Here is a 57,671-nt window from a genome sequence, read left to right on the forward strand (position 1 = left end):
TCTTACAGAGAAAAACCCCGTAATCGAAAGATTACGGGGTTTTTTATTTGCGGAATGCAAAAGCGCTGAAGAACAGGTCATCAAAAAGCAGAGCTGCTTGTGCTGGCTGTGATTGGGCCTCAGAGCCAAACAACCTGCAAACCCATAAAAAGAGAGCGCATAGCGCTCTCTTTTTATTTGTAGAGTGAAAATTTCAGATATCAAGGCCCTGGCCTTGTTTGAAGACCTTGAGCTCGCCTGAGCGGATGGGGGTCCAGGTTTCGTTGTGGGTTAGCGGTGTCGTGACGATGATGGCCACTTTGTCTTGTGGGGTCGTCTCGCGGGAGAAGTCCACGCTAAGGTCTTCGTCGCAGAGCTGGGCCTGGGCAAATGGATGCTGCCGCTCTATGTAGCAAAGATGGGTGGTCGCGTGGGCCCAGAGTGCTTCGCCGTTGGAGAGAAGGAAGTTGAAGGTGCCGTGGGGCGCAATCTTGGCGGCCAGCTCGCGCAGGGTGTGGGTGAGTTCTTCGATGCTGGGGATGCCAGCATGAGATTTCCACAGCTCTTGCATGATCCAGCAGAAGGCCAGCTCACTGTCGGTATTGCCGATGGGGTGAAAGTGCGCGTGGAGTTTAGGAGCGAAGTTTTTGAGGTCGCCGTTATGTGCGAAGACCCAGTTGTGCCCCCAGAGCTCTCGCACGAAGGGGTGACAATTTTGAAGGCTGACCACGCCCTGAGTCGCCTTGCGGATGTGGGCAATGACGTTATTGCTTTTGATGGGGTATTCGCGGATCAGCTTGGCGATGGGGGAGTCGATCGCGCGTTCGTGATCGACAAAGTGACGCAGGCCTTTCTCTTCAAAAAAGGCGATGCCCCAGCCATCGGTATGGTCGCCGGTATTACCCGCGCGTTGGGTGAAGCCCGAAAAGCTGAAGCGCACATCGGTTGGTGTGTTGCAGTTCATTCCCAGTAGCTGGCACATGCGATGCTTTCTCAAGGGCCTGAGCCCGTTAAACCTCAATGGCTTAATTATGCGCAACTTAGCTGGGGGTAGGACTGCTCGTGGCTTGTGGTGAACGCAGTTGCATCGATGCCACCAGTGCAATCAGGCAAAGCAGGGTGAGCATGGCAAAGCACTCGTGAAAAGCCGCTAGTTGTGCCGCCTGAGGGCTGAGGCTGCTATCAGCCGCATGGACCGCTATACGCCACTGCAGCATGATGCCGGATAGGCCGACGCCGGCGGCTCCGCCCAGCATGCGGATGAAGCTGATGGTGCTGGAGCCTTGGGCGAGCAAAGAGCGATCCAGCGGGCGCATAGCCCCCAGATTCAGGCTCGGCAGGATGAAGCCCAGACCGACGCGGCCAATGATGATGACGACGGCCAGCCACCACAGCGGAGTCGTGGTGCCAATCCAGATATTGAGAGCGAAGGACAGGGCCAGCAGTGCAACGCCTGTCCCGACCAGCCAGTGCACCGGGTGCTTGTCTGCCATACGGCCGACGAGGGGGAAGGTAAAGGCCAGTACCAGCCCGGCGGGCACCAGCAGATTGCCGGCGTAGCTGGCTGACAGGCCCAGTCCCATCTGGATAAACAGCGGCAGCAGATAGGTGGAGCCGTACATCGCTGCTCCGTAGACAAGAGAGACGATGCAGCCCATGACAAACGGACGGCACTCGAACAGGCGCAGATCCATCAGCGGCTTCTGGCCCTGACGCAGCAGCCGCTGTTGCCAGAGCACAAAGGCGACAAGCAGCACAGCAGACGCCAGCAGCAGCCCGGTGGCAGCCCATTTGGAGGGGCTGTGCAGCTGTGCCAGACCATTGAGCAGGCAGACCGTGCCAGCGCCGCCCAGTGTCAGGCCCAGCCAGTCCAGCGGTGCTTTCTGCGCGCCGGCCTTTGCACCGCCGGGGGATGAATGGGGGACGAGCTTGAAGCCCAGCCAGATCGATACCAGTGCAAAAGGCACAACCATGAAGAAGGTGGAGCGCCAGCCCAGCCAGTCCGTCAGCACGCCGCCAAGCGCGGGGGCGAGAGCCGGGGCCAGCACCACACCCATGCCAAACAGTCCGCCAGCGCGGCCCTGCTCATGGGGTTTGAAAGCGCTCATCATGATGACGGCCGGTATGGGCTGGATGATGCCTGCGGCAATGCCTTCAGCGACGCGAGAAGCCAGAATCAGCGGGTAGTGCTGGGCCAGACCACCCACCACGGCACCGATGGTGAGCAGTACGAGAGCGGCGACATAGGTGCGGCGGTAGCCAAAGCGGTGCAGCAGCCAAGGCGTGACCAGCATGGCGATGGTGGATGCCACCATGAAGCCAGAAGTGATCCACTGGGCCTGCGCCGGGCCGATGTGGAAATAAGCGCTGATGGCCGGAATGGCCACGTTGACGCTGGTGGAGGGGAGAACCGATGCCACCACGCCGACCAGCACGGCCAGCAAAAGCAGCCAGCGGTAGCGTTCTCCGTAACGGGCGCGAAGCTCGGCGGTGGATGCACCGCCTTGACTTGCGCCTGCGTTCATTCGCGCTCCAGCCAGAGCTTGCCGCCCGTGGCCCAGTTTTCGCGCTTGATGTCGGTGATCACGATGTCTACGTATTCGGGCGAGCCGCCCAGAACTTCAACGCTGACGCGGGTGATCTCTTCGACCAGCTTGCGCTTTTGCTCAACGGTGCGGCCTTCCATCATTTCGATGTGATAGGTGGGCATGTGCGGACTTTCTGGATGTATTTTTAAAGAACAATCATAAATGGGCGGCTGTAAGACGGCGCAAAAAAAGCAGCCCTAGGGCTGCTTGTCACGCGATGTGCGGCTCTCAGCTCTGCTCTGACCAGAGCTTGCCGGCCGTGGCCCAGTTGTGGCGCGGCACGTCGGTGATGACGATGTCCACGGACTCGGGCGAGCTGCCCAGGACTTCGGTGGTCACGCGGGTGATGGCTTCGGCCAGCTTGCGCTTTTCATCAACGCTGCGGCCTTCAAACAGTTCAATGCGATAGGTGGGCATCAAGGTCTCCTGGGTGGTGGGTGCCTGACCTGCGCAAAGATGGGTCGCAGAGTCAGTCGGTCGTGAAATCGGCGTTGACGGGCTGGGCGCAGACCGGGCAGATACAGGCCTTGCCGCGCGCCTCAGGCGGCAGCTGGGCCAGCGCGTCTTTGGACACCGGGGTCTGCATGCACCAGCAGCTTTCTGGCGGCAGGCCAGCGGTAATGGCGCATTGGTTGGCCTGGCCACATAGCGGGCAGAGGCTGGGATCGAGAGGCGTATTGCTTGGCATGCCGTCAGTGTAGAAGCCGTGTCGCATCAACCCCACCGCGTCCAATAAAAATGCACTCGATGTACGGACATGGAGTGCAATTTTGATAGCTGCTTGCGCTTGTTAAACAAGGATTTCAGGCAGTAATTGCCTCGAAACCCTTAAATATTAAGCGCTAGCCACTCTGAAATCAGGAGTGGCTAGGCCGAGGCATTTAAGCGCCAGCCTTGACCTTCAGACGCCAGGCGTGCAGCAGAGGTTCGGTGTAGCCCGAAGGCTGTTCCTTGCCCTTGAAGACCAGGTCCAGAGCGGCCTGGAAGGCTGCGCCGTTCGGGTTGGCCACCAGGCTCTTGTAAGCGGCGTCGCCAGCGTTTTGCTCATCGACCACCTTGGCCATACGAGCGTAGCTGTCGCGCACCATGGCTTCGTTCACGATGCCGTGCTGCAGCCAGTTGGCGATGTGCTGGCTGGAGATACGCAGCGTAGCGCGGTCTTCCATCAGGCCCACGTTGTGGATGTCAGGCACTTTGGAGACGCCCACGCCCTGGTCGATCCAGCGCACCACATAGCCCAGGATGCCCTGAACGTTGTTGTCCACTTCTTGCTGCTTTTCAGCGTCGGTCCAGTTGGGGTTGGTGGACACGGGCACTTGCAGAATGGCGTTGATCAGCTCGTTTTGGGTCGCGTCGCTGTTGGTCTTTTCCAACTCTTGCTGCACTTCGGCCACGTTGACTTGGTGGTAGTGCAGAGCGTGCAGTGTGGCGCCGGTGGGCGAGGGCACCCAGGCGGTGTTGGCGCCAGCCTTGGGGTGGGCGATCTTTTGCTCCAGCATGGCCTTCATCAGGTCAGGCATGGCCCACATGCCCTTGCCGATCTGAGCGCGGCCGCGCAGGCCCATGCCCAGGCCGACCAGCACATTGCTCTTTTCATAGGCAGGCAGCCAGGCGCAGGTCTTCATATCGGCCTTGCGCACCATGGGGCCGGCGTACATGGCGGTGTGCATTTCGTCGCCCGTGCGGTCCAGGAAGCCGGTGTTGATGAAGGCCACGCGTGCGGGGGCTGCGGCGATAGCGGCCTTCAGGTTCACCGAAGTGCGGCGCTCTTCGTCCATGATGCCCAGCTTGACCGTGTTCTCGGGCAGACCCAGAACTTGCTCAACGCGGCTGAACAGTTCGTTGGCGAAAGCGGCTTCGGCAGGGCCGTGCATCTTGGGCTTGACGATGTAGACGCTGCCGGTGCGGCTGTTGCGGATACCGTTGACGCCGTGGCCCTTCAGGTCATGAATGGCGATGGCGGTGGTCACCAGCGCGTCCATGATGCCTTCGGGGATTTCCTTGGCTTCTGCGCCCCACAGAATGGCGGGGTTGGTCATCAGGTGACCGACGTTGCGCACAAACATCAGCGAACGGCCGTGCAGCTTCACAGCCTTGCCGTCAGCGCCGGTGTATTCGCGGTCGGCGTTCAGACCGCGGGTCATTTGCTGGCCGCCCTTGACGAAGGTCTCGGTCAGCGTGCCCTTCAGGATGCCCAGCCAGTTGGCGTAGCCATTGAGCTTGTCTTCGGCGTCCACGGCGGCCACGGAGTCTTCCAGGTCCAGAATGGTGGACAGGGCAGCTTCCACCACCAGGTCAGACACGCCAGCCGCGTCGGTGCTGCCGATGGGGGTTGTCTTGTTGATGATGACGTCGATGTGGATGCCGTTGTTCTTCAGCAGCACGGATGTGGGAGCTGCAGCATCGCCCTGGAAGCCGATGAACTTGGCTTCTTCCTTCAGGCCGATCTTGCTGCCGTCCTTCAGGGATACGACCAGCTTGCCGCCTTCGACGGCGTAGCCGGTGGAATCCTTGTGCGAGCCAGCGGCCAGAGGCACAGCCTGATCCAGGAAGTCACGGGCAAATGCGATTACCTTGGCGCCGCGGGCGGGGTTGTAGCCCTTGCCCTTTTCGGCGCCGCCTTCTTCGCTGATGGCGTCGGTGCCATACAGTGCGTCATACAGGCTGCCCCAACGTGCGTTGGCGGCGTTCAGTGCATAGCGGGCGTTCACGATAGGAACGACCAGCTGAGGGCCGGCCTGGACAGCCAGCTCGGAGTCGACGTTCTCGGTCGTAGCCTTGGCATCCGCAGGGGCGGCGACCAGATAGCCGATCTGCGTCAGGAACTGACGGTAGGCAGGCATATCGGTGATGGGGCCGGGGTTGGCCTTGTGCCAGGTGTCCAGCTCGGCTTGCAGGCGATCGCGCTCAGCCAGCAGGGCGGCATTCTTGGGGGCCAGGTCGGCCACGATGGCATCGAAGCCCTTCCAGTAGGCGTCCTGGTCCACGCCCGTGCCGGGCAGGACTTGGCTGTTCACAAAGTTGTACAGCTCGGTGGCGACTTGCAGGCCGTGGACTTGGGTGCGATCAGTCATGTGGAACCTCGATTGATGTCTCAGATATTCAGGAGTCGGTGCCCATGAAGGGCAGCATGTAGGAGGACTTTATTTGAATTCTTTCAGTACATAAAGAGCCTAAATAGTTCGGAACTCATGATGTTTTTATATGGAGTCTGCCGGATTTATGCGTTTTACCCACCAAAACCATGATGCTGATCAGTTCTGATCCTCCCTGACTGGGACGCATTGGCAGAGTGCGACTCCGGTGTTGCAGATTGGCGGAGCGCTGGATGTGGGCTGACTCCTGAAAGAGTAGCTGCATGCGCTCTCTTGTATTAGGTTTTGGCCTGATTTGATTGATATTTTTGAAGATGCCCCAACAGAATTCAAGTGAGCGCGTACTTTCGTAACATGGGTTCTTGTCTGTCATAAATTGACAATCAAAATCAGAAATGATTTGTTAAACTTGCAACCATCTGATCATTCTCTGATCTCTATCAGTCAATTTTTTACCAAGGAGCCCCCGATGGCGAATCTGAACGAAAGCCTGCAAGATCTGATGACCCTGGAAGGCGCTCAGTGCGGGGCCGTGGTGGACTACAACAGCGGCATGCTGCTGGGCAGCATCGGCAGCGGTGTGGATCTGGAATTGGCGGCTGCCGGTAACACCGAAGTGGTGCGCGCCAAGATGAAGACCATGAAGTCTCTGGGTCTGAACGATAGCATCGAAGACATTCTGATTACGCTGGGCCGCCAGTACCACATCCTGCGTCCTGCAGAAAAGATCAACGGCCTCTTCATCTATTACGTGCTGGACAGCAGCCGTGCCAACCTGGCTCTGGCTCGTCGCAAGATTGCGGACGTTGAGTCCAAGATGGAAATGTAAGCTTCGCGCTTGGCTGAAACCAATGAGCCAACAAAAAACGGACCCTCGGGGTCCGTTTTTGTTTTTGGGGGCTAACTCAAGCCGCAATCAGTGGGGCGCGGAACTGGTAGCCCACTTTTTGCTGCGACTGCAGCGGCACGGCCACAGGCGTTGCGCGTTCAATGCGGCGGCGCAGGCGGTAGATGGTGGCGTGCAGGCTGTTGTCTGAATCGACGGCACTGGTGTGGCCGAGCAGACTGCGAATGTGGTCGCGGCTGACGGTTTCGCCCTGGGCCTGCAAAAAACACTCCATCAGCATCCGGTCTGTGGCGCTCAGTTCTACGGTCTGACCATCGGGCGCAGTCAGTACGCTGCGTCGGCTGTCCAGCTTCCAGGCCGTTGCCGTCTTGGCCGTGGTCATGATGCGGCGATGCACGGCGCGTACGGCCAGCTCCACCTGCTCAAAGGTCACAGGCTTGGTCAAATACATGTCGGCACCGGCGTTGATGACTTCGGCAAATACTTCGGGCCCCAGTCGCCCTGAGACGATGAGCACCCCAGCCTGTGTACGTTTGCGGATGATGCGGATCAGCTCGGTGCCGTCCACCCCCGGCAGCATCAGGTCGAGCACATAAAAGTCAAAGCGGTAAGGGGCGACATCGGCCAGCAGGTCGCTGCTGTCGCTGTAGGCGGTGACAGCTATGCCCTGGCTGCGCAGGTGCTGGGCCAGAAATTCACAGTATTCGGTGTCGTCGTCAACCAGAGCAAGGGTGGCAGGCAGCATGGCGGCGGTTCTTATTCAGCAAGACCTTGGGGGATGACCAGACGCATGACCGTGCCATGCGGGCTGAGAGGCAGTGCCTCTACTGTACCTTGGTGTAACTGGAGTACGGAGCGCACGATGAACAGGCCCAGTCCTGCGCCCGGACGGTTGTGGCTGTGATTGCTGCGCGAGCCTTTGTCGAACAGGCGGGGCAGCAGCTCTGCCGGAATGCCGGGGCCTTGGTCAATCACTTCCAGAATCAGGGCCAGTGGCTCGTCAGATTCTGAAATGCGCAGCGCCACCTGTGTTTCTGCCGGGGCGTAGGCCAGTGCGTTGTGCAGCAGATTGCGAATGGTCAGTCGCATCAGCGCCGGGTGCAGCTGTACGGTACGCGGCTGGGTTTGCCACTGCACATCAATGCGCGGGCGCAGGTCGGCCGCAATATCGTGCAGCACCAGCTTGATGAGGGTGGGGAGATCGGTTTCACTCGACGCGCCGGCCTTGCCGCCCACGGCCAGAATGGTGCCAGCGGCCAGCGTGTTGTCCAGCGTACCAATCACTTGCTGCATCACATGTTCGGCGCGCAGCAAGGCCTTGGTGGCGGGGGTGGCGTCAGGCAGGTGCAGGTCGTCAATGGCCTTGAGCGTGGCCTGCATGGCAGCCGATGCATTGTTCAGCGGCTGGCGAATCTCGTGGGACAGCAGTTGCAGCATTTCGTTGTGCTCGGTCAGCATGGCGGTGCGCCAGTCCAGCAGGGTGCGCAGCTTGTCCAGCTCGCCATCGTCATCGCGGCGGCTGCGCAACTGCTCCTGCAAGGTCTGCAACTGCTCGTGCTGGCGCGTGATGACGGCGCCGCGCGCATATTCGCGGCCCACGTCGTTCAGCGTCATCAGCACCTCGTGCCGGCCTTGCGCATCTGCCGCGCCGGGGGTGAGCTGTATGCGCCGGTGGCGCTGGGCGCCAAAGTCGTCGTGCCGGGTGTCGTCGTATTCCTGTCGCTGGCCTTTGCCTGCGGCGGTAAAGCGCTGGCTGTGGGTTTGCCAGGCGGCAGCACTCAGCAAAAGCTGCAGAGGCTGGCCGGTGGCGCTGCTAGGCGGTACATCAAACCACTGGCACCACGCGGGCGTGGCCATGAGCAGATGACCTTCTGCAGTCCAGAGCGCATAGCCTTGGCCGGATTGACCCAGCAATTCGACGAGCTGGTCAAAAGGCGCGCGGGGCGTGGCAGACAGGGGTGAAGGATTCATGACTTCGGGTAGTGCAGATCGTGTAAATGTGTTTTACAACTCATCGATTTAAAGGCGCTGGTGGCCTGCAAGCTCATGGCGCAGGCGAATAAGCGATATTCCCTACCTAGGGAAAACGGCAAATTTTGCTATAAAGGTATATAAAGACTAAAGATTCCTTTGCAATTTGTGACTTATAGTTAGGCTATATCGAAATAAGTCACGCAGGCGACAGGCATGTAGCACTGATTGCGCACTAGTTAAAGTGATAGCAGCTAGCGCTCTTGCTTAAAGGACTTTCGATAAAAACATTTGAATAATCAAGGCTGCTTGTGCGGTGGGTGCTCTTTTATTAATAGTGCGCCCGGCTGACACAGGAGACAACACGGATAAGACAGGAGCAGCGGTCATGGACAAACTCAAAGCATTTGAGTCTTTTGTATCAGTAGCGACCCGAGGCAGCTTGACAGCTGCCGCCAAGGCCGAAGGCGTAGCGCCCGCCATCATGGGACGCCGACTGGATGCTCTGGAAGAGCATCTGGGCGTCAAGCTCATGGTGCGCACCACGCGCCGTATCTCGCTCACCCACGAAGGCAGCGCGTTTCTGGAAGATTGCCAGCGCCTGCTCTCCGATGTGTGCAATGCCGAGGCCAGCGTTTCCGCCGGCGGCGTCAAGGCCACGGGCCATCTGCGCATTACCGCCCCTGCCGGCTTTGGCCGTCGCCACGTTGCACCGCTGGTGCCGCGTTTCCGCGATCTGCACCCCGATGTCACCATTTCGCTGAATCTGAGCGACCGTGTGGTTGATCTGGCCGGTGAAGGTTTTGACTGCGCTGTGCGCGTGGGTGACTTGCCCGACTCGGCTCTGGTCAGCGTGCGCATTGCGGACAACCGCCGCCTGTGTGTGGCCACGCCCGCCTATCTGGATCGCCGCGGCACGCCCAAGCACCCCAGCGAGCTGACCCAGCATGACTGCCTGACGCTGTCGTCCGACGCATCGCAGACGCGCGGCTGGGCCTTCCGCATTCCTCACCCTGAAAGCGGCAGCAGCGAAGTGGTGCACTTCAAACCGGGCGGCCCGCTGGACTGCTCCGACGGTCAGGTACTGCACGATTGGTGCCTTGGCGGCTGGGGCATTGCCTGGCGCAGCACCTGGGAGGTGGAGGCTGAAATTGCCGCAGGCCGCCTCGTGCCCGTGCTGGAAGATTTCGCCGCACCGCCCAACGGCATCTTCGTGGTCTTCCCCCAGCGCAAGCACATGCCTTTGCGCGTGCGCATGTGGATTGACTACCTCAAGCATCACTACAACCAGCCTGAATTTTTCCGTAACGGCTTGCTGGCATGATGCAAAGGTAAGGAGGGCGGAGCATGAATTCGTCGCCCCTGCGGAATGTTTCGGCAGGGTTTGATGAGCATTCCTCCGCTGAGCCATGACCTTTGAAGCCGTTCTCGCCAGCGTCCACCTGCTGGCCATTTTGACGCTGGTGGTGTTTCTCTCCAGTCAGGCCGCCCTGTGCCGGGTGGAGTGGATGAACGCCGCCGTAGTGCAGCGCCTTGCCAGGCTGGACATGATTTACGGCATTGCCGCCATCGTGCTGCTGCTGACCGGTGTTGCGCGTCTGGTCTGGGGCGTCAAGGGCATGGGCGGCTATGTGGCATCGCCGCTGTTTCATATCAAGATGACTCTGTTCGTCATCGCCGTGCTGCTCTCGCTCAAGCCCACCTTTACCTTCCGCCGCTGGAAGAAGGCGCTGGACGCCACCGGCCAGCTGCCAGCCTCTGAAGAAGTCAAGCAAACCCGCAAGTGGGTGATGTGGCAAAGCCATCTGGTGCCGGTGATCGCCATCGTCGCCGTCTTCTGGGCGCGCGGCATGTAATTTTGTGGGGGCTGCAACGACTTGTTGCGTCCCTGCAATCCAGCTTGGCTGCGCAGATCAAGGCAGCCACGTAAAATCACCGGATGCTTTCCGTCAAACAAGAATTGCTCGCGGCCCTGGCTGCTGAGCTCGAAACACTCTCGCCCGGCGCTGGCGCACGCGCTGCGTTTGAAAACCCCAAAGTGGCAGCCCATGGCGATTTCGCTTGTACGGCAGCCATGCAGCTGGCCAAGCCCCTGAAGGCGAACCCTCGCGCGCTGGGCGAGCAGCTCAAAGCTGCGCTGGAAGCCACACCCGCTTTCCAGAAGTGGGTGGATGCGATCGAGATCGCCGGCCCCGGCTTTCTGAACATTCGCTTGAAGCCCGCTGCCAAGCAGGAAATCATCCGCGAAGTGCTGGCGCAGGCCGAAAAGTTCGGCTACCAGGCTGATCGCGGCGAAAACATCCTCGTCGAGTTTGTCTCCGCCAACCCCACTGGCCCTCTGCATGTGGGTCATGGCCGTCAGGCTGCGATTGGCGACGCCATCAGCAATCTGTACTCCACTCAGGGCTGGAAGGTACACCGCGAGTTCTATTACAACGACGCGGGCGTGCAGATCGACACCCTGACCAAGTCCACGCAACTGCGCGCCAAGGGCTTCAAGCCCGGTGACGAGTGCTGGCCTACCGACAGCGACAACCCGCTGGCCAAGAATTTCTATAACGGCGACTACATTGCCGACATCGCCAAGGCTTTCCTGAACAAGGAAACCATCAAGGCCGATGACCGCGAGTTCACCGCCAATGGCGATGTTGAGGATTACGACAACATCCGCCAGTTCGCCGTGGCCTATCTGCGCAACGAGCAGGACAAGGACTTGCAGGCTTTCAACCTCAAGTTCGACGAGTACTACCTGGAATCGAGCCTGTACGAAAACGGCCATGTCGAAGAAACCGTCAAGCGCCTGATCGCCAACGGCAAGACCTACGAGCAAGACGGCGCGCTGTGGCTCAAGTCCACCGACTACGGTGACGACAAAGACCGCGTGATGCGCAAGACCGACGGCGGCTACACCTACTTCGTGCCCGATGTGGCCTATCACATCCAGAAGTTCAAGCGCGGCTTCACCAAGGTGGTGAACATTCAGGGCACCGACCACCACGGCACCATTGCCCGCGTGCGCGCTGGCCTGCAGGCAGCCGATGTGGGAATTCCCGCCGGCTACCCCGACTACGTCCTGCACACCATGATTCGCGTGGTGAAAGATGGCGAAGAGGTCAAGATCAGCAAGCGTGCTGGTTCTTACGTGACTCTGCGCGACCTGATCGAGTGGACCAGCAAGGACGCCGTGCGCTTCTTCCTGCTGAGCCGCAAGCCTGATACCGAGTACACCTTTGACGTTGACTTGGCCGTGGCCCAGAACAACGAGAACCCGGTGTACTACGTGCAGTACGCCCATGCCCGCATTCAGTCCGTGCTGCGCGCATGGCAAGAAGCGGGTGGCGCTGGCGTTCCGTCGCTCAAGGATGTGGATCTGTCCGCACTGGAAGGCCCACAGGCTCAGGCCCTGATGCTGCTGCTGGCCAAGTACCCAGAGATGCTCACCGCCGCTGCCGAAGGCAATGCTCCGCACGATGTGACTTTCTACCTGCGTGATCTGGCTTCCAGCTATCACAGCTACTACGACGCTGAGCGCATTCTGGTGGACGACGAAAAGGTCAAGCTCGCCCGCCTGGCCCTGGTCGCCGCCACCGCTCAGGTGTTGCACAATGGTCTGGCCGTGCTGGGTGTGAGCGCACCCGAGCGCATGTAATCAAAGCAGAAAGCGTTAAGCGACTGATATGAAGAACCAGCAACGCGGTGGAACCATCCTGGGGCTTATCTTTGGCATGGTCATTGGCCTGGCTGCGGCTCTGGCCGTGGCCATCTATGTGACCAAGGTGCCTGTGCCGTTCCTCAACAAGGGCGGCAACAACAACCAGCGCGATGCCGTCGAGGCCGAGCGCAATAAGAACTGGGACCCCAACGCCCCGCTGCAAAGCCGCCAGCCTGCACCGCCCCCCGTGGCCGTACCTGTGCAGCCACCCAGCGAAGTGACGGTAACGCCCCCCACGCCAGCGGCCCAGCCCACAGCGACGGGTGGTGTGACTACGCCTGAAGTGCCGGTAACACCGCCAAAGCCCGTGGCTGAAAAGGAAAAGCCCAGCAAGCCCGCCACTGGCGACCCGCTGGGTGATCTGGTCAAGGAGCGCTCTGCTGCTTCTGAAAAAGCTGAAAAAGCACGTGCTGACAAGGAAAAAGCGGCTGCGCAGGCACCAAGCTCCTCTGATTCTGCCTTCAACTACTTTGTGCAGGCCGGTGCTTTCCGCGGTCAGAGCGAAGCCGAAGCGCAGCGCGCCAAGCTGGCCATGCTGGGCTGGGAGTCGCGTATCAGCGAGCGTGAGCAAAACGGTATTACCGTCTTCCGCGTGCGCGTGGGTCCATTTAGCAAGCGTGATGACGCCGAGCAGCTCAAAGGAAAGCTCGATGGAGCTGGTGTGGATTCCACGCTGGTGAGATCGGGGAAGTAATCCTCCCCCTTGAGCTGCTGCGCCGCTTCCCCCGAAGGGGGACCGCATTATCGCTGTGGGGCTGCCCTGGCTTAATGCTTCTGGCCTGCCCCGTTGTTAGTTTTAGAGTTGGCTGAACTTTTTGGAGCTTGTTAGCTCTGATATTGCAGACCTGATACAGGAGTTTGTTTAGATGAAACGTCGCGAATTCTCTCTGGCTGCTTCGGCAGCTGCTGCCGGTACCCTGACTTTGGGTACTTCCTCCAGCTGGGCGCAAGCTGTAGCCCCCAAGGAAGGCAAGGACTACATCAAGCTCGCCAAGCCTGCCAGCGTGGGCGCACCTGCCGGCAAGGTCGAAGTGATCGAGTTCTTCTGGTACAGCTGCCCGCACTGCAATGTGTTCGAGCCCCAGTTTGAAGCCTGGGCCAAGAGCCAGCCTGCCGATGTGGTGGTGCGCCGCGTGCCCGTGGCTTTCAATGCCTCCTTCCTGCCCCAGCAAAAGCTGTACTTCACACTGGAAGGCATGAACCTGCTGCCCCAGCTGCACGCCAAGGTGTTCCGTGCCATTCACGTGGAGCGCAACGGCCTGAAGAACGACGAAGCCATCTTTGAATGGATCGGCAAGCAAGGCGTTGATGTGGCCAAGTTCAAGGAGGTCTACAACTCCTTTACCGTGGCCAATCAGTCGCGCAAGGCTGCCCAGCTGCAAAACGAGTACGACGTGGAAGGCGTGCCTGCCATGGGCGTGGCCGGCCGCTACTACACAGACGGCACCAAGGCAGGCAATATGGACAACGTGCTGCGCGTCGTCAATGCGCTGATTGCCTCCAGCCGCAAGGCATAAGGTCGGTGGCTAACGTCATCAAGCCCTGATGCTCAGCAAGCCCGCCGCCGTGCGGGCTTTTTTATGGGTGTTTTTTACGCAAGTTCTAAAAAGGGAATGACTACAATGGATGCAAGAAACGTGCCTTCCATGAAAAAATCACTCCTACCTCTTGCGCTGGCCTGCGCCCTGGCAGCAGCGACCGGCATTGCGCATGCCGAAAAAGCCGACAGCGCCAAGCCCATGAATATTGAGGCGGATGCGCTGCGCCACGACGAGCTGCAGCAGACCAGCGTCTTCACCGGTAATGTGGTGATGACCAAGGGCACTATCGTGCTGCGTGGCGTACAGCTGGATGTGCGCCAGGATGCCGAGGGCTACCAGTACGGAGTGATCAAGGCGGAGCCGGGCAAGCGCGCCTTCTTCCGCCAGAAGCGCGACAGTGTGCCGGGTCAGCCTGAAGAATTTATTGAAGGCGAAGGCGAAGTCATCGAGTACGACGGCAAGGCCGATATCGTCAAATTCATTCGCCGTGGCGAGATGCGCCGCTACCGTGGCGGCCAGCTCAGTGACCAGGTCACCGGCTCCATCATCGTTTACAACAACATCACGGACGTCTACACGGTCGATGGCGAGAAGACCAGCGGCGGACTGCCCAGCTCTTCCATTGGTCAGGGCGGTCGTGTGCGCGCCATCATGGCACCCAAGGAAGGTACGCCGGGCGCTCAGCCCAAGCCTGCGACACCCGCAACGCAATTGCGCCAGAGCATGACTCTGGGTGGCGAGAAGGCGGGCGAGAAGAAATGATTGAGCCGACCTTCTCCAGCAGCAGCCGCACCGGCGAGTCTGAAAGTCGCCTTGAAGCCAAGCATCTGGCCAAGTCCTATGGCAGCCGCAAGGTGGTCAAGGACGTGTCTCTGACCGTGCAAAAAGGCGAGGTGGTCGGTCTGCTCGGCCCCAATGGCGCGGGTAAGACCACATCGTTTTACATGATCGTGGGTCTGGTGCGCAGCGATGGTGGCGAGATCTTTATTGATGGTCAGCCTGTCGGAGGCATGCCTATTCACCAGCGCTCGCGCCTGGGTCTGTCCTATCTGCCGCAGGAAGCGTCCATCTTCCGCAAGCTCAGTGTGGAAGACAATGTGCGCGCTGTGCTGGAGCTGCAAAAAGACGAGCAGGGCAAGGCGCTGACGCGCGACGAGATTGAAAAACGTCTGACCGGCTTGCTGCAGGAATTGCGCGTTGAGCACCTGCGCCAGTCGCCCGCGCTGGCGCTGTCCGGCGGTGAACGTCGCCGCGTGGAAATCGCGCGTGCACTGGCGACCCAGCCACGCTTCATTTTGCTGGATGAACCCTTTGCCGGTATCGATCCTATTGCCGTGATCGAGATTCAGCGCATCATCGGCTTCCTCAAGGAGCGCGGCATTGGTGTGCTGATTACCGACCACAATGTGCGCGAGACACTGGGCATTTGCGACCATGCTTTCATCATCAGCGATGGGCATGTGCTGGCCGAAGGCACCCCCGAGGAGATTGTGGAGAACGCCGATGTGCGCCGCGTCTACCTGGGCGAACATTTCCGCATGTGATGAGAGCAGGCTTTCGCTCTCTCACATTCCCCCCGGCGCTGGCGTTGTCCAGTGCTGCGGGCCAGCGCATTGAAGCCGCACGGCGGCGAAGTCTGAGTGGCGCGAGCATTTGCTGCAGCCGCCGGCTGGAGGCATTTAGCTGATGAAGCCAGGTCTCTCGCTACGCGTTTCGCAGCATCTCTCGCTTACGCCGCAGTTGCAGCAGTCCATTCAGCTGCTGCAATTGTCCACGCTGGAGCTGGCGCAGGAAGTCGAGCAGATGCTGGTCGACAACCCATTTCTGGAACGCGCTGGCGATGAGGCCGATGCAGGAAGCGATGCTCCTGCAGAGATAGCGCCTGCCGCTCATGAATACAGCACTTCAGACCCTATTTCATCTGAAAAAGATGCAGGACAGGCGCAAATAGCTACTGACTCTGTAGCAGAGACCACCAGCGCCGAAACCCCGGAAACACTGAACTGGGAGGCCGACGGCATTGACGGCCAGGATGGCGAGTGGGGCGGTGAATCCAGCAGCGAGTGGGATTCCCCCTCGGGCAGCGGCTCCACCCGCAACCGTGATGGTGATGGCGAAACCGATGCCATTGACCTGGCCCGCGAGCACGAAAGCCTGACTGCATTTCTGCACCGGCAAGCGCTCAGCCTGCGTCTGGGTGCCGAAGACTGCGCTGCGCTGCGCTTTTTGATCGAGTCGCTCAACGACGACGGCTACCTTGAAGACCCGCTGCAGGAGCTGGCCCAGAGTCTGGCCGGCGACGATCTGGAAGAGCGCGAAGAGCTGGAGCAGCGCTTTGCCATTGCGCTGAAGCTGCTGCAAAGTCTGGAGCCTGTGGGCGTGGGCGCGCGTGACCTGTCCGAATGCCTGCAACTGCAGCTACGTGACTTGATTCACACCGCTGAGGACGAAGGCACGACCGAGGCGCACATGAACCGCTTGAAGCTGGCGCAGGCCATTTGCAAGCAGCCCATGGACTTGCTGGCGCGGCGTGACCTGCGCAAGCTCACCAGCCTGTGCGGCGCACGCGAGGAGCCGCTGCGCGAAGCCATGAGCCTGATTGCCGGGCTGGAGCCGCGCCCCGGTCGCCGCTTTGTGGATGTGGAGCGTAATATCATCGTGCCCGATGTCATCGTGCGCCCGGTGCGCGTCAGCTCAGGGCGGGTCGATTTTTCCGTGCAGCTCAATGCCGATGTGATGCCGCGCCTGCGCGTGCATGACATTTACGCAGGCGTGCTGCGCCGCCACAAAAGCAGCGAAGGCCATGCAGCGCTGCAGCAGCAATTGCAGGAGGCGCGCTGGTTCATCAAGAACATTCAGCAGCGCTTTGACACCATCTTGCGGGTGTCGCAAGCGATTGTGGAGCGGCAGAAAAACTTCTTTGTGCATGGCGAGCTGGCCATGCGCCCGCTGGTGCTGCGCGATATTGCCGATCAGCTGGGCCTGCACGAATCCACCATCAGCCGCGTGACCACGGCCAAGTACATGGCTACGCCGCAGGGCACGTTTGAGCTCAAATACTTCTTTGGCTCGGGTCTGGGAACGGAGACCGGCGGCAGCGCCTCCAGCACGGCGGTGCGGGCGCTGATCAAGCAGTTTGTGGATGCCGAGAGTCCTAAAAAGCCGCTATCCGATGCCAAGCTGGCCGACATGCTCAAGGAGCAGGGCATTGAATGCGCGCGCCGCACGGTGGCCAAGTACCGCGAGCAGCTCAAGATACCGACGACAACGCTGCGCAAGGCGTTGTAGCCATCGCTGGGAATAAAAAAGCCGCTGATGCATTGCTCAGCGGCTTTTTTATTGGGGCAGGGAACCTCGCAAGGCGCAAAGCGCCTCAGGGGGTTAGTTGGGTATCAACCACCAGATGAAGAGCGCCAGCACGCCAATCATCAATCCAAATTTGAGGATCTTGTAGAAGGTCGGGTTCCAGCTGCGGAAGGCGCGGCGGTACTTGCCGGCGTAGAAGGAGATCTTGAACAGCTTGCTGATCATGCCGCGCGGGTCGCCCTCGTTATTGGGTGAGCTGGCAGCGGCCACCACGTTCTTGCCCAGCCAGTGATTGAGCCACTGGGCAAAGCCATTGGTCATGGGGCGTTCCACATCGCAGAACAGCACGATGCGGTTGCCTTCCGAGCGGTTCTCGGCCCAATGCATATAGGTCTCGTCGAAGATCACGCCTTCGCCCTCGCGCCAGCTGTAAGGCGTGCCGTCGACCTCGATCATGCAGCGGTCATCATTGGGCGCCAGCACGGCCAGGTGGTAGCGCAGCGAGCCCGCATAAGGGTCGCGGTGCAGGTTGAGCTTGGCGCCGGGCGGCAGCTCGGCAAACATGGCGGCCTTGATGCTGGGAATGGATTTGACCAGGGCGGTGGTCTTGGGGCACAGCTCCATGGCGGACGGGTGGGCATCGCCATACCACTTCAGGTAAAAGCGCTTCCAGCCGGTCTTGAAGAAGGAGTTAAAGCCTGCGTCGTCGTTATTGGCGGCAGCCTTGATCTGCATGTTTTTCTGCAGATTGACGGCTTCCTCGCGGATCTCGCGCCAGTTGGCCTGTAACTGGGCCAGCTCGGGGAAGGTACTGGTGGGCAGATAAGGCGTGCGCGGCACTTTGCTGAACATCAGCATGAAGACGTTGAAGGGCGCTGTGAACGTGGAGTGATCAAACAATTGCTTCACCACCTTGTGGCGCACCTTGCCACGCAGGTGCATGTACAAGGCGCAGCCGACGAACATCAGCACCAGGGCCAGAACGATAATTTTTGCCATAAGGGTCAATTTTACCGGGGGTGCCCCGGTGGCGACCATGGGGGCAGGTCAAACAGAACCGGGGTAGGGGAATATCAATAACAATAGCTGCTATCGCTTGATCAATAAGCGCTAGCGCCTTGTTTTGCATGAAATTCAAGGCAAAGCCAGCACCGCGCAGTTGCAGAGGTCGTCGCTTTCAAAGGCGGTTTTATCGCCCGCTTTCAGTCCCGGCACGGGGAACAGGCGCACAGTCAGCGGCTTGTTCAGGCGAAAGGCCATGGTGCCCGTGTCGCGCATGACTGCGGCGATCTGCTCATTGCTGCTGTCGCCGAGGACCGGCACGGTGTCGAGGCCAATGCCGCAGACGCTGCTGTAGGTCAGCAGGGCGCGAATATCGAATTCTTGATTCAGGCTGGCCTGGGCCAAGCCTTGGTCTTCGGTCACGGCCAGCATCAGGCCGCTGAAGCCGATTGGCGTCACGCCCTGGACGGACTTGAACACGCGCGTCAGCAGGGCCGAGGCTTCCACCGTGCCGCTGGCGCCGAAATAGGGCACGCCAAGCAGTCGGTAGACATCGACCATGGAGGCGCAGGACTTGGAGGGCGCGGCCGAGGTGTCCATGCCTGCAATGCGCCAGCCGTCGGCCAGTGTCACGCCATCGGCGCAGCGCTGGATTGCGGTGGCATGTGTGGTCAGCGACTGGCTCAGGCGCTCGAAGGCCAGCTTGAACCACGCGGCGTGATCCAGCTGCTGGCGCTGGGCTTGCAGCGCCTGGAGGTCGGCCACCATGAGATCTGGTGTTTCCAGCCCCAGCACCAGCGCCCCATGGTGCTGGCCGCGGTGGTAGCTGGCCGGAAAGTAGGGAATGCCGGGCGCGCAGTTGAAGTTGACCGTGAAGTTGAAATTGCCCTCGCCGCGTGGCGTGGTGCGGGCAATTTCCTGAATAGCCTGCACGCTGTGGGCCAGCAGCTCGGTCTGCAAAAAGCCGTGCTCGTCCAGGTCGATATTCACGCAGGCATTGCAAAGGTCGCCATAGGCGGCGATCAGCTGGGGCAGCAGCGCAACCTCTTGTGCGTTGCGCGCCTCGCCAATGGCAAAGCGAATGCGGCGCGCGCCGGTGTTGATAGCGCTCAGCAACTGGGTGATGTGCTGCAAATCGGCCAGCGCCGAATCAATCCCCGAGACATTGATGAACTCGCCAAACGGGTTGCTCACAATGCGAATCGACTGCACCCGGTAGCCCTGGGCCTCGATAGCATCGGCGACTGCATCGCACTGCTGCTTGGCCAGTGTCAGACTTGCCTGCCACTGCGCACGCTCGGTGGGCATGTTGACGAAGGCGGTGACGGTACGCACGCGCACCAGAGGGTTGAAGCTGATATTCATAGCAGTATCCGCAGTCTGTAAAAGGGCTGTCGGCCATTTTGCATGCAGACGCCAGGGCTACAGCAGGCGCGTGCCCAGCGGCACCTCCTTGTCGGGCACGCACAGTGCCACGGCTCCTGAGGCATCGTGAAAACCGGTCACAAGACATTCGCTCATCAACGGGCCAATCTGCTTCTTGGGAAAGTTCACCACCGCGACCACCAGTCTGCCAATCAAGTCCTCGGGCCGGTAATGCTCGGTGATCTGCGCGCTGGACTTGCGCTGGCCCAGCTCGGGGCCCAAATCCAGCAGCAGTTTGTAGGCGGGCTTGCGCGCTTCGGTAAAGGCCTCGGCCTGCAGCACGCGGCCCACACGCAGCTCCACCTTCATGAAGTCGTTCCAGCTGATTTCTTCCATTTTTGAGTCTCCTTGTGCCGTCATGATGACGGCGCCGCAGCGCGTATCTATAGCGCAACGCTTGCCGTGCGCTGGCACCGGAAAAGGCCTAGCGCGTATGCTTATGCCCTGTAACGCGCATATCGAGTGTCAGGCACCTGACACCGCAGCTGGCGCGCATTGATTTTTATGAACCAACTGCATTTGTTTTTGCCCTGCGCCGCCGGCGTCGAGGGTTTTCTGGCCGACGAGGTCCACGCCATCACCGGTGCCACCGGGCAAGATTTGCTCGTGGGCCGGGGCGGCGTCATGCTGCGCGGCATGTGGCGTGATGCCATGCTGCTCAATCTGCACAGCCGCCTTGCGCAGCGCGTGCTGGTCGAGCTGTCGCACACCATGTACCGCAGCGAGAACGATCTGTACCGCGCTGCCAGCGAGGTGGCGTGGGAGATCTGGTTCTCGCCCAAGGAGACCTTCAAGATCGAAGTCACCGCCCAGCACAGCCCGCTGACCAGCCTGAACTTTGCTGCGCTCAAGGTCAAGGATGCGATTGCCGATCGCTTCCGCGAAAAGCGCCACGGCGTGCGCCCCAGCGTGGAAACACACCACCCCGATGTGCGCGTGCACCTGCACCTGACGACTGACGGCGCCACCATCTACATCGACACCTCGGGCGAAGCGCTGTTCAAGCGCGGCTGGCGCGAGGACAAGGGCGATGCGCCGCTGAAGGAAACCCTGGCCGCCGCCATGATTGCTGCCAGTGGCTGGAACCCCCACGGCGATAACCCCCAGCCGCTGTACGACCCCTGCTGCGGCAGCGGCACCGTGCTGATTGAGGCGGCGCAAATTGCGCGCAAGATTCCGGCCGGCATTCTGCGCCGCTTTGCGTTTGAAAAGCTGGTGCCCTTCCAGCGCCATGTGTGGGAAGTGATTCAGGACGAGGCCGAGGCCGCCATCCTGCCCGAGTCGCCCGTGGGCATTTATGGCTCGGACATTTCCTTCCGTATGGTCGACTTTGCCCAGCGCAATGCCGAACGTGCAGGCGTGGCCGAAACCATCAATCTGCGCGGTGGCGATGCGCTGCAGCGTATGCCGCCTACCGACCAGCCCGGCATGATGATTCTGAACCCGCCCTATGGCGAACGTATTGCCGCTGCCGGTAGCTCGGGCCGCAATGCCGCAGAGCGTATGGGTCAGGTCGAACGCGTGGGTCGCGAAACTGCGCAGACCGAAGACGGCGGCGAATTCTTCAGCCAGCTGGCCAGCCACTGGAAGAAGAACTACAGCGGCTGGAGCGCCTTCATGCTCACGCCCGACCTGAAGCTGCCCAGCCAGATGCGTCTCAAAGAATCGCGCCGCACGCCCATGTGGAACGGCCCGATTGAGTGCCGCTTGTTCCGCTTCGACATGATCAAGGGCTCGACCAAGCCCCGCAAGAATGCCGATGGCGCTGCAGACGGCAATGCGCAAGCAGGCGAAGCGTAATGAAAATCGCCCCCCTGCGCTGGCCGGCCTGTAACGCCGGCTACGAAGGCCCGTTGCCGCGCCCCATGATTCTGGACACCAATGTGGTGCTGGACATGCTGATCTTTGACGACCCGCATATCCCATCGATTCGTGAACTGGTCGCCAAGGGCGAGGTCCGCTGGATTGCCGACCAAGCCCAGCGCATCGAGCTGGGTCGCGTGCTGCATTACAGCCAGATCGCCCCGCGCGTGAGCTTCTACGGCAAGACGCCCGAAGGCGTGATGGCGGCGTTTGATGAAGCTGTCGAATATGTGGCCGAGGCCCCAAAGATTCGCTTTACCTGCACCGACCCGGACGACCAGCATTTCCTCGACCTGGCCAGCCTGCACAAAGCGGTTCTGGTCAGCAAAGACCGCGCCGTGCTCAAGCAGCGCAAGCGCGTGGCGACGCACTATGGCGCGACGGTGGGGAATATCGTTTTATTGGAAGAGGTCGTGACTGAAGTGATTGCAGAGGCGACCGCCGAGGCTTGATATACCTTCATTAAAAATAGCTGCCAGCGCTTGATAAATAAGCGCTGGCAGCTATTTTTTTTGAGAGTGATTATTTCTGCTTGGGCAACCACGGCACGCCGTTGATGTGGCTGCCGCCATCGACAAACAGCGTATTGCCGGTCACATAGCAGCAGTCATCGCTGGCCAGGAAGAGCGCTGCGCCGCCAATGTCGCGCTCGGGCTCGCCCATATAGCCCATGGGGTTCATGCGCAGCATATCGGCCGCATTTTCTGGCTGGGCGGTGGCGAACTTTTGGTAGGCCTCGGTGGCTGCGCCAGGGCAGATGGCGTTGCAGCAGATGCCATGGGCCGCCCATTCCCGCGCGGCGGAGCGCGTAAGAGTGCGCAGGGCTTCTTTAGCCATGTTGTAGTCCACCGAATAGGGGTGAGCGTTGACGCCGTTGAGCGAGCACATATTGATGACCCGCCCCCAGCCGCGCTGCTTCATGCCGGGAAAGACGGCTTGCATGGCCCACAGCGCAGACTGTGCGCCAATGCGCCAGGCCCAGTCGGCATCCAGATCGCTGAGCGTCTCGACCTGCGCAAAGCCGGGCTTGGCACCGGGGCGACGGCCCCATGCGTTGTTGACCAGAATGTCCACTCGGCCAAAGTGCGCCAGCGCAGCATCGACCATGGTTTGCACGGCCGCATGTTCGCTGACATCTGCCGCCGAGTAGCCGACTTGCACGCCAAACTCTTCGCTGATTTCGTGCGCCGCTGCGGCGCAGGTTTCGGCATTGATATCGGCCAGCCACAGGCTGGCGCCTTCGGCGGCAAAGCGGCGGGCCACGCCTTTGCCAATGCCGGCTCCTGCGCCAGTAATCAGGGCGACGCGGTCTTGCAGTCGATTCATTTGTCAGCTCTCCTTGTTGCTTGTCAGGATCACTGTGCGTGAGCCTCAGCGTGTCGGCATCGTTGAGTTGGACGAAGTATTTGCCAGCGCCTGTGGCGCCTGAACCACCCAAGGCTAGACCGGTTTTGCCGCAGCCGGTTAGCATTCGCTCAGCAGGGACGACCTTGCCTGGCTGTGTTGCACATGGCTTTTTCTTGCCGGGACGACCTGGCCATTCATCTCCAAAGAGGTTTGCTATGGCTTGGGTTTATCTGCTGATCGCTGGCGTTCTTGAAGTGCTCTGGGCCTTCACCATGAAGCAGTCCAACGGTTTCACTCACTTCAAATACAGCGCCATCACCATCGTGGCCATGATTGCCAGCTTTGGCCTGCTGTCGATTGCCATGCGCACGTTGCCGCTGGGCACGGCCTATGTGATCTGGACGGGCATTGGTGCTGTAGGTGCATTTGTGGTGGGCATTACTGTGCTGGGCGAGCAGGTCAGCGCCATGCGCGTGGGCGCAGCCGTGCTGATCGTCAGCGGGCTGGTGCTGATGAAGCTCTCCAGCGGCGAATAACAGGTCTGCCCGCGCAACCGTTCGGGCAAGGCGACAATAGAGGCATGAACTCCTCCACGCCTTCCACGACTGCACCGGCCCCGCGCAAGGCCGTGCCCGCTACCCCCAAGCTGACCACTCTGGACAAAACCCGCGTCGATGACACGCGCATCAAGATCGTGCGCCCGCTGCTCACGCCTGCGCTGCTGGAAGAGTGGCTGCCTATTACCGAGCAAGCCTACGCGCTGGTGGAGTCCAGCCGCGCAGCCATCTCGCGCGTGCTGCATGGGCAGGATGACCGTCTGGTAGTGGTGGTCGGCCCATGCTCGATTCACGATCACGATCAGGCCATGGATTACGCTCGCCAGCTCAAGGTGCAGGCCGATGCGCTCAAGGACGATCTGCTCATCGTCATGCGCGTGTACTTTGAAAAGCCGCGCACCACCGTGGGCTGGAAGGGCTACATCAACGACCCCTACCGCGATGGCAGCTTTGCCGTGAACGAAGGGCTGGAGCTGGCACGCCGCCTGCTGCTGGATATTCTGGAGCTGGGCCTGCCTGCGGGGACTGAGTTTCTGGACTTGCTGTCGCCCCAATTCATCAGCGACCTCGTCAGCTGGGGCGCGATTGGTGCGCGCACGACGGAGAGCCAGAGCCACCGCCAGCTGGCCAGCGGCCTGAGCTGCCCCGTGGGCTTCAAGAACGGCACCGATGGTGGCCTGAAAGTGGCCAGCGACGCCATCTTGGCCGCACAGTCCAGCCATGCCTTCATGGGCATGACCAAGATGGGCCAGAGCGCCATCTTCGAGACACGCGGCAACCAGGACTGTCACGTCATTCTGCGCGGTGGCAAGGCCCCTAATTACGATGCGGCCCATGTGCAGGCTGCCAGCGAGATTCTGGAAAAATCAGGCCTGCGCCCGCAGGTGATGATTGACTTCTCGCACGCTAACAGCAGCAAACAGCACCGTCGCCAGATCGACGTCGGTGCCGATGTGGCCCAGCAGGTCGCGGCTGGTGATTCACGCATTACCGGCGTGATGATTGAAAGCCATATTCACGAAGGCCGTCAGGACATCGTGGAAGGCGAAGAGCTGGCCTACGGCGTGTCTCTGACCGATGCCTGCATCAGCATGGAGCAGACGATTCCGGTGCTGGAGCAGCTGGCGCAGGCCGTGCGTGCGCGTCGTATCAAGACTGCTTGAGCGATTCGGGTCTGGCGATCTAAAAAAAGAGGCACCAAGGTGCCTCTTTTTGTTTTCTGACGCTCTAGCCCTTTTGCAAATTGCGCAGACCGCTATCGTTTTTGAAAAGCTCTACAACTCCAGCGTCAGTTTGAGCATGTCCTTGTGCTGCACGCCGCGCTCCCACAGTGGGGTGGTGTAGTTCTGCAAAAAGAAGTCGCGCTCTATGTCGGTCACGCGAAAGCCTATGCGCTGGTAGAACAGCAGTTGATCGCCAAAGCTGCCGGTTCCCACTTCCAGTTGCCGCACGCCGCGCTGGCGCATATCCCGGATGGCGCGGTGCAGCAGGGCCGATCCAATCCCGTTGCGTTGCCAGGCCGTGGATACGGCCATATTGATCAGCTCCCACTTGTGCTGCCCGTCACCTTCAGGCGTCAGAACGCAGACACCAATCAGCGCACCCAGACCGCTGGGCGTGAACTGGGCGGTCTGGCGGGCCGCAAAACAAGTGGAGTGGGGTAGATAACGCTTGATGCGCTCACGCGAGGGGTCGGCCAGCAGCAGCAGATGCCAGGGGGCTTCTGCGGGGTTCATGGTCGTGATGTTCCACGAGGCGGGGGTGCTGGGGCCGGTCAGTGTGGATGTCATGCGCAGGCTCCGCATCGGTAAAACCGGGGCGCGGCATATTCGCCGGGCAGGATGTCGGCGTTCATTCGATAAGCCGGAGCCCCGGCCATCTGCTGCAAACCCAAATCACGCGCCATTTCCACTTTCCACCTGCGGGCGTTGTGAGCCCGCCTCAAATATTGTCAACAGCCCATAGCGTAGCAGTCAGCACGCAAGCCTGGCGACGTACTGTTAAAAAGTACAGCAAATTTCACTCAATTGGATGCAGGAATTTGGCAAACCTGGGCTTGATTAAGCGATTCGACAAGGGGGCTGTCGTTTTTGAGCATTGGCGTGCGGCAGCGGTGCTCAGCAGCGTTTGCAAAATCAAAAGTAGTGGTTTATACTTATTCCAAGGGTTAACCCCTAAGGTTTTGCCCGGTGCTGGCAGTGCATGAGATGCGTACTGTCCATCGCTTGAAGTGCATCTCTTGATTTCATAGAAAGTTCATCATGCGCCAAGCTCTCAACTCCCTGATCGCATTCATCCAAGAAGCACGCGAGTTCCATCTGGATCTGGCAAACCAGTAATCACGCACTGGTGATAGAAACAGCCGCCGTTTGAGGCGGCTTTTTTCGTCTGAAATCAGGCCGCCAGCAGGCCCTGCTTTTCGATGAAGGCCACCACTTCATCCAGTCCGTCCAGCGTCTTGAGGTTGGTCATCACAAAGGGCTTGAGCCCTTTGGGCGTGGTGCGCTGCTTGATGGTGTCGCTACGCATGATCTCCAGGTTGGCGCCCACATGGGGAGCCAGATCGGTCTTGTTGATGACAAACAGATCGCTCTTGGTGATGCCGGGCCCGCCCTTGCGCGGAATCTTCTCGCCCGCTGCTACGTCGATGACGTAGATGGTCAGGTCCGAAAGTTCGGGGCTGAAGGTGGCGGCCAGGTTGTCGCCGCCCGACTCGATGAAGACGATGTCGGCATCGGGGAAGTCCTTGAGCATGCGGTCAATGGCTTCCAGGTTGATGGACGCGTCTTCACGAATGGCTGTGTGCGGGCAACCGCCGGTTTCCACGCCCATGATGCGCTCAGCGGGCAGCGCGCCGCTGACGGTCAGCAGGCGCTGATCTTCCTTGGTGTAGATGTCGTTGGTGATGGCGATCAGGTCCCATTTGTCGCGCATGGCCTTGCACAGCATTTCCAGAATGGTGGTCTTGCCCGAGCCCACGGGCCCGCCAATGCCCACGCGCAAGGGGGGCAGTTTTTTTGTGCGGTTGGGGATGTGGTGCAGTGCAGTGCTCATGATCGAAACAGGCGTGAATATTGGTGTTCATGCTGGGCCGAAAGAATGGCCAGCATGGGCGAAAAAGCCTGCCGCCCGCTGTCTGGAAGTGCCAGCGCATGGTCAACAGCTTGGGGGATTTCTTGCGTCAGTTTTGCCAGAATGCGCTGACCTGCGCTCTGGCCCAAAGGCACGGCCTTGATGGCGGCCTGCACCATGTTCTCCGCCCAGCCAAAGGCAAAGGCCAGCAACGCATCGCGGGGTGCAGCCCCCGTGCAGAAAGCCGCAAACGCAAAGGCCACGGGGTAACTGGCATCTTGAGCGGCCAGCCAGGCGATTAAGGCGTGGTGTTCGGGGGCATCGGTATAGCGGTTGCGCAACCAGTCGGTCAGCGACCGGCCCATTTGCTCGGTCTGCAGCCGCAGCTCACTCGTTTCGCGCGTGGTACGCACCCACTGGTTCAGCGCGGCAACACGGCGCAAGTCGTTCTGCTGCCACGCAGCAACGGCCTGCGCAATCACCGCCATGTCTCCGCGCGACTGGGTCAGATGCAGTTGCTGCACCAGCCAGCTGGCTGCTTCTGTTTCTGTAGTGACCAGCGTAGCATTGATGGCCGCTTCAAGCCCTTCGGAGTATGAAAAACCACCAATCGGTAAGGCAGGCGAAGCCAGCCACATCAGCTGCAAAAAGCTGTGCTGGCTCAGCCCCAGATGCGGGGCTGGCGTTGCGGGCTGGGTATCAGTGTTCATGCCCATGATCGTGATCGTGTTCATGTGGGTGGCCATGCCCGTGGTGGTGATGGCTGTGCCCATCATTGGTCACATGGCCGCCGTAGGCACCGCCTTCGGGTTCAAAGGGAAGGTCGGCCTCCACCACCGTCATATGCATGCTGCGCAGCATGTCGGCCAGCACATGGTCAGGCTCGATTTTCAGGTGATCGGGCTGCAGCTCAATCTGCACATGGCGGTTGCCCAGATGGTAGGCGGCGCGCATCAGATCAAACGGCGAACCGTGCAGCGCGCAGGCCGTAATGCGCAGCACTTTCTGCGGTGCGGCCAGCACGCGGATCAGGCTCCCGTCCTCAGCTACCAGCACATCACCACCCCGCACTGCCTGGCCACGCGGCAAAAAAATGGCTAGCGACCGACCCTTGCTGTCGGTGGCAGCAAAGCGCGATTTTTGGCGCACATCCCAGTCCAGCTCAATGGTGGTGGCACGCTTGAGTAGTACGGTGGAAAGGCCTTGGCCCTGAGGCAGCAGTTTGTGGGCAGTCAGCATGGGCAATCAAAATAGGAGCGTGCTTCGCAGATCATTGAACAGGTTGGCGTGCTTTTTGCTGCTGCCAAACTGTTTGAAAAACTCTCTGGATGCGGTGATGGAAAAAGAATCTTCGACTAGCTGGCAAGCCTGCGGAGCGGCCCATGTTGCGGTCTATGGCACTTTGCGTGCAGGTGGCGTCAACGACATTGCAAGACTGCAGCCGGGCATTGTCTGCAGGGGCAGAACGCAGCTCACGGGCAGCTTGTTTGACCTGGGCTGGTACCCCGGACTGAGCCTCAATGGCACGCAAACCGTGCTGGCCGAGGTCTACCCCATGAGCGACGCGCTGGAGCAGGCCATGGACCGTATTGAAGGCCTGTGGCCGCAGGACATGGGCGAGTACCGCAAGCGCGTGCTGACCTTGCCTGTAATGTGCTGTGATGGCAGCCAGCAACCGCTGGCGGTGCTGGTGTACGAAGCCATGCCCGCCACCGTGCAGCATGCGCCGTGCATTGCCGCCAGCGATTGGCTGCAGTGGTTTGAGGGCAAGGGTGTTCAGCATCCGGATACCGCGTTTTCTCTCAACAGCGCTCAGAACAAAAAGTAGCGCTGCGCCATGGGCAGGCTGGTGGCGGGCTCGCAGGTCAGCAAGTTACCATTGGCGCGCACGGCGTAGGTCTGGGCGTCCACCTCCATGTGGGGTGCCAGATCGTTGTGAATCATGTGCTGCTTCTTCACATTGCGAATGCCCTTCACCGCCGACAAAGTCTTGTGCAGACCAAAGCGCTGGCCAATGCCTGCAGCCAGACCGGCTTGCGAGACAAAGGTGAGTGAGGTCTTTGCAATCGCTCCGCCAAAGCTGGCAAACATGGGCCGGTAGTGCACGGGCTGGGGCGTGGGAATGGACGCATTGGGGTCGCCCATGGCCGCCATGGCAATGCTTCCGCCCTTCAAAATGCAAAAGGGTTTGACGCCAAAAAAGGCGGGCTTCCAGATCACGATGTCGGCCCATTTCCCCACCTCGATGCTGCCCACCTCGTGGCTGATACCGTGCGCAATCGCGGGGTTGATGGTGTATTTGGCAATGTAGCGCTTGATGCGGAAGTTGTCGTTTCTGGCTCCGTCACCTTGCAGTGGCCCGCGCTGCTGCTTCATCTTGTGCGCGGTCTGCCATGTGCGCAAAATCACCTCGCCCACGCGGCCCATGGCCTGGCTGTCAGAGCTGAACATGCTGATCGCGCCGATGTCGTGGAGGATGTCTTCGGCCGCAATCGTTTCCTTGCGGATGCGGCTTTCGGCAAAGGCCAAGTCTTCGGCAATACCGGCGTCCAGATGGTGGCAGACCATCAGCATGTCCACATGCTCGTCCAGCGTGTTGATGGTGTAAGGCCGTGTGGGGTTGGTGGAGCTGGGCAGCACATTGGCCTCGCCCACCACTTTCAGAATGTCGGGTGCATGGCCGCCGCCCGCACCTTCGGTGTGGAAGGTGTGGATGGTGCGACCCTTGAAGGCCGCCACCGTGTCTTCCACAAAGCCGGATTCATTGAGCGTGTCGGTGTGTATGGCGACCTGCGTATCGGTCTCTTCGGCCACATCCAGGCAGTTGCTGATGGCCGCTGGCGTGCTGCCCCAGTCTTCGTGCAGCTTCAGGCCGATGGCCCCCGCGCTGATTTGCTCGTGCAGCCCGGCAGGCAGGCTGGCGTTGCCTTTGCCCAAAAAACCGATGTTCATGGGGAAGGCATCTGCCGCCTGCAGCATGCGCTCCATATGCCAGGGACCGGGCGTGCAGGTGGTGGCAAACGTGCCGGTAGCGGGGCCGGTGCCGCCGCCAATCATGGTGGTCACGCCGCTGGTCAGTGCCTCTTCAATCTGCTGCGGCGCGATGAAGTGGATATGGGTGTCTATGCCGCCTGCGGTAACGATATCGCCTTCACACGAAATGATCTCGGTGCCGGGGCCAATGATGATGTCCACGCCGGGCTGGGTGTCCGGATTGCCCGCTTTGCCAATCGCCACAATGCGCCCGTCCTTGAGGCCGATGTCGGCTTTGACAATGCCCCAGTGGTCGATGATGAGGGCGTTGGTTAGTACTGTGTCGACGGCCCCTTGCTCACGCGTGCGCTGGCTTTGCGCCATGCCGTCGCGGATGGTTTTGCCGCCGCCAAATTTCACTTCCTCACCATAGCCACCAGCGGCCAGGGTGTAGTCTTTTTCGACCTCGACGATGAGTTCGGTATCGGCCAGACGCAGGCGGTCGCCCACAGTGGGGCCAAAGGTTTCGGCGTAAGCGCGTCGGTCCATGGTGGCCATTACATGTCTCCTGCTGGGCCGCTGCAAGGGGCAGTGACTGCATGAAGTGAGGAGCGTGGGAGCATTACAGCTTTCCTTGAATCAGGCCGCGAAAGCCGTAAATCTGGCGGTCGCCGCCTATGTCTACCAATTCCACCGTGCGCTGCTGGCCCGGCTCAAAACGCACGGCCATGCCGCTGGCAATGTTCAGGCGCTTGCCGTGGGCGGCTTCGCGGTCGAAAGACAGGCCCGCGTTCGTCTCCGCAAAGTGGTAGTGGGAGCCGACCTGAATCGGCCGGTCGCTGGCGTTTTGCACCACCAGCGTGGTGGCAGGGCGGCCGGGGTTGAGCTCGTGCGCGCCTTGGTCTAGCAGTAGTTCACCGGGGATCATCTGAGCCTCCTCAAGCGAGTCTGGTCAGCATGAAAGCGCCCAGTGCCGCTGTCGCTGCACCGCCGAATTGGGCCAGCCATCGATGTCTCTGCATGACCGCATGGCCGAACACCATGCCCGCGACATGCAGGGCGGCTGAACCTAGCGCAATGCCTGCCAAGGCACCGATAGTCGCCATGCCGCTGTCACCGGCCAGCTCAAACCCGTGTGCTGCGCCGTGAAAAAAAGCGAAGACACCTGCCAGTGCGGCGGCGACGCCCCAAGGCATTTTTTTCTGCACCAGTACCAGCAGGCCCAGCACCAGCACCGATGCGGCAATCATGGGCTCGACACCCGGCACCCACAGGCCCGCAAAGCCTGCCAATGCGCCCGCTACCAGCAGCGCGACAAAGGCTGCAGGGGCGTGCCATGCGGTGCGCAGGCTGGGCATGGTCAGAGCGCTCCACGCGCCCACAGCCAGCATGGCAGCCAGATGGTCAGCACCCGTGAAAGGGTGGGAAAAAGCGTGGCTCAGGCTGTCCAGAAAGTGATGGTGGCCGCCGCCATCGGCACCCACATGGGCAAGCGCGGACAGGGGCAGGGCCGTTGCTGCAGCGGCAGTGGTGATGATGAGTTGCTTGAATTTCATAGCTGTCTGCGCTTGATGGGTAAGGGCTAGCGGGCTAAAAGGCTTGAAGTTGCTGCTGAATCAGGTAATGGAGCAGGCCATGGATCAGGCAATGGATCAGGCAATGGGCTCGTGCACGGTGACCAGCTTGGTACCGTCGGGAAAGGTGGCCTCGATCTGTATGTCGGGAATCATCTCGGGAATGCCTTCCATCACATCGGCGCGCGTCAGCACGCTGCGGCCTTCGCTCATGAGCTGGGCGACAGTGCGGCCATCGCGCGCTCCTTCCATCACAAAGGCGCTGATGAGCGCCACGGATTCTGGGTAGTTGAGCTTGAGGCCGCGCGCCTTGCGCCGCTCTGCCAGCAGGGCAGCGGTAAAGATCAGCAGCTTGTCTTTTTCGCGAGGAGTCAGTTCCATCTTCTTTAATTCCTCAGTCAGCTCGCGCAGTCGGCACTGCTGACTGCGTGCGGTGTGATTTCTATGGACTTGTATCTAGCAAGTGCTGTGCCAAAGCGGTGCGTTTGCACTGCGCTCACATGGTCTGAAATGAATGAAGGCGCACCTTGTTGGTGCATCTATGGAGAGCGGTTGCACCAACACCTGCCCGGTGTGTTTGCTTGTGGTGCATGCGGGGGCAGTGCAAGAGCTGAATCGGTGCATTGCATGGCATGGACCTTGCTCTATCTGGCGCATGAGGACAAAGAAGAATTCAACGCACAGAAGTCGCTGCCAGGAGGTGACGCTGCGGTGCACAGCACTGGCCTGTTATGCGTTGCTGCATGGCAATGCGTGGGCGCATGAGGCCGAAGTTCGCCTAGCTGAAGTCCAGGTCAAAGGCCAGTCGCTGGATGCTGTACAGCCAGCGTTTTCGGTGACGGAAATAGGCCGTGACGATTTGCGTGAGCAGCCACGCCAGGAGGTCGAATCGCTCTGGAGCAAGGTGCCTGGCATGCATGTCCATCACTACCAGCTCAGCGGCGTGGCCAATGGTCTGGTGCTGCGCGGCTTTGGCGGCGGCGGCCATGGTGGCGATGTGGCGGCCACGCTGGATGGCATTCCGCTGAACGAAGCCACGTCACATGCCGACGGCTACTTCGATCTGAACGTGGTGGTGCCGCTGGAGCTGGACAAGGTCAATGTCTATCGCGGCCCGGTATCTGTGCTGCAGGGCAATTACAACCGCGCGGGTCTGGTGGAGCTGCGCACGCGCCGCAGCGGCAGTTATACCGATGTGGATGTCAGCGCAGGCTCGTACGGTCTGTGGGATACGCAGGCCGCGCTGGGGCGCGAGCTGGAGGGCGGTGATCAGCTCAATCTGGCGGCCCAGCATTCGCGCGGCGATGGTGCGCGGCCCAGCTCGGGCTACGAGCGCAGCACCCTCAACGGCCACTGGAAGCACCATGTGCATGAAAAGCTCGATATATCGCTGTCCGGCCGCTGGCATGAGGCACGTGGCGATTCGCCCAGCTATCTGACCGAAGCGCAGTGGCGACAGGACCCGCAGGGCAAAGATGGCCATGTGGTGGGAGACGGCACCAGCAAGCACTTCGGTACGCTGCGCCTTGATGCCCAGTACGCGCTCGGCGGCGAGACCCGGCTGCTGGGCTTTGTCTATGCCACGCAGCAAGATTTTGTGCGCTGGTTCACGCGCCCGCGTAGCGGCACCTGGATGCAGCGTGAGGAGCGCTATGACCGCAGCGTGCTGGGCGCGGGGCTGAATTTGAATGGCAAGACGGCTCTTGCCGCGCGCGAGCTGAACTGGATGCTGGGGCTGGAGCAGGTGCTCGAATCCACCGACTACGGCTACTGGGATGGATTGGTCAACCGCCAGCGCATGGCTGCTGCGCTGGATGACCGCAATACGCGGCTTAACAACACCGCCCTGTATGGCCAGGGTAACTGGCAGGCCACGGACTGGCTGCAGACCTCGGCCGCGCTGCGCTGGGACCGCTTTGAGGGCAGTTGTCGCCTGCTGGGCACAGAGACCGGCGGCGATGAATGCAGCCGCATGCCGGGCCGCAGCCAAGCCAGCCCCAAGCTGGGTGCACTGGCCCAGCTCAATGCCCAGACAGCGGTGCGCGCCAGCTGGTCGCAAGGCTTTGCCCTGCCCAGCGACTTTGCCAAATATGCGCTGCGCAACAGCGAGCTGAGCGCGAACATCTTTCGCCAGACCGAGCTGGGAGTGCAGTGGAAGCCTTCTAACCAGTGGCTGCTCGATGCCTCGGTCTATCGCATCACCTCCAGCCAGGAGATTCGCAACACCGCCCCCGGCGAATATGAAAACCTTGGAGCTACGCTGCGCAAGGGCGCCGAGCTGCAACTGCACTGGCTGCCCGGGCGTGCCTGGCATCTCGAATGGGCCTATGGCCTCAACCGCTCCAAAGTCACGCAGAACGCCAATGCGTCACTGCTCGGCCAGCGTGTGGTGGCGGTGCCCCAATACACCAGCACCTTGCATGCGCGCTGGATGCCGCGCAGCGATATCACCGTGCACGGCGTGCTGCGCCATGTGGGCCGCGCGCCCATCAACACCAGCAATACCGAATGGGCGGCCAGCTACCACTGGATTGATTTGGGCCTGCAATACCGGCTGCCCGCCAGCGTGGCGCGCAATGCAAGCCTGAACCTGTGGCTGCGCAATGCCGCCGACACCCGTTATGCCAGCACCACCACCGTGATTGGCGGCCAGCGTCTGGTGGCACCCGGTGCGCCGCGCAGCCTGCAACTGGGCTTGCAGTTTTCACTATGAATTTTGGAGTTCTCATGTCTCAGCCCCTGACCCGTAAAAGCGTGATCGCGCGCATTCTTTGCACGACCGCTACGGCCTGGCTGCTCTGCGCCAACCCCGTGTATGCCCATAACGTGTGGCTGGAGCCCGATGCGCAGGGCGGCTATGTCATGCAGTTTGGCGGCCACGAAGGCAAGACCGAAACCTTTGACCCCGCCAAGCTGCAGCGCGTGCATGCCTACGACCTGCGCGGGCGTGAGCTGAGCTGCGATGTGCAGAGTCTGCGCGCAGGCATTCGCGTCAAGCCCGATGCCAAGGCCGCACTGATTGCGGTGGAGCTGGATAACGGCTACTTCAGCAGCGTCAAACCTGAAGGTGACATGCTGCCCCTGCCCATGGACAAGAACCCCGGTGCGGTGCGCGGCGTGCATGCGCGCAAGTTTCACAAGACCGTGGTGCGCTGGGGTGCGGTGATGCAAAAGCCGCTAGGCCAGATGTTTGAAATTGTGCCGCTGACAGGGCAGGCACCGCATGCAGGCCAGCCTTTGAAGGTGCAGGTGCTGCTGAACGGCAAGCCGCTGGCGGGAGCGCGCCTGTCATGGAATGAAAACGGCGCGCCGACGCTGAGTGATGCGCAAGGCATGGCCAGCGTGACGCCTTCCGCAGGCACCAATATCTTGCAGGCCATCTGGCGCGAAGCAGTGCAGGGCGATGTGAAAACGACGCAAAACAGCTATGAATATCTGCTGCGCTTTGCCGTGCACTGAGGTGTAGTGATGGGCATGCACTTCAACAGTGCCACGCCCTGTACAGCGCCTGTATCTGGTGCATGGCGCACTGCCGTAGTGCAGGGTCTTGCAGGGCGTTACTGGCCGCGCGGCGCATGAAAGAGTCGTTTGAGAGGCAAAGAACGCTGGCACGGTATTTGCACTTGAGGAGATGCGGTCAATGTGACCGAACAAACCTCCTGGGAGTGCTGAAATGAATCGTCGCGGAACCCTCACAACACTGGCTGCATCCATGGCTCTGGGCCTGGGTTTGACTTCACAGGTACTGGCAGCCGACACCATCAAGGTGGGCGTTTTGCACAGCCTCTCAGGCACCATGGCGATCTCTGAGACAGTGCTCAAAGACACGGTGTTGATGGCAATTGACGACATCAATGCCAAGGGCGGCGTGCTGGGTAAAAAGCTTGAGCCCGTGGTGGTGGACCCCGCATCCAACTGGCCGCTGTTTGCTGAAAAAGCCAAGCAGCTGATCACGCAAGACAAGGTGGCCGTGGTGTTTGGCGGATGGACCAGCGTCTCGCGAAAATCGATGCTGCCCGTGTTTGAGCAGAACAACGGCCTGCTGTTCTACCCCGTGCAATACGAGGGTGAAGAGCTGTCGAAAAACGTGTTCTACACCGGCGCAGCGCCTAACCAGCAAGCGATTCCTGCCGTTGAATATCTGATGAGCAAGGAAGGTGGCGGCGCCAAGCGCTTTGTGCTGCTGGGCACCGACTATGTGTACCCACGCACCACCAACAAAATTCTGCGTGCCTTTCTCAAGTCCAAGGGCGTGAAGGATTCCGACATCATGGAAACCTACACCCCCTTTGGTCACAGCGACTACCAGACCATCGTGGCCGATGTGAAGAAGTTCTCCACCGGTGGCAAGACGGCGGTGATCTCCACCATCAATGGTGACTCCAACGTGCCCTTCTACAAAGAGCTGGGCAATGCAGGTTTGAAGGCCAAGGATGTGCCTGTGGTCGCCTTCAGCGTGGGTGAGGAAGAGCTGCGCGGTGTGGACACCAAACCGCTGGTTGGCCACCTGGCCGCGTGGAACTACTTCATGAGCGTGAAGAACCCCACCAACACCGCTTTCAGCAAGCAGTGGGGCGACTACGCCAAGGCCAAGAACATCGCCGGCCACAAGGACAAGCCGCTGACCAACGATCCGATGGAAGCCACCTGGGTCGGCATTCATATGTGGAAGCAGGCTGTGGAAAAAGCCAAGAGCACGGACACCGACAAAGTGATCGCCGCCATGGCCGGCCAGACCTTTGCTGCGCCCGACGGCTTCACCGTGAAGATGGATGAGAAGAACCACCATCTGCACAAGCCGGTGATGGTGGGCGAGATCAAGGCCGACGGCCAGTTCAGCGTGGTCTGGAAGACCAAGGGTCCGATCAAGGCTCAGCCCTGGAGCCCCTTCATCGAAGGTAACGACAAGAAGAAGGACGAGCCCAACGGCAAGAGCTCCTGATTCACCACCGGCGTGGAACGCGGGCTGGAGAGGTCTGGTGGGCTCTCCAGTCCTGAAAAGATAGCTGCTGGCGCTTGTTGAATAAGGGCTGCAGCAAGAAAGTATCCGAGATACCTTTATGAACATACTGAGCAAGCGATGGAGATGGGCTCTGGCCGCCAGCCTGGGTGCTTTGCTGAGCTTTTCCAGTCACGCACTGACTGCCGAGCAGGCCTATGCAATGGCAGCGGCAGACGACGCCGAGCAGCGCGCGCAGGCCATCAATCAAGCGGTGCTTGCTCCTGATGCTCAGAGCGATGGGGCACGCCTTGCGGGCTACCTTGCCGCACTCTCCAATGATGAGGTGCGGGTATCGCAAGGCAAGGCCTATGTGGTCAGCGGCGATGTGGTCACTGACGCGGCGACGGGACAGGCCGCCAAGCTACCGGCGGACGCCGAAGAAGTCGTCAACAACAATTACATGCGCTCTGTCATCGACACAGCGCAGGCCGCGCTGGCGCTGAGTAGCAGCGATGTTGCAGCGCGCCGCAGTGCGGCCGAAAAGCTGGCCGCCGAGCCCGATGCTGAGCGCCTCGCTTTGATCGACAAGGCGCTAGCCAGCGAAACCGATGAGCAAGTCAAAGCCCTGCTGAGCCGCGCCAAAGCCGCTAGCTTGCTGAATAGCGATGACAGGCTGCAGCGTCTTCAGGCCGTTGAGCAACTGGCCCATTCGCAGACGCCAGAGACGCAGTTGCTGCTCAACCAGCGCTTGGCTGATGAAGCTGATCCTGCCGTGCAAAAAGCCATCAAAGCGGCGCTGGCAGACATTGCTGAAAATCTGGCTTGGGGCGAGCGCTTAGGCGCAGCGTTCAGCGGCATCAGCCTTGGCTCCGTGCTGCTGCTGGCAGCGCTGGGCCTGGCCATTACCTATGGGCTGATGGGTGTTATCAACATGGCGCATGGCGAGCTGATCATGATCGGTGCCTATGCCACCTATCTGGTGCAGGTTGCTTTTCAGCGCTGGGTACCTGAGACTGCTTTTGGCTGGTATCTGGTGGTGGCTATTCCTGTGGCTTTCATGACATCGGCGCTGGTTGGTGCGGTTCTGGAGCGTGGCGTGATTCGCTTCCTCTACGGTCGCCCGCTGGAGACGCTGCTGGCCACCTTCGGCATCAGCCTAGTGCTGCAGCAAACCGTGCGCAGTCTGTTTGGCGCGCAGAACGTGGGCGTGGAAAACCCCGCATGGATGAGTGGTGGCATTGCACTGCTGCCCAACCTCACACTGCCTTACAACCGCATCGCCATCACCGTGTTCGCCTTTGCGGTGCTGGGCGCCGTGGCTTTCATGATCGCCAAAACGCGCCTCGGCTTGTTTGTGCGCGGCGTCACGCAAAACCGCGCCATGGCATCTTGCGTAGGCGTGAATACAGCACGCACTGACACCTATGCGTTTGCGCTGGGATCGGGCATTGCAGGTCTGGCTGGCTGCGCCTTGAGCCAGATTGGCAACGTAGGCCCCGACCTGGGTCAGAACTACATAGTGGACAGCTTCTTGGTGGTGGTATTGGGCGGTGTGGGCCAGTTGGCTGGCACGGTCTATGCCGCGCTGGGGCTGGGTGTACTCAGCAAGCTGCTCGAAGGCTGGACGGGCGCGGTGCTGGCCAAGATTGCCGTGCTGCTGTTCATTGTGGTGTTTATTCAAAAGCGTCCGCAGGGAATTTTTGCCCTTAAAGGTCGTAGCGCAGAAACATGAAACACCCCCTGAGTCGCTTCGCGCCTTCCCCCGCTCTCGCACCGCTGCGCGCTGCGGGCAGGGGACTCCACCCACGCTGCGGGGCGGCCCTTGCTGGGTGGCCCCGTCTGGGTTACGTCAGTCGTATAGGGCATGAACAGTGCAACGCATGAGTGAGAACTGAAATGATGACCCAATCAACACTTATTGAATTACCCAAGCCAGAGGCGCTGCTCAGCCGCAAAGGCTGGACGGTGTTTCTGGTCGCGCTGATCGTGATCTGCGCCGTGGCTCCGGCACTCAATCTATGGGTGCCTGAAAGCAGCACGCTGCACCTGTCGGACTACATGCTTGGCCTGCTGGGCAAGTTCATGTGCTACGCCATCTGCGCGCTGGCCATTGATCTGATCTGGGGCTATACCGGCATCTTGAGCCTGGGCCACGGCCTGTTCTTTGCGCTGGGCGGCTATGTGATGGGCATGTATTTGATGCGCGAAGCCGCTGGCCCCGATGCACTGCCGGCCTTCATGGGCTTTCTGGACTGGAAGACGCTGCCCTGGCATTGGGCCTTGTCCGGCAGCTTTGTCGCCACCGTGCTGCTGGTGTTTCTGGTGCCGGGCCTGATAGGCGGCGTGTTTGGCTATTTCGCTTTTCGCTCGCGCATCAAGGGTGTGTATTTCTCCATCATCACGCAGGCGCTGACCTATGCGGCCATGCTGCTGTTCTTTCGCAACGAGACCGGCTTTGGCGGCAACAACGGCTTTACCGGCTTCAAGACTTTGCTGGGCTTTTCGCTGACTTCACAGCGTATTCAGGTGTTGCTGTTTGCACTGTCCGGGCTGGCGCTGCTGGGTTGCTTTTTGTTCTCGCGCTGGTTGATTCGCAGCAAATATGGCCGCGTGCTGCAGGCCGTGCGTGATGCCGAAACGCGCACCATGTTTTGCGGCTACAACCCGCTGCCGTACAAGCTGTCGATCTGGGTCATCTCGGCCATGATGTGCGGCCTGGCGGGAGCGCTCTATGTGCCTCAGGTGGGCATCATCAACCCAAGCGAAATGAGCGTGGGCAACTCCATTGAAATGGCGGTGTGGACGGCAGTGGGCGGCCGTGCTTCGCTGGTCGGCCCCATCATCGGCGCCTTTGCGGTGAATGGCGGCAAGAGCTGGCTCACCGTGGCTGCGCCTGAGTACTGGCTGTATGTGCTGGGCGCGTTGTTCATCATCGTCACGCTGTTCATGCCCGGCGGAGTGATTCGCCTGCCCCAGCAAATCAAGCAATGGCGTGAAAAGCGCAACGCACAGACCCAGTCCGAGCTGAATCACGCAGTCGCTGCCATGGCCAGACAGGCCGGCGAACGTACGGCAGACACCCTGAAAGGAGCCCGCGCATGACCCCCGACCTGATGCAGGAAGGCGCGCAGCGTCTGGCCGACTATCACGCGGCGCAGCAGGCCCAGCCGGGCACCGAATCCGGCGGACGCAACGCCAGCATGGCGCGGCCCGTGATGGCGGGTGAGGTGGATGTGACCCACGGCCGAATTCTTTATCTGGAAGACGTTCATGTGAGCTTTGATGGCTTCAAGGCCATCAATGGCCTGAACCTCGACATCGCACCCGGTGAGCTGCGTTGCATCATCGGCCCCAACGGCGCGGGCAAGACTACGATGATGGACATCATCACCGGCAAGACCCGGCCCGACAGCGGCACGGTGTACTTCGGCTCCACCATCGACCTGCTGCGCTACAAGGAGCCCGAGATCGCCGCCATGGGCATTGGGCGCAAGTTTCAAAAACCCACGGTGTTTGCAGAACTCAGTGTTTTTGAAAACCTGGAGCTGGCGCTGAAAACGCACAAAGGCATTGCCGCCTCCATGCTGTTCAAGCTCAGCGGTGCGCAAAAAGACCGCATTGCCGAGGTGCTGCACACCATTCATCTGGCAGGCAGCGTGACGCGACAGGCGGGCTTGCTCAGCCACGGCCAGAAGCAATGGCTGGAGATAGGAATGCTGCTGGTGCAAGAGCCAAAACTGCTGCTGCTCGATGAACCTGTGGCCGGTATGACGGATGAAGAAACGGTGCGTACGGCCGAGCTGTTTCTTACCCTCAAAGGCAAGCATTCGCTGATGGTGGTGGAGCACGATATGAGCTTTATCGACACCATCAGCGAGAAGGTGACGGTGCTGTGCGATGGCTCGGTTCTGGCCGAAGGCACGCTGGCGCAAGTGCAGGCCGACGAGCGAGTCATTGAAGTGTATTTAGGCAGGTAACCCCCTGCGGCGCTTTGCGCCTTCCCCTTTCTCTTCTGGCGGGGGACGACACCTTTGCTGCGGGGCGGCCCTTGCTTGGTGTCTCTGGGTTGAGGCATGCCTGTGTGACAGGTGTGGACTATGAAAAATGTAGCTGCTTACGCTTGATAGGAAAGCGCTAGAGGTCAAAAATGCTTAAAGTCCAAAATTTGCATCAGTACTACGGCGGCTCACACATCCTGCGTGATGTGAATCTTCAGGCCGAGGTCGGTAAAGTCACCGTGCTGCTGGGTCGAAATGGTGTGGGCAAGACCACGCTGCTCAAAAGCCTGATGGGCCTGGTGCCCATCAAAAGCGGCACTGTGGAATGGAAAGGCGTAGACATCGCCAAAAAAACGCCGTACGAGCGTGCTCGCAGCGGCATTGGCTATGTGCCGCAGGGCCGTGAAATCTTCTCGCGACTGTCGGTCGAAGACAACCTGCGCATGGGGCTGTCGTATTGCTCGGCTCGCACCAAAATTCCGGGTGAGCTTTATGAGTTGTTCCCCGTGCTCAAGCAGATGCTGCACCGCCGTGGCGGCGATCTCTCAGGCGGTCAGCAGCAACAACTGGCCATTGCACGTGCGCTGGCACCGCAGCCCAAAATTTTAATTCTGGATGAACCCACCGAAGGCATACAGCCGAGCATCATCAAAGACATTGGCCGGGTGATCCGCATGCTGGCGAATCGAGGTGATATGGCCATATTGCTGTGCGAGCAGTACTACGACTTCGCCGAAGAGCTGGCCGATCACTACGTGGTGATGGAGCGCGGCGAGGTGCTGGCATCTGGACCCGGCAGCGAGATGAAGGCCAGGAATGTGCGATCGCTGGTGGCGATTTGATGTCGATGCTGTAAACCAACGAGGAGAGCCCATGACATGGCATGCCAAGCTGGCGCTGAACTACACGCAAACTGTGGACAAGACCTCGGTGCATTTCACGCACGATGGGCCGCTGCGCATCCTCAAAAGCCTGTACCCCGAAGGCCCGGGCATTTGCCACAACGTGCTCGTTCATCCACCGGGCGGGCTGGTGGGTGGCGATGTACTGGACATTGATGTGCGTGTGACCGAAGGCGCGCATGCGCTGATCACTACGCCTGGCGCCACGCGTTTTTACAAAAGCAATGGGCAACGTGCCTTGCAGCGGACCAAGCTGCATCTGGAGCAAGGCGCACGACTGGAATGGCTGCCGCTGGAGGCGATTGCGTACAACGCCTGCGATGCCATCAACCACCTTGAGTTTGAGCTGGAAGAGGGCGCGCAGCTGCTGACCTGGGATGTGACGGCGCTGGGCCTGCCGCTGGCGGCCCAGCCTTATGAAGCGGGCACGTTTGAGCAGCACATCGAATGGCCGGGTCGCTTTCTGGAGCGAGGCGTGGTCAGCGCGCATGATGACTTGCTGCTCAACGGCGATCTGGGGCTGGCTGGCCATCGCTGTCTGGCTAGTCTGATTTTTGCCAGCGGCACCCCCATCACCCGCCAGCAGCGCGAGGCCTTGCTGGAGGGAACGCATGCGCTGCTGGAATCAGCCCCCGGCGGGGTGTTGAGTGGCGTGACTTCTCCCAATGAAAACATGCTGATTCTGCGCGGTGTATCACCTGTGGTTGAGCCTGTGATGATGCTGTGGAAAACCGTGTGGGCTTTTTGGCGGAAAGAAATCTGGAAGCTGCAAGGCAGCACGCCCCGAATCTGGGCTATGTGAACGGCAGAGCGTTGTGCTTTGGCACCGCGGACTGCGCTGATAGGCCCAGCCGCGCTCAGTAAAGCCCGGGCATGGCAGACTCGGAGTCATGTCCCAGCCCACTCTTCTCGTTGCCGACGATCACCCGCTGTTTCGCGCCGCGCTGATTCAGGTGCTGCACGACCGCTATCCGCAATTTCGCATTGTTGAAGCGGCCAGCGCCCAGACCGTGGGCGCGGCGATGCAGGAGCACCCTGAGATCGAGCTGGTGTTGCTGGACCTGGCCATGCCCGGCGCGCGCGGCTTTTCGTCGCTGCTGCATTTGCGCGGTGAATATGCGCAGGTGCCGGTGATCGTGATTTCGTCCAACGATGATTCGCGCATCATCCGTCGTGCCCAGCAGTTTGGCGCGGCTGGTTTTATCTCCAAGTCCGCCGCCGCCGAGGACATGAGCGCAGCGATTGACGATGTGCTCAACGGCGATGTGAGCTTTCCTTCCATGGTGGCGGAGCGATCGGAAGCCGATGCCGAGTTGGCGGCACGCCTGGCCCAGTTGACGCCCCAGCAATTTCGCGTGCTGCTGTGCATTGCGGACGGGCTACTCAACAAGCAAATCGCGCATGAGTTGGGCTTGGCCGAGAACACCGTCAAGGTGCATGTGACGGCGATTCTCAAGAAGCTTGCATGCTATTCACGCACCCAGGCAGCGGTTCTGGTGAAGAGCCTGGAAAACGATCAGCAAGTGTGATTGCGCCATGATCCAAGTCTGCTTTGGACGAGAAAAGGCCGCGACATACCTATTTGTTGCTGAAGTGCAACAGGTGCGGTCAATATGACGCGGTTTGACATGTTCTACGTCTGGCGGTGAGCTATTTAGGTATCTCGCAGCAAGTGAGGACTCATTGTCTCTTTTGCCCTAATCGATTCAAATTTCATAGCGATTATTCATTGTCAGGCAATGAGATGATGGGGTTTTGGAGGCTGAAGATCGCTTTCAAGCGGAAGCATTGCTTGTGCGTCATCAATTGTATTTAAATGTGAAATTTGATTAATCAAGTTTCTGCATTTGGGCTCACGTAGGACAATGACCTATATGCATGTGAGCTGAGATGCTTGGTGCTTCTGATGTGTCGTTGCGAAGGTTCAGGCCTGAGCGCGAGAGGCAGATGCAAAAGGATGGGAAGCGTTGCCATGCTTTTGCACAAACGCCGTGACATGCGTTAGCGCAGTTGATGCGCTTCAGTTGAGCGGGCTTTGGGTGCCTGACTCAGGTAAAGCTGGAGCTAACGGCAAGCTGCAGCGCAGCATTCAGCGGATGCCTGCCTTGTCTGCACGGCAAATACACACATTGGAATCTGCTCACATGCATGAGCTGGTTGCTGCTTAACAGGGACAGCAAGTCAAGCATCCCTGCTTTTTCCGCAACCTAGGTTTTCTACGTCTTGCTGCAGATGCATCAAGAAGCGGATCTCTGCTGCAAGACGTCTTCGTATCTGATCTAAGAAAGTAGACGTCCATGCAAGTCATTCGCAAGGAAACAGGTGTAATTCGTGAGGTGGAGATTGAGAACCTCTCATTGGAAAAACCATCTGTTGTTCGACTGAAGTTAGCTCCAGAAAAAGTACAGCACTTCGGACGTCGCGGCAATGACCTGGTTCTTCTCCTCAAGGACGGCAGCGAAACAGTCATTAAGGATTTCTTTGTCGTGTACGACGGCGAGGGACGTAACGACCTGCTGCTGGAAGATAACGAAGGAGTCCTGTGGTGGGGGCAGTACACCTCGCCCTGGAAAAATTTCCACTTCACCGAAATCGAATGGGATGAAGCTGCACTGATTCCTCCATGGCACCACGGTGGCTGGTTGGCTGCTGCGCTGGGTATCTTGGGCGTCGGCGCTGCAGCTGGCGGCGGAGGCGGTAACAGTGGTAGTACCCCAGGCGACTCGGGTGGTGGCACTGAAGAGGGTATTAAGCCTCCGCTGACCTCACCTGCAATTGAGACCCCTGAGAACCAGTCCATCGGGGGAAAGTTCGAGAACAAGAATCCTTCGGCTGGCATACCCACTTACAGGGCAAGCACTGATCCTGAGTTTGGGAAAGTCACCCTCAATCCGGATGGAAGCTATCTCTACACGCCCAACCCTGGCTACCACGGGCCAGACACCTTCACGGTGGAGGTCAAAAACCCAGACGGGACGACCTCTACGATCACTGTCATTGTGACGGTGACACCGGTCAACGATGCACCGCAAGCACCAGACGATAGCCACATCACTCCTGAAGACACGCCAGTCAAGGGCAAGGTGGAAGGGTTTGACCCGGACGGCGACCCGCTGACCTATACAGAAGGCAAGCCTCCGGCCCATGGCACGGTGACCGTGGACCCGATCACGGGCGAGTACGTGTACACCCCCAACAAGGACTGGCACGGCACGGACACGTTTGAAGTGATCGTGACGGACCCGGATGGAGAGACCACGACCAGCACCATCACGGTGGAGGTGACGCCCGTCAACGATGTGCCGACAGCGCCAGACTATGGTCACAAGACCCCGGAAGAAACCCCGGTGAGCGGCAAGGTCGTGGGCACAGATCCCGATGGCGACACGCTGACGTACACCGGTGGAACCCCACCGGCCCACGGCACGGTGACCATCAATCCTGATGGCAGCTACATCTACACGCCAGGCAAGGACTTCAACGGAAAAGACACGTTTGAAGTGATCGTGACGGACCCGGATGGAGAGACCACGACCAGCACCATCACGGTGGAGGTGACGCCCGTCAACGATGTGCCGACAGCGCCAGACTATGGTCACAAGACCCCGGAAGAAACCCCGGTGAGCGGCAAGGTCGTGGGCACAGATCCCGATGGCGACACGCTGACGTACACCGGTGGAACCCCACCGGCCCACGGCACGGTGACCATCAATCCTGATGGCAGCTACATCTACACGCCAGGCAAGGACTTCAACGGAAAAGACACGTTTGAAGTGATCGTGACGGACCCGGATGGAGAGACCACGACCAGCACCATCACGGTGGAGGTGACTCCAGTCAACGATCCCGTGGATGCGCAAAACGATAGCTACACCGTGGGTGAAGACGGCTCGGTTGTATTGGACCTGCTGGGGAACGACAGTGCGCCCGATGGCGGCCTGAAAATCACCAGCATCAATGGCATCACGCTGACCGGCAATCCGCAAAGCATTACCGTGCCGAACGGTAGGGTAGACATTGCAGCCGATGGCACCATGAGCTTTGTGCCAAATGCGAATTACCACGGACCGATGAGCTTTGACTACAGCGTAGAAGACGCCGATGGCGATACGGATACGGCGACGGTCAATATTGCCGTCACGTCAGTCAACGACGCCCCTACGACAGCGGTAACTCTGCCCAACGAAACCGGCAAGGACGGCGGAGCGGTGAGGATTTCCACTGGAGGCGGCTTCACGGATGTGGACGGCGATAAGCTGACCTATACCGCTTCAGGCCTGCCACCGGGCCTGAGCATCGACCCGACCACGGGCCTGATCACCGGAACGCTGGACCCCTCGGCCAGCCAAGGCGGCTCAGGTAAAGATGGCATCTATACCATCACGGTCACGGCAAAGGATCCCTCCGGCGCTACGGCGGCACAGACCTTCGAGCTGGATGTGAGCAATCCTCCTCCAGTCGCTGTCGATGACACGGCAAAGACTCACGAAGACACGCCCGTCAGTGGCAATGTGCTGACAGATCGTGATGCGAGCGGCAAGACCGATGTCGACCCGGACGGCGACACGCTGGTTGTGACTGGCTTCACGATTGATAAGAACGGAGATGGACAACCTGACCCGTTTACAGCTGGAAGCACAGCGACTCTGACCGCCAAGGACGGCACAGCCATCGGAAAGCTGGTGATCAACGCTGACGGCAGCTATACCTTCACTCCTGCACTTAACTACAACGGCCCGGTCCCTGTAGCTACCTACACGATCAGTGACAAGGAAGGTGGTACGGCCACTGCTACGCTGACTATTAATGTGGACAGTGTCGACGAGCCTGTCACTGTGACGGTTCCTGTTCCTGACCATGCGGCATCCAAGCCGGATGGCAAAACTACCGATCATGTCGTCTTTGAAAGTGGTTTGGGTGATGGCTCTGCAACCAATGCCAACGACACGCAAGTAGTTTCGAGCTTCACCATTGATTGCCCGGATGGACTTGCTGATTCAGATGCTGTCACGTTGACTCGTGGCGACGGAACGATTTTTAAGATTAGCAAGAGCGATCTTGAAGCGCTGAATACTGCGAGCTACAAGGTCTCGACCCAGTATGGTGAGTTGTTGCTCAACGGCTACAGCAAGGATCCGACGACAGGCCTCATCACGATCAAATACACCTATACGTTGACGAAAGCTCCTCACAACAATACCGGTAACGGTATTGATTTGAAGGATGACTTCACCATCGTTGCCAAGGATCGTGATGGACATAGCAGCCCTAAGGGAGATATCAGCATCAAGATTGTTGATGATGCCCCTCAGGCCAAAAATGACACCAAAACAGTCAATGAAGACGATGCTGCCGCAGTCACCGGTAATGTGACAGGAAGCACTGGTGCAACATCAGGCGACGTGGTCGATAGCAAGGGCGCTGATGGCGCGACGGTCACTGGTGTTCAGGCGGGTGTGCCCAGCAGTAGTAATGGACATGTGGCTGACAGCGGATTGTCCGGCGCTGGCGCTTCTGTCACCGTAAAAGGAACCTACGGCATATTGGTCATTCATGCTGATGGCAGCTATACCTATACGCTGCAAAACGGATGGCCCGCAACGCAAGGTCTTATTAATGGCCAAGTTGCTGAAGATATTTTCAGCTACACCCTCACGGATGGCGACGGTGATCAATCCACAGCCAAGCTGACCATCAATGTTCACGGCACCAACGACGTCGTCAAAGTCACAGTACCCAACGATCAGGCCTCATCGACTCCTGATGCCAACACAGGCGACCATGTTGTCTTTGAAAGTGGACTGAACGATGGGACAGCAAAAAACCCCGCCAACACCGTAGTTCACTCTCAGTTCTCCATTGATGCGAAGGACGGCTTGGCTGCAAGCGGTGCTGTTGTCTTCCGCTACACCGATGCAACTGGTGCTAATAGTTTGACCTTGAGCAAGGCCGAACTGGAAAGCCTGAACGACTCTCAAAAAACCATCGTGACCCAGTACGGGACGCTGGTGCTCAACGGCTATACCGTCAATCCCACTACGGGCGAGATCACCGTCAAGTACACCTACACCCTGGATAAGGCCGCGAACGTCAGTGGTGCGGGCACGCTGGATAACATTGGTATCAGCGTCACAGATCGCAATGGTGATGAGTCTTCGTCGGAAAAAATCAGCATCAAAATCGTAGACGATGCACCAATCGCTGTTGATCAAAATGGTGTCAGCCTGCCAGAAGGCGGGTTGAGCGTGGGCTACACCGGAGTTGCGTGGAGCGCGGGTACCAGCAACCTGCTTGACAATGACAAGCAAGGGGCCGATGGGGCCAGGGTGGGCTCAATCAAGTACATCGGTGCTAATGGCAGCGAGAAGACTCTCACCATAGCCAGCGGCAAATCCATTACTGTTGACACTCAGTACGGAAAACTGACGGTCCATTCGGACGGGACCTGGAGCTACACCAGCAACGGCAGCGTTGCGCATGGCACTGATGCAGGCAAGACTGATGACTTCAGCTACTCCTTGGTGGATCGCGATAGTATTAACCCTAGTGATTGGGCCAAGCAGCCAATCACAGTGACCGACATTGGCCTGACATTGGGTGCGCCGGAAAGCACGACTCTGGATGAAGATGACCTTGTCTTGGGTACCGACAAGAACAAGGGGGCAACCTCCGTCAGTGGCGCGTTGAACGTGGGCAAGGGCGTTGATGCCATCGATACCAAACTCAGCATTGATGCAGCTCCTAAGAATCTGACATCGGGTGGGGTTGGCGTCGAGTACGTGCTGAGCGCTGATGGACATACATTGACGGCCTATGTCGGCACAGGTCGTGCAGAGACGGATAAGGTCTTTGCCGTCGAAATTACAGACCCCCACGGCAACCCGGGCTACACCTTTACGCTGCACGGAAAACTCGACCACCCGGCAGGCTCTGGCGAAAACAAGCTGGATCTGGTCTTTGGTTTTGAAACTAAAGAAACTAACAGCGTCGATGACTCGGTGGGTAAAAACTTCACTGTGAGCGTAGTCGACGACATCCCTGTTATTAGCGAAAACACAAGCGCCAACGTGGCGCTGGAGGTGGATGAAAGCAAGCTGGGTGCAAGCGGTAGCGCATCTACATCCCTGAAAGACCTGTTTGTCATCAACTTCGGCGCTGACGGGAAGGGCACAGCGCACTACGAACTGGGTCTGAAAGGTGGCGCAACTACAGGAGTAGACAGCGGCCTTGTTGACACAGCCACAGGTTCCCCCGTGCTGCTGAGCATTAGCGGCAACACTGTTACCGGAACTGTCCTGGTGAACGGCGTCCTGACTACGGTCTTCACACTGAAAGTCACGGATGCCGCCAACGGCGTGGTGGAACTGACCCAGTATCGTTCAATGAAGCACGGGGACGCGCTTCCTGCGGATGAGCTTGTGCAGTTGGCAAAGGACGCCATTACTCTCAAGGTCACAGCCACCGACGGTGATGGCGACCCTGTCAGCAGCTCAAACATGGGCATTGGTGACCGTATCTCCTTCAAGGACGATGTTCCCGTCATTGGCACGCCAGAAAACTCGACGATCGATGAAAGCGCGTTGATTTACGGCAGCAAGCCGGATGCTGGCGCTTTGACAAAAACAGGCTCGCTCCATGTCACGACAGGTGCAGACTCGGTCGGTACGCTTGCCAATACGAAGTTCGATGACCCTCAGTCTAAATTGAATGACCTGTGGCTGAAGTCAGGTGGCAAGACCCTGGTCTATACCGTTAGTGCAGATGGTCATACGCTGACTGCCATGGCGGAGGGCAAGGAAGTCTTTGTGGTGACCATCACCAATCCTGGTACTGTCAATGCGGGCTACAAGTTTGAACTGAAGGCCTCGCTGGATCACGGCAAGGATGCCACCAAGGACCTGAATTTCGCCTTCACTGTGACGGATGGTGATGGTGATAGCAAAAACTCCAATTTCAATGTCACGGTTGTCGATGACAAACCGGATGAGACTCCGGTGAAACTGGATGTGGTTGAAGACAGCACAGGCAATACACCAGCCAACAGTTTCAATACGACGGCCGATGCCGATGTCTCTCTTGTCGAAGAAGCTAAGCATGGTCAAGTGACTATTGATCCAGATACCGGACGCGTCACCTATGTGCCTAACCACAACTACAGCGGGAAAGACACGTTCACCTACCGGGTGAAAAATTACGACGAAAGCTATACGGACCGCGTGGTTGAGGTCACTGTTGACCCGGTGGCAGATGCTCCAATCTTTACCAAGGGAGCTTCCCCAGTCAGTACGTATGAAGATAAGGCTATTGCCCTGGGCTTGAACGCGCCACAGGTAGAGGACGATGCGGATCAGAGCGATGGTGTTGATGGCGACAGCCCTGAAAAACTGGGGCCGATCACGCTGTCTGGATTGCCAGAAGGCGCAATCTTGTACTTTGGCGTCGATAAATATGAGGTTGGTTCTTCGGGTACGGTCACGATTATTTTGACTGATGGTCCACATCATGCGAATGCAGACGGCCTGCTCAAGATGACTACTGAGGACTTCAACAAGATGACGGTGCTGCCGCCTGCTGAAAGCAGCAAGGACTTCACTGTCAAAGCGGAAGTGACCAGTTACGAAGTAAAGAGTGACAACACGCCTATCGCTGGGAAGAACGGCGCATCCACGATCGTGGAAGTGCCGGTTGAGGTGAAGGCTGTCACAGACCCGATTGATCTGAAGATTAAAAACAGCAACGGTGATTTTGTCGATGCCAGCACGAAGGAGACAGCGGTCAGCCTGCCATCTTTTGCTGAAGAATCTAGCTTTAATCTCAGCAGCCATCTGCAAGCGCTGCTTGGCAATGCTGATGACAATACAGGGCCTGATGTGGACGGCAGTGAGGAGCGCTGGATCACCATCAGTAATTTGTCAGCAGGCTCGGTTGTAACGGTCATGATCGATGGCGTTCCCAAGGAGGTTACTCCCGTCAACGGCGTTTACACCATTCTCTGCAATGGTCTGAACTCGTCAACGCCCACACTGCCTGAAATCAGTATTAAAGCGCCAGATAACTTCAGTGGCAACATGCTTGATGTGCAGGTGACGCTGCACTCGATAGACCGCGATGTGGACGGCAGCAGCTTTGACGGAGCGCTGTTGAGCGACACGGTGCACCTGAATCTGCACGTCACCCCGGTTGCGGGTGATGTGGAAGTGAAGGGCGTAACGACTAGGGAAGACACTGCAGTGAATTTCCTGGCCGGAGTGAGCGTGACGGACAAGAGTTCAGACGGAGAGGTCATTAACTCGGTGAGCTTTACTGTGCCTGTTGGTGGCTGGGTTGTGAGCCAACCAACTGCAGGAGTGAATGGAGTTCCTTCTTCGGGATGGAGTGTGATTGGTGATGGGAAAAGTGGCACCGCTTACACGATTACGTTCGATGACAGTCTCAACGAAACGCAGCGTGAATTGGTGTTGAAGGGGTTTGCCATCACGCCCCCAGCGCATAGCAGCAAAGACGCTTCCATTACCCTTAGCATCACATCGACAGACTCTATTGAGGTGAACGGTAAGGTCGAAATCAATAAGCAACAGACGTCTCATACGCTCGTGATTGAAGTCACCCCTGTCGCAGAAAAGGATACGGTCGATAGTGACAAAAAGGATGGCGTCGATGTGGGGCTGACAATTGGCCATATATATCAAAATGCTGGCAAAGAAGACGAATGGTTTGCTCTCAATATTAAAGACGGCTTCCAACTGAAAGATGGTTGGTTCAATAGCGATGGAGATGAGCAAACCTTTGCGCGCTTGATTCCTACGGTCACGGGCGGTGAAGGCGTTAGTGAGGAGGGCCCTGCTATTGGCTCTTCGTTCCAATACTTCGATGGCAAGGTCTGGGTTGAACAGGTGTATGACGGCAAAACGCCGATTGATATCCCGGTGCAATACCTTGATACCCTGCAATTCAAGGCACCACCCAATTTTTCGGGCAAGTTCAGCATCGCTGTGCAAGCGGTGACCCGTGACTATGACGATGACCGCGAAGGCACTGGTGTATTCGATGAGGCCATCTCTGGCAATGCCACGCTGGAAAATATTCTGATCAATCCAGTAGCTGAAGATTTCACCCTTGCTTTGAATGGCGGCGCGGCAGGTAAAGAAGACACGCAGATTAAGCTCAATATTAATCCTACGAGCTCAGACCCTTCCGAGACGTTTGAGCTGAAGATCAGCAACATTCCTCCCGGTGCGACACTGTATTACGGCAAGCTGGAATTGATGCCTGATAGCAACGGGGTTGTGAAAATTCCGAATTACAAAGGCAGTGAGGGCCTGTTCATTAAGCCCCCAGTTAATAGTAATGAGAGCTTCAACTTGGAGTTTGAAGCCACATTGACCGATAGGGTAATCATTGATGGAATCACTGTCGATTCACCTCCTACGACCAAGAAGCTGACAGTTGAGGTCAATGTCGATGGCGTTGCGGATATGGTCACAATCAGCACGCTAAAGCCCACTTATTCCGAAGCGGAACTTGATGCCGAAAGTAAGCAGGTTTGGTTGAAGGACTTGCTGACCGTGAAAATGGATGACGCAGATGGCTCTGAAGCGTTGACATTCACGATTAAGGGCTTGCCTGCAGGTTTTAATCTGGTGCCGGCTGGCACCTGGCTGGTGCGCGGTACAGGAGTGGAGCGCGAGTGGCTGTTGACACAAGATCAATTGGCAAATGTCAAGATCAGTGTGCCCAATAACTTTAGCGGTGAGGTGAAATTCAGTGCATCGGCAGTGTCCACAGAGCGAATAGATGGCAACACCTGGACTGGTGACAAGGTTGATGTTTCCTTTGTCGTCAAGCCTTCTGCAGAGGCCGAGGCCACGACCAGTGGAGCGCTGGTCGAGGACGTGATATCGAGCTTGAAATTTGGCATCGTTCATAAGAACGGTGATACCGATGAAACCTTGACGAAGGTCTGGATCAAGGTGGCTGACGCTGGCACAGGGTTGCCAACGGATCCCTTTACCTTGTATCTGGGAACAGGCACTGGTGCCAAGACGTTGGCGCAGGCTTTGGCCGATAAAACGATCACCAAGGTTACCCGAGGAGCGGACGAATACTACGAGCTGACTGGCGCGCAGGCAAAAGAGTTGGCTGCCCGTGGCAAGCAGCATCTTGACGGCTCACTGGGCAAGTTCCACTACGAATACGAGGTGCAGGATGACTCCGGCTCTAACTTAGCGGGCATTGGTACCAAGGAGGGCAGCGGTGACTTTGCGATTACCGCAACACCGGTGACCGACGCCGTGGACTTGCTGCTAGAGAGCGTTGTTGGTGGCGATAACAGTGCCGAGTTCACGACGGTTGATGCGTCGGGCATCGTCACGGTTAATCTGAATGCTGTTTCTGATGATAAGGACGGCAGTGAGCAGGTAACGCGCGTGCTGATCAGCGGGGTTCCAGAAGGTGTCAAGGTTGTTGGCGCAGAGTTGAGCCTGGATGGCAAGTACTGGGTGCTGGTTTACGAGGATGCGTCCATCGGCGAGAACGGTCTGGCATTGCCAATTCAGTTTGATTTCGGCACCAACGCGAAGCCGAGCACTCATGACATCACATTTGAAGTGCAGGTGATGGACCGTGGAACTGAAAGCGTGAGGACGGATTCGGTTTCCTGGAACGTGAAAACAACATATACCCCCCCTACGGAAGAAGATCCGGGTAAGCCAACGCCTCCACCCGTTACGAAATGGGACTTCAAGGACAATTTAGTTGTCAATGAAGATCAGCCGAATCTGAAGCTGAAGGACCTCTTGGATGCCACGGTGGCTGACAGTCCCTCTGGCAAGAGCAGTGTGTTGACTGTGACTGTGGATAATTTGCCTACTGGCGTCACGGTCTCTGGCATGACCATGACCGAGAAGTTCGATGCGGAAGGCAAGGTCATCCAGACTATCTGGACGCAGAGTATTGAAGTTCCGGCTGGTGAGGATGCTCAGGCTAAATTGGATGAATTGCTGAACAGCATTACGGTAACAATACCTAAGGACAGCAACGAGAACAATGCGCCTGGGAAGCTGAAGTTTGATGCGTCTCTTTCTACATCGGTAGAGGGTAGCGGCGATCGCGATGTAAAAGAGACTGCCAAGGACGGCATTCTGGTGGCTCCGGTCACAGACCCTGCTGAGCTGAAAATTGTTGTGACTCCCGTGAAGGAGGGCACCAAAGTCATTCCAGTGACGGTCTCTGTTAATCCTGGCGACAAGGGGTACGGCTCCATCGTTGGGGGAAAACTTTATTTGCAGCTTGTTGGAGACAAATCTTCTGCTGGCCTGATAGGTGGAAGTCTCTGGCTGCCAGATGGCATAACAGAGATAAAACCAACACAGGTTGTTGGTGTAGACGGTATTCCGGATGGTCTTTACTATCTAATTCCTGTTAATGAGCGTGGGCAGACCGAGTTGGATTTGACGTATCGCCTTGAGGAGACGAAGCCAGGCTCTGTGGTGTTCAAGGGCTACGTGCAGAGCAAAGAAGACGAGAACGCAAGCCTGCCAGATCACAAGACAGGCATCGTCACCAAAGAGGCCGAGAGTACTGGTAGTGTTGTTGGTGGTGGTGGTGAAGGCCAAGTAGAAATTATCAACAACGGTGTCGAGATTGGTACTAAGCCGATCAGCGTGATGGAAGAGAAGCACGGTGCGGCGCTTGCGGACAGGCTGATTGAACTCACCGGCGTAGATGGCCTGAGTGTGACGCTGAAGGATATCGATGGCTCAGAAACCATTGGCATCATCACATTGTCCAACGTGCCTGAAGGCTTCCTGGTGTACGTGGAGGGTGCTGACGGAACTCGAACCCTGGCCAGCAACCTTGGTGCGGATGGTTTGACGAACAACACCTGGCTGCTTTCCAGCGAAGGTGGTTTGCCGCCAAAGGTGTTCCTCCTGCCACCCAATAACTGGAGCGGCACACTGAGTGAGGTGACGCTGAATGTGGAATCTGGTGAAACAAAACTGGATGCCAAGCAAAATGACTCTCAGAAGCTGGGAAACATCACCATTGCACCGGTGGCAGATGGCTTGACTCTGAATACATCCGTAGCTTTTGGTAAAGAAAATTCGGTGATTGCACTGAATCTCAATGCATCGATGAAGGACCCTGTGAAGATCACCAATAAGGCGACGGGAGGTCCTGCGAGTCCTCTCACGCCGGTGGATAACAGCATTGAAACCACGACGATCAAGATCACGGGCTTGGGCGCACATGCTTCCTTCTACGTGGGGGCAGAAGAGCTGTTTGAGGGCAAGCAGATCACGAAGGATGGTGTCACCTATACCTTCGGTGTTAAGTCTGATGTCGACGGTAACGGTTACGTTAACTACACCATCTCTGGTATTCCTCAGTCCTTGCTGGATCAACTGGGCTTCAAGCAGGCGATGGATGATTTAAAAGATCAGGACGCTAAAGCTGGAATGCAAATCGGTATTGAGGCGTGGACCGTGGAAAGTTTCAACGGACATGCATCGGACAAGGTATTTGGTGTGATTGATCTCAGCATTACCAAACAGCAGCCGACAGGCAATGCCGACAGCTTGCTGTGGACGGGCTCCAAGATTGATGCAGGTGCTGGTGACGATACGGTTCAGTTGCGCTCTGGCGAGATCCGGAGTGGCGCCGAATTGGCCGCCAAGTTGACGAATGTTGAGATTCTTGACCTGACGGTGCACGGTGCCAACAGCATTACAGGTCTGAGTGCCGCCAATGTGTTTGCCATGACGGACTCCCGCCATATGCTGACTATCAAGGGGACCGCAGAGGATTTGCTGCAACTGTCGAATGGATGGACCCCTGGATCGTCTGCTGGAACGTACACCAGCATCTATCAGGGAAGCACTGTGACAGTGAAGGTGGATGGCGTGACTGTGAGTAATGGCAGTGGGGCCCGCGCATCTTCGTTCTCGATGCCTTCTTGGGACGATTTGCTCAGCACGGATTCCGGCTCCATCAGCCTGGACAATGTGCTGCCTGCACCTTCTACCCAGTCGACGACATTGCCATCTGGAACTGCGAGTTCTTTCAGTACCGACAGCACGGCTCTGTATGCACCGCTGCCGCAGTCGGCGCTGGATGACGAGCTGCACCAATTGGGCGTGGTTCATTACTAATCAAGGCAAGGCGATTTCAAGATGAAGAAAATTTTCAACCTCAAGAGTCTGCCCGCCTTGCTGCTGGGCGGTGCAAGTTTGGTGGCTGCCAGTGCAGCCTTGGCATGGCAGCACAATCCGGTCGATAAGGTCAGTAATCCGGAAAAGCTGGAGTTCACCAATGTGCATGTGAATTGGCCTGACTTCAAAGAGCCCTTTGTGCGGGACGGCATTGTGTCCAAGCCTGAAGGCTTCCGTCAGGTGCAGGCCGGGCTGACGGCCGGCCAGGTGCAGACCATGCTGGGCCAGCCGCTCAAGCAGGCTCAGGGTTCGCGGGGACTGGAGTGGGATTACAACTTCAAGTTCCTGATGCCGCAGTCCCAGAACTATCTGGTGTGCCAGTACAAGGTGGTGTTTGAGGGCGATCAGGCTGAGAAGGTGCGTGAGGCTGTCTGGCGGCGTCACCAGTGTCTGGACCTGGTTCAGCCCAAGGGCTAAGCTGGGATGAGTTGCTCATCGCCTTGTGCGATGGGCCTAGAAAAAAGCCCTGGCGGGAATTTCCTGCCAGGGCTTTTTTATGTATTCAGATGAACTGATTGCTATCTTTCGCGTAGCGCTTCACCAGCCTTGTTAAAGGGCTTGGTGATGTATTGCCAGATGGTTTTTTGTCCGGTGCGAATGTCTGCGCTGGCGACCATGCCTGGCACGATGGCAAAGCGTTTGCCTGCCTTGTTGACCAGTGCATCCGACTCGGTGCGAACCAAGACGGGGTAGTAGAGCACTTCGCGTTTGACTTCATCGCGCACTGTGTCGGGGGCGATGGTGACGACCTTGCCTTTGAGGCCGCCATAGATGGCGTAGTCATAGGCGGTGACTTTGACCATGGCCTCTTGCCCGGGATGAATGAAGGCAATGTCGCGCGGCGAGATGCGGGCTTCAATCAGCAACTGGTCGTCGAGTGGCACCAGTGTCATTACGGAGCCGTTAGGGGGGATGACGCCACCGATGGTGGTGACCTCCAGGGCTTTGATGATGCCGCGTACAGGAGAGATCAGCGTCATTCTCTCCAGCGCATCAGTCCGGCCGCGCACCACGGATTGCAGGGATTTGACTTCTGCTTCGGCCTTGGCCAGTTCTTCACGGGCGCGCAGCATGTAGGCTGCGCGTGCTTCGCCCACTTTCAGGTCTAGCTCTGCGCGTTGGCGCTCTAGCCGGATCAGCTCGACATTGCTGGCCGCGCCGCTGCTTAGCAGCGAGCGGGTGATTTCCAGCTCCTTGCGCACCAGGGCAAGGGCTTGGTTCAGGCCTGAGGTGGTTTCTGCAAGAGCGCTGCGCCGTGAGCGTAGCAGGGCTGTCTCTGTCGCGAGGAGCTGTGGGTGGGCCTTGAGTTCATCGGGGAACGCAGGGGTGTCCTGGCCTTTGATTTCGGCTTCGAGGCGGGAGCTGGCCGCAAGGGCCGCCCGGTAGCGGACAGCGGTTTCTTCTACGCTCGATTCGCCCCGGGTGGGGTCGAGGCGGGCAAGCACCTCGCCTTTTTCGACAATCTGCCCTTCACGTACGCGCAGCTCCGCAAGAATGCCGCCTTCGAGAGACTGTATGCGCTGCTCTCTGGAGGTGGGGATGACTTGCCCTGTTCCGCTCGAAACTTCGTCCACTTCGAAGTACCAGGCCCAGGCGAAGAAGGCCAGCAGAAATCCGGCAGTCAGCCAGACGACCTGGTTGGAGTGGCTGGCCTTTACTTCGTCAAAGTCATCAGGCTTGGGCAGTGTCGTGCGTTGGCGCTGGGCAGCAGCGGCGGCCGATGGGAAAAGCTTGTTCATCATGCCGCGACTCCTTGTTTTGTGTTTGCGGCTTGCGGTGCGCCGCGCAGCTGTGCCATCACGGCTTCTCTGGGTCCGTTGACGACGATGGTGCCGCCATCCACCACGATGATGCGGTCCACAATGTCAAGAACGGCAGGGCGGTGCGTGGCGATGACCAGTGTGTGGTTGCGAGGCAGCTTGCGCAGGCTTTGTATGACTTCACGCTCCGCGACTTCATCCAGGGATGCAGTGGGTTCGTCCAGCAGCAGCACTCGGGGCTGGCGCAGCAGCAGGCGGGCCAGCAGCAGGCTCTGGCGTTGACCGCCGGACAGGCCAAGGCCTCCCTCGAGAATGGGGTGATCCAGCCCTGTAGGCAGCTTGCGTACAAAGGCCCAAGCGCCTACGGCTTCCAGAGCTTTCATGATGTCTTCGTCAGTGGCATGGGGTGAGCCCAGTACCATGTTGTCTCGCAGTGAGCCGTGGAACAGGCGGGCGTTCTGCGTGAGCAGGGCGATATCCCGTCTGACGTCGCCTGGATCAATGTGCTGGAGTGAGACGCCATCCAGCAGCAGCTGGCCCGTTGCGGGCTCCATCAAGCCAGACAGCGCGTGCAGCAAGGTGGATTTGCCCGCACCGTTGCGGCCCAGTACGGCAATGCGTTCGCCAGGCTGGATGCTGAGGCTTTTGACTTGCAGGCATACGGTCTTGCCGTCATGGCTGAAGCTGGCCTGATTGAATTCATAGTGCCCCTGAAGTACGGGGCGGTGTACGCGCGTGCCCTCTGCCGCATGGTCGACCGGCAGCTTCATGAGTTGATCCAGGGCCTGGCTGGCGACCTTGGCCTGCTGCCAGCGGTTGAGCACCTGGGTGATGCTGGCCAGAGGGGCCAGCATGCGAGAGCACAGCATGGATGCAGCGACAAGCACGCCAGTGCTGATGTCGCCACGCATGACCTGAGGGGCCCCGACCACAATGACGACGGCGAAGGCGCCGCCCTGCACGGTCTGCAGCCAGTTGCTGAGGGTGTGCAGAAGTGCCCGCATTTG

The 57,671-nt window shown here is 58.9% G+C and carries 46 protein-coding genes and 1 pseudogene (1 of these 47 running past the window's edge); 25 read left to right on the plus strand and 22 right to left on the minus strand.

All coding sequences use genetic code 11. The features are described 5' to 3' along the window. Positions 1–193: 193 nt before the first annotated feature. The 6 genes from RSF91_RS01830 to RSF91_RS01855 form a co-directional block, all read right to left on the minus strand. Entirely contained in the window at positions 194–961 is a 768-nt protein-coding gene (locus RSF91_RS01830; RefSeq protein ID WP_198462377.1) for a class II glutamine amidotransferase, read from the minus strand. A gap of 58 nt (positions 962–1,019) precedes the next feature. Beyond that, a complete protein-coding gene (locus tag RSF91_RS01835; protein ID WP_332566817.1) occupies positions 1,020–2,504 on the minus strand; it encodes a DHA2 family efflux MFS transporter permease subunit in 1,485 nt (494 codons plus the stop codon). After that, positions 2,501–2,689: a 4-oxalocrotonate tautomerase gene (locus RSF91_RS01840; RefSeq protein ID WP_099735366.1), complete on the minus strand. Its 189-nt coding sequence runs from the start codon at positions 2,687–2,689 to the stop codon at positions 2,501–2,503. The genes RSF91_RS01835 and RSF91_RS01840 overlap by 4 nt, the downstream gene beginning before the upstream one ends. 106 nt (positions 2,690–2,795) lie before the next feature. Next, positions 2,796–2,984, minus strand: coding sequence for a 4-oxalocrotonate tautomerase (locus RSF91_RS01845; RefSeq protein ID WP_332566818.1), 189 nt, complete (start codon positions 2,982–2,984; stop codon positions 2,796–2,798). Between the two features lie 52 nt (positions 2,985–3,036). After that, positions 3,037–3,255: a cysteine-rich CWC family protein gene (locus RSF91_RS01850; protein WP_332566819.1), complete on the minus strand. Its 219-nt coding sequence runs from the start codon at positions 3,253–3,255 to the stop codon at positions 3,037–3,039. Positions 3,256–3,448: 193 nt separating this feature from the next. Then, positions 3,449–5,641, minus strand: a complete 2,193-nt coding sequence (locus tag RSF91_RS01855) for a malate synthase G (RefSeq protein WP_332566820.1) — start codon at positions 5,639–5,641, stop codon at positions 3,449–3,451. A gap of 490 nt (positions 5,642–6,131) precedes the next feature. On the opposite strand from RSF91_RS01855, the gene RSF91_RS01860 reads away from it, so the two are divergent. Next, positions 6,132–6,491 carry a hypothetical protein gene (locus tag RSF91_RS01860; RefSeq protein ID WP_332566821.1) on the plus strand — a complete coding sequence of 120 codons (360 nt, stop codon included), beginning with the start codon at positions 6,132–6,134 and terminating at the stop codon, positions 6,489–6,491. A gap of 76 nt (positions 6,492–6,567) precedes the next feature. Here the strand turns inward: RSF91_RS01860 and RSF91_RS01865 are convergent, their stop codons facing one another. Both RSF91_RS01865 and RSF91_RS01870 read right to left on the minus strand, forming a co-directional pair. Beyond that, a complete protein-coding gene (locus tag RSF91_RS01865; protein WP_332566822.1) occupies positions 6,568–7,254 on the minus strand; it encodes a response regulator transcription factor in 687 nt (228 codons plus the stop codon). 11 nt (positions 7,255–7,265) lie between these two features. Further along, complete coding sequence (locus RSF91_RS01870; protein WP_332566823.1) at positions 7,266–8,480, minus strand: sensor histidine kinase; 1,215 nt, start codon at positions 8,478–8,480, stop codon at positions 7,266–7,268. A 388-nt stretch (positions 8,481–8,868) separates the two neighbouring features. Here RSF91_RS01870 and RSF91_RS01875 point away from each other — a divergent pair, with 388 nt between their 5' ends. From RSF91_RS01875 to RSF91_RS01910, 8 genes are all read left to right on the plus strand, one after another. After that, positions 8,869–9,804 carry a LysR family transcriptional regulator gene (locus RSF91_RS01875; RefSeq protein ID WP_099735376.1) on the plus strand — a complete coding sequence of 312 codons (936 nt, stop codon included), beginning with the start codon at positions 8,869–8,871 and terminating at the stop codon, positions 9,802–9,804. An 85-nt stretch (positions 9,805–9,889) separates the two neighbouring features. Continuing rightward, on the plus strand, positions 9,890–10,336 hold the full coding sequence (locus RSF91_RS01880; protein WP_332566824.1) for a DUF2214 family protein: 447 nt from the start codon (positions 9,890–9,892) through the stop codon (positions 10,334–10,336). Between the two features lie 83 nt (positions 10,337–10,419). Continuing rightward, complete coding sequence (argS, locus tag RSF91_RS01885) at positions 10,420–12,129, plus strand: arginine--tRNA ligase (RefSeq protein WP_332566825.1); 1,710 nt, start codon at positions 10,420–10,422, stop codon at positions 12,127–12,129. A gap of 28 nt (positions 12,130–12,157) precedes the next feature. Next, entirely contained in the window at positions 12,158–12,886 is a 729-nt protein-coding gene (locus tag RSF91_RS01890) for an SPOR domain-containing protein (RefSeq protein ID WP_332566826.1), read from the plus strand. Positions 12,887–13,058: 172 nt separating this feature from the next. Further along, positions 13,059–13,709 carry a thiol:disulfide interchange protein DsbA/DsbL gene (locus tag RSF91_RS01895; RefSeq protein WP_332566827.1) on the plus strand — a complete coding sequence of 217 codons (651 nt, stop codon included), beginning with the start codon at positions 13,059–13,061 and terminating at the stop codon, positions 13,707–13,709. 129 nt (positions 13,710–13,838) lie between these two features. Beyond that, positions 13,839–14,495, plus strand: a complete 657-nt coding sequence (gene lptA, locus RSF91_RS01900; RefSeq protein ID WP_332566828.1) for a lipopolysaccharide transport periplasmic protein LptA — start codon at positions 13,839–13,841, stop codon at positions 14,493–14,495. Further along, complete coding sequence (gene lptB / locus RSF91_RS01905; protein ID WP_332566829.1) at positions 14,492–15,277, plus strand: LPS export ABC transporter ATP-binding protein; 786 nt, start codon at positions 14,492–14,494, stop codon at positions 15,275–15,277. Before lptA ends, lptB begins: the two co-directional genes overlap by 4 nt. Before the next feature lie 142 nt (positions 15,278–15,419). Continuing rightward, entirely contained in the window at positions 15,420–17,021 is a 1,602-nt protein-coding gene (locus RSF91_RS01910; RefSeq protein ID WP_332566830.1) for an RNA polymerase factor sigma-54, read from the plus strand. A gap of 93 nt (positions 17,022–17,114) precedes the next feature. On the opposite strand, the gene RSF91_RS01915 is transcribed toward RSF91_RS01910, so the two are convergent. From RSF91_RS01915 to RSF91_RS01925, 3 genes are all read right to left on the minus strand, one after another. Continuing rightward, complete coding sequence (locus RSF91_RS01915) at positions 17,115–18,038, minus strand: aspartyl/asparaginyl beta-hydroxylase domain-containing protein (RefSeq protein WP_332566831.1); 924 nt, start codon at positions 18,036–18,038, stop codon at positions 17,115–17,117. Between the two features lie 135 nt (positions 18,039–18,173). Then, the gene (locus RSF91_RS01920) at positions 18,174–19,406 is read right to left on the minus strand and encodes a DUF711 family protein (protein WP_332566832.1); all 1,233 of its coding nucleotides are present in this window, start codon (positions 19,404–19,406) and stop codon (positions 18,174–18,176) included. A gap of 57 nt (positions 19,407–19,463) precedes the next feature. After that, the gene (locus RSF91_RS01925) at positions 19,464–19,802 is read right to left on the minus strand and encodes a tRNA-binding protein (RefSeq protein WP_332566833.1); all 339 of its coding nucleotides are present in this window, start codon (positions 19,800–19,802) and stop codon (positions 19,464–19,466) included. 168 nt (positions 19,803–19,970) lie between these two features. Here RSF91_RS01925 and RSF91_RS01930 point away from each other — a divergent pair, with 168 nt between their 5' ends. Together RSF91_RS01930 and RSF91_RS01935 are read left to right on the plus strand one after the other, a co-directional pair. Then, positions 19,971–21,266, plus strand: coding sequence for a THUMP domain-containing class I SAM-dependent RNA methyltransferase (locus tag RSF91_RS01930; protein WP_332566834.1), 1,296 nt, complete (start codon positions 19,971–19,973; stop codon positions 21,264–21,266). Further along, a complete protein-coding gene (locus RSF91_RS01935; RefSeq protein ID WP_332566835.1) occupies positions 21,266–21,781 on the plus strand; it encodes a putative toxin-antitoxin system toxin component, PIN family in 516 nt (171 codons plus the stop codon). Before RSF91_RS01930 ends, RSF91_RS01935 begins: the two co-directional genes overlap by 1 nt. Before the next feature lie 70 nt (positions 21,782–21,851). On the opposite strand, the gene RSF91_RS01940 is transcribed toward RSF91_RS01935, so the two are convergent. Further along, positions 21,852–22,655, minus strand: a complete 804-nt coding sequence (locus tag RSF91_RS01940) for an SDR family NAD(P)-dependent oxidoreductase (RefSeq protein WP_332566836.1) — start codon at positions 22,653–22,655, stop codon at positions 21,852–21,854. Positions 22,656–22,891: 236 nt separating this feature from the next. Between RSF91_RS01940 and RSF91_RS01945 the strand changes: the two genes are divergently transcribed. Then, complete coding sequence (locus RSF91_RS01945; protein ID WP_099735390.1) at positions 22,892–23,212, plus strand: DMT family transporter; 321 nt, start codon at positions 22,892–22,894, stop codon at positions 23,210–23,212. 44 nt (positions 23,213–23,256) lie between these two features. After that, positions 23,257–24,396 carry a 3-deoxy-7-phosphoheptulonate synthase gene (locus RSF91_RS01950; protein WP_332566837.1) on the plus strand — a complete coding sequence of 380 codons (1,140 nt, stop codon included), beginning with the start codon at positions 23,257–23,259 and terminating at the stop codon, positions 24,394–24,396. A 111-nt stretch (positions 24,397–24,507) separates the two neighbouring features. Here the strand turns inward: RSF91_RS01950 and RSF91_RS01955 are convergent, their stop codons facing one another. The 4 genes and pseudogenes from RSF91_RS01955 to ureE form a co-directional block, all read right to left on the minus strand. Beyond that, the gene (locus RSF91_RS01955; RefSeq protein ID WP_332566838.1) at positions 24,508–25,023 is read right to left on the minus strand and encodes a GNAT family N-acetyltransferase; all 516 of its coding nucleotides are present in this window, start codon (positions 25,021–25,023) and stop codon (positions 24,508–24,510) included. A 604-nt stretch (positions 25,024–25,627) separates the two neighbouring features. After that, positions 25,628–26,287, minus strand: coding sequence for an urease accessory protein UreG (gene ureG / locus RSF91_RS01960; RefSeq protein ID WP_332566839.1), 660 nt, complete (start codon positions 26,285–26,287; stop codon positions 25,628–25,630). After that, complete coding sequence (locus tag RSF91_RS01965; RefSeq protein WP_332567037.1) at positions 26,284–27,015, minus strand: urease accessory protein UreF; 732 nt, start codon at positions 27,013–27,015, stop codon at positions 26,284–26,286. The genes ureG and RSF91_RS01965 overlap by 4 nt, the downstream gene beginning before the upstream one ends. Next, positions 27,008–27,544, minus strand: a pseudogene (ureE, locus tag RSF91_RS01970) (urease accessory protein UreE); the annotation flags it as partial. The pseudogene ureE and the gene RSF91_RS01965, both read right to left, overlap by 8 nt. A gap of 97 nt (positions 27,545–27,641) precedes the next feature. Between ureE and RSF91_RS01975 the strand changes: the two are divergent. Further along, complete coding sequence (locus RSF91_RS01975; protein WP_332566841.1) at positions 27,642–28,133, plus strand: gamma-glutamylcyclotransferase family protein; 492 nt, start codon at positions 27,642–27,644, stop codon at positions 28,131–28,133. Here the strand turns inward: RSF91_RS01975 and ureC are convergent. The 4 genes from ureC to RSF91_RS01995 all read right to left on the minus strand — a co-directional run bounded on the left by ureC (position 28,118) and on the right by RSF91_RS01995 (position 31,233). Further along, the gene (ureC, locus tag RSF91_RS01980) at positions 28,118–29,836 is read right to left on the minus strand and encodes an urease subunit alpha (RefSeq protein WP_332566842.1); all 1,719 of its coding nucleotides are present in this window, start codon (positions 29,834–29,836) and stop codon (positions 28,118–28,120) included. The two genes, RSF91_RS01975 and ureC, sit on opposite strands and share 16 nt — an antisense overlap. A 64-nt stretch (positions 29,837–29,900) precedes the next feature. Next, on the minus strand, positions 29,901–30,206 hold the full coding sequence (locus RSF91_RS01985; protein ID WP_332566843.1) for an urease subunit beta: 306 nt from the start codon (positions 30,204–30,206) through the stop codon (positions 29,901–29,903). Positions 30,207–30,216: 10 nt separating this feature from the next. Beyond that, the gene (locus RSF91_RS01990; RefSeq protein ID WP_332566844.1) at positions 30,217–30,834 is read right to left on the minus strand and encodes a HupE/UreJ family protein; all 618 of its coding nucleotides are present in this window, start codon (positions 30,832–30,834) and stop codon (positions 30,217–30,219) included. Between the two features lie 96 nt (positions 30,835–30,930). Then, positions 30,931–31,233: an urease subunit gamma gene (locus tag RSF91_RS01995; protein ID WP_099735397.1), complete on the minus strand. Its 303-nt coding sequence runs from the start codon at positions 31,231–31,233 to the stop codon at positions 30,931–30,933. A gap of 319 nt (positions 31,234–31,552) precedes the next feature. On the opposite strand from RSF91_RS01995, the gene RSF91_RS02000 reads away from it, so the two are divergent. The 11 genes from RSF91_RS02000 (at position 31,553) to bamE (ending at position 55,321) form a co-directional block, all read left to right on the plus strand. Then, positions 31,553–33,565 carry a TonB-dependent receptor gene (locus RSF91_RS02000; protein ID WP_332566845.1) on the plus strand — a complete coding sequence of 671 codons (2,013 nt, stop codon included), beginning with the start codon at positions 31,553–31,555 and terminating at the stop codon, positions 33,563–33,565. 14 nt (positions 33,566–33,579) lie between these two features. Continuing rightward, entirely contained in the window at positions 33,580–34,311 is a 732-nt protein-coding gene (locus RSF91_RS02005; protein WP_332566846.1) for a DUF4198 domain-containing protein, read from the plus strand. Between the two features lie 214 nt (positions 34,312–34,525). Further along, a complete protein-coding gene (gene urtA / locus RSF91_RS02010) occupies positions 34,526–35,794 on the plus strand; it encodes an urea ABC transporter substrate-binding protein (RefSeq protein ID WP_332566847.1) in 1,269 nt (422 codons plus the stop codon). Positions 35,795–35,912: 118 nt separating this feature from the next. Continuing rightward, complete coding sequence (gene urtB, locus RSF91_RS02015; protein ID WP_332566848.1) at positions 35,913–37,526, plus strand: urea ABC transporter permease subunit UrtB; 1,614 nt, start codon at positions 35,913–35,915, stop codon at positions 37,524–37,526. 164 nt (positions 37,527–37,690) lie between these two features. Next, positions 37,691–38,896, plus strand: a complete 1,206-nt coding sequence (gene urtC / locus RSF91_RS02020) for an urea ABC transporter permease subunit UrtC (RefSeq protein ID WP_442878779.1) — start codon at positions 37,691–37,693, stop codon at positions 38,894–38,896. Further along, the gene (gene urtD / locus RSF91_RS02025) at positions 38,893–39,771 is read left to right on the plus strand and encodes an urea ABC transporter ATP-binding protein UrtD (protein ID WP_332566850.1); all 879 of its coding nucleotides are present in this window, start codon (positions 38,893–38,895) and stop codon (positions 39,769–39,771) included. Before urtC ends, urtD begins: the two co-directional genes overlap by 4 nt. A 170-nt stretch (positions 39,772–39,941) precedes the next feature. Next, positions 39,942–40,634, plus strand: a complete 693-nt coding sequence (gene urtE / locus RSF91_RS02030) for an urea ABC transporter ATP-binding subunit UrtE (RefSeq protein WP_332566851.1) — start codon at positions 39,942–39,944, stop codon at positions 40,632–40,634. A gap of 31 nt (positions 40,635–40,665) precedes the next feature. After that, on the plus strand, positions 40,666–41,496 hold the full coding sequence (locus RSF91_RS02035; RefSeq protein WP_332566852.1) for an urease accessory protein UreD: 831 nt from the start codon (positions 40,666–40,668) through the stop codon (positions 41,494–41,496). An 88-nt stretch (positions 41,497–41,584) separates the two neighbouring features. Then, positions 41,585–42,223 carry a response regulator transcription factor gene (locus RSF91_RS02040; protein ID WP_332566853.1) on the plus strand — a complete coding sequence of 213 codons (639 nt, stop codon included), beginning with the start codon at positions 41,585–41,587 and terminating at the stop codon, positions 42,221–42,223. 768 nt (positions 42,224–42,991) lie between these two features. Then, entirely contained in the window at positions 42,992–54,844 is an 11,853-nt protein-coding gene (locus tag RSF91_RS02045; RefSeq protein ID WP_332566854.1) for a tandem-95 repeat protein, read from the plus strand. 21 nt (positions 54,845–54,865) lie between these two features. After that, on the plus strand, positions 54,866–55,321 hold the full coding sequence (gene bamE, locus RSF91_RS02050; RefSeq protein WP_332566855.1) for an outer membrane protein assembly factor BamE domain-containing protein: 456 nt from the start codon (positions 54,866–54,868) through the stop codon (positions 55,319–55,321). 101 nt (positions 55,322–55,422) lie between these two features. Here the strand turns inward: bamE and RSF91_RS02055 are convergent, their stop codons facing one another. Beyond that, positions 55,423–56,646 carry an HlyD family efflux transporter periplasmic adaptor subunit gene (locus tag RSF91_RS02055; protein WP_332566856.1) on the minus strand — a complete coding sequence of 408 codons (1,224 nt, stop codon included), beginning with the start codon at positions 56,644–56,646 and terminating at the stop codon, positions 55,423–55,425. After that, a protein-coding gene (locus RSF91_RS02060) for a type I secretion system permease/ATPase (RefSeq protein WP_332566857.1) crosses the window boundary here: on the minus strand, positions 56,643–57,671 show its 3' portion. 1,113 nt of this gene lie beyond the right edge of the window; only the last 1,029 of its 2,142 coding nucleotides appear in the window; its start codon lies beyond the right edge, outside the window; the stop codon is at positions 56,643–56,645. Before RSF91_RS02060 ends, RSF91_RS02055 begins: the two co-directional genes overlap by 4 nt.

The organism is Comamonas sp. (assembly GCF_036643215.1).
Lineage (GTDB): Bacteria > Pseudomonadota > Gammaproteobacteria > Burkholderiales > Burkholderiaceae_C > Comamonas.

Coding starts and splice junctions, on each gene's coding strand:
- RSF91_RS01830 (WP_198462377.1), bottom strand. CDS start 961: ATGTGCCAGCTACTGGGAATGAACTGCAACACACCAACCGATGTGCGC.
- RSF91_RS01835 (WP_332566817.1), bottom strand. CDS start 2,504: ATGAACGCAGGCGCAAGTCAAGGCGGTGCATCCACCGCCGAGCTTCGC.
- RSF91_RS01840 (WP_099735366.1), bottom strand. CDS start 2,689: ATGCCCACCTATCACATCGAAATGATGGAAGGCCGCACCGTTGAGCAA.
- RSF91_RS01845 (WP_332566818.1), bottom strand. CDS start 2,984: ATGCCCACCTATCGCATTGAACTGTTTGAAGGCCGCAGCGTTGATGAA.
- RSF91_RS01850 (WP_332566819.1), bottom strand. CDS start 3,255: ATGCCAAGCAATACGCCTCTCGATCCCAGCCTCTGCCCGCTATGTGGC.
- RSF91_RS01855 (WP_332566820.1), bottom strand. CDS start 5,641: ATGACTGATCGCACCCAAGTCCACGGCCTGCAAGTCGCCACCGAGCTG.
- RSF91_RS01860 (WP_332566821.1), top strand. CDS start 6,132: ATGGCGAATCTGAACGAAAGCCTGCAAGATCTGATGACCCTGGAAGGC.
- RSF91_RS01865 (WP_332566822.1), bottom strand. CDS start 7,254: ATGCTGCCTGCCACCCTTGCTCTGGTTGACGACGACACCGAATACTGT.
- RSF91_RS01870 (WP_332566823.1), bottom strand. CDS start 8,480: ATGAATCCTTCACCCCTGTCTGCCACGCCCCGCGCGCCTTTTGACCAG.
- RSF91_RS01875 (WP_099735376.1), top strand. CDS start 8,869: ATGGACAAACTCAAAGCATTTGAGTCTTTTGTATCAGTAGCGACCCGA.
- RSF91_RS01880 (WP_332566824.1), top strand. CDS start 9,890: ATGACCTTTGAAGCCGTTCTCGCCAGCGTCCACCTGCTGGCCATTTTG.
- argS (WP_332566825.1), top strand. CDS start 10,420: ATGCTTTCCGTCAAACAAGAATTGCTCGCGGCCCTGGCTGCTGAGCTC.
- RSF91_RS01890 (WP_332566826.1), top strand. CDS start 12,158: ATGAAGAACCAGCAACGCGGTGGAACCATCCTGGGGCTTATCTTTGGC.
- RSF91_RS01895 (WP_332566827.1), top strand. CDS start 13,059: ATGAAACGTCGCGAATTCTCTCTGGCTGCTTCGGCAGCTGCTGCCGGT.
- lptA (WP_332566828.1), top strand. CDS start 13,839: ATGAAAAAATCACTCCTACCTCTTGCGCTGGCCTGCGCCCTGGCAGCA.
- lptB (WP_332566829.1), top strand. CDS start 14,492: ATGATTGAGCCGACCTTCTCCAGCAGCAGCCGCACCGGCGAGTCTGAA.
- RSF91_RS01910 (WP_332566830.1), top strand. CDS start 15,420: ATGAAGCCAGGTCTCTCGCTACGCGTTTCGCAGCATCTCTCGCTTACG.
- RSF91_RS01915 (WP_332566831.1), bottom strand. CDS start 18,038: ATGGCAAAAATTATCGTTCTGGCCCTGGTGCTGATGTTCGTCGGCTGC.
- RSF91_RS01920 (WP_332566832.1), bottom strand. CDS start 19,406: ATGAATATCAGCTTCAACCCTCTGGTGCGCGTGCGTACCGTCACCGCC.
- RSF91_RS01925 (WP_332566833.1), bottom strand. CDS start 19,802: ATGGAAGAAATCAGCTGGAACGACTTCATGAAGGTGGAGCTGCGTGTG.
- RSF91_RS01930 (WP_332566834.1), top strand. CDS start 19,971: ATGAACCAACTGCATTTGTTTTTGCCCTGCGCCGCCGGCGTCGAGGGT.
- RSF91_RS01935 (WP_332566835.1), top strand. CDS start 21,266: ATGAAAATCGCCCCCCTGCGCTGGCCGGCCTGTAACGCCGGCTACGAA.
- RSF91_RS01940 (WP_332566836.1), bottom strand. CDS start 22,655: ATGAATCGACTGCAAGACCGCGTCGCCCTGATTACTGGCGCAGGAGCC.
- RSF91_RS01945 (WP_099735390.1), top strand. CDS start 22,892: ATGGCTTGGGTTTATCTGCTGATCGCTGGCGTTCTTGAAGTGCTCTGG.
- RSF91_RS01950 (WP_332566837.1), top strand. CDS start 23,257: ATGAACTCCTCCACGCCTTCCACGACTGCACCGGCCCCGCGCAAGGCC.
- RSF91_RS01955 (WP_332566838.1), bottom strand. CDS start 25,023: ATGACATCCACACTGACCGGCCCCAGCACCCCCGCCTCGTGGAACATC.
- ureG (WP_332566839.1), bottom strand. CDS start 26,287: ATGAGCACTGCACTGCACCACATCCCCAACCGCACAAAAAAACTGCCC.
- RSF91_RS01965 (WP_332567037.1), bottom strand. CDS start 27,015: ATGAACACTGATACCCAGCCCGCAACGCCAGCCCCGCATCTGGGGCTG.
- RSF91_RS01975 (WP_332566841.1), top strand. CDS start 27,642: ATGGAAAAAGAATCTTCGACTAGCTGGCAAGCCTGCGGAGCGGCCCAT.
- ureC (WP_332566842.1), bottom strand. CDS start 29,836: ATGGCCACCATGGACCGACGCGCTTACGCCGAAACCTTTGGCCCCACT.
- RSF91_RS01985 (WP_332566843.1), bottom strand. CDS start 30,206: ATGATCCCCGGTGAACTACTGCTAGACCAAGGCGCGCACGAGCTCAAC.
- RSF91_RS01990 (WP_332566844.1), bottom strand. CDS start 30,834: ATGAAATTCAAGCAACTCATCATCACCACTGCCGCTGCAGCAACGGCC.
- RSF91_RS01995 (WP_099735397.1), bottom strand. CDS start 31,233: ATGGAACTGACTCCTCGCGAAAAAGACAAGCTGCTGATCTTTACCGCT.
- RSF91_RS02005 (WP_332566846.1), top strand. CDS start 33,580: ATGTCTCAGCCCCTGACCCGTAAAAGCGTGATCGCGCGCATTCTTTGC.
- urtA (WP_332566847.1), top strand. CDS start 34,526: ATGAATCGTCGCGGAACCCTCACAACACTGGCTGCATCCATGGCTCTG.
- urtB (WP_332566848.1), top strand. CDS start 35,913: ATGAACATACTGAGCAAGCGATGGAGATGGGCTCTGGCCGCCAGCCTG.
- urtC (WP_442878779.1), top strand. CDS start 37,691: ATGATGACCCAATCAACACTTATTGAATTACCCAAGCCAGAGGCGCTG.
- urtD (WP_332566850.1), top strand. CDS start 38,893: ATGACCCCCGACCTGATGCAGGAAGGCGCGCAGCGTCTGGCCGACTAT.
- urtE (WP_332566851.1), top strand. CDS start 39,942: ATGCTTAAAGTCCAAAATTTGCATCAGTACTACGGCGGCTCACACATC.
- RSF91_RS02035 (WP_332566852.1), top strand. CDS start 40,666: ATGACATGGCATGCCAAGCTGGCGCTGAACTACACGCAAACTGTGGAC.
- RSF91_RS02040 (WP_332566853.1), top strand. CDS start 41,585: ATGTCCCAGCCCACTCTTCTCGTTGCCGACGATCACCCGCTGTTTCGC.
- RSF91_RS02045 (WP_332566854.1), top strand. CDS start 42,992: ATGCAAGTCATTCGCAAGGAAACAGGTGTAATTCGTGAGGTGGAGATT.
- bamE (WP_332566855.1), top strand. CDS start 54,866: ATGAAGAAAATTTTCAACCTCAAGAGTCTGCCCGCCTTGCTGCTGGGC.
- RSF91_RS02055 (WP_332566856.1), bottom strand. CDS start 56,646: ATGATGAACAAGCTTTTCCCATCGGCCGCCGCTGCTGCCCAGCGCCAA.